This is a genomic window from Pseudochrobactrum sp. Wa41.01b-1 (assembly GCF_019464455.1).
Lineage (GTDB): Bacteria > Pseudomonadota > Alphaproteobacteria > Rhizobiales > Rhizobiaceae > Pseudochrobactrum > Pseudochrobactrum saccharolyticum.
This window is the reverse complement of sequence record NZ_CP080493.1, coordinates 2,292,665-2,350,335: the sequence shown is the minus strand read 5'-3', so window position 1 is coordinate 2,350,335 and position 57,671 is coordinate 2,292,665. Positions and strand designations below refer to the sequence as shown.

Sequence of the window (57,671 nt, the reverse complement as noted above, 5' to 3'; positions counted from 1 at the left end):
ATTATATCCATTATTCTGGATATATGGAAAATGAAGCAGCAATCACGGCACTCGCAGCCTTAGCACAGACCACACGACTGGAAACTTTTCGGTTACTGGTCAAACACGAACCGAACGGTTTACCGGCAGGTGAACTGGCACGTGTATTGGATGTGCCTCAAAATACCATGTCAGCCCATCTGTCCACGCTGTCCCGCGCAGGATTGATCAAAGGGGAACGTCAGAGCCGATCAATTATTTACCGCGCTGATCTTGATGCATTTCGGGAACTGACGCTTTTCATGATCAAGGATTGTTGTGGCGGCAGCGAAGAACTCTGCACTCCCCTTATCCAGAGTCTTACGCCCTGCTGCACACCAAAGGGGTAACCAGACCATCCAGCCTGACCCCACCTGCATAACAATCTGAAATTCTCTGATTATCACATCTGATTAAGGTTGGTTTCGCTCCATCGCATGAAACCAGCCAAGGAAAAGCCATGTCTGTCTTTGAACGATATCTGACACTCTGGGTTGCGCTATGTATCATCATAGGGATTGCCTTGGGGCATCTGTTTCCCGCAGCCTTCCAAATGGTCGGTGCGGCAGAGGTTGCTAAGGTCAATATACCTGTTGCAATCCTGATCTGGCTGATGATCATTCCCATGTTGCTTAAAATTGACTTCTCAGCGATGCGTCAGGTCGGACAGCATTGGCGTGGCATCAGTGTGACACTCTTCGTCAACTGGGCAGTCAAACCCTTCTCTATGGCCTTGTTGGGTTGGCTGTTCATCGGTTGGCTATTCCGGCCATATCTCCCGCAAGACCAAATCGACTCTTACATCGCCGGACTAATTATTCTTGCTGCAGCACCATGTACCGCTATGGTTTTTGTCTGGTCGAACCTGATTAAGGGTGAACCCCATTTCACACTATCTCAGGTGGCACTGAATGACGCGATCATGGTCATTGCCTTTGCCCCGATTGTCGGCCTGCTTTTAGGATTATCTGCGATCACAGTGCCGTGGAATACACTGATTTTCTCAGTGGTTTTGTACATCATCTTTCCCGTCATCATCGCACAACTGATACGACGCAGCCTGCTCTCCAAAAATGATGGGCAGCCCTTAAACAAACTGCTGAAGGCATTACAGCCATTATCGCTGGTCGCTCTTCTTGCTACGCTCGTCCTGCTCTTTGGCTTTCAGGGGGAACAGATCATCGCCCAGCCACTGATCATCGCCATGCTTGCTGTACCGATCCTGATCCAAGTCTATTTCAACTCCGGTCTGGCCTATATTCTGAACCGGATGTCCGGCGAACAACATTGTATTGCAGGCCCGTCCGCAATGATCGGCGCTTCAAACTTCTTCGAACTAGCTGTAGCCGCAGCAATCAGCCTTTTCGGCTTCAGTTCCGGTGCCGCCCTTGCAACAGTTGTCGGCGTCTTGGTGGAAGTCCCCGTTATGCTCTCCGTTGTCCGGATCGTGAACCGGTCAAAAGGCTGGTACGAACAAGGCAATAATCAAACCCAAACAGGTGATATCTGATGTCCGTTACAATCTATCACAACCCTAAATGCGGAACTTCACGCAATACACTCGCTATGATCCGCGCCAGCGGTGAAGAGCCTATCATCATTGAATATCTGCAAACACCGCTATCCAAAGAACAACTCTCAGAACTTGTTACTGCCATGAAAATTTCCGTGCGGGATTTGCTGCGGGAAAAAGGCACGCCTTTTGCTGAACTCGATTTATCCAATACGAAATGGTCAGACGATCAGTTACTGGATTTCATAGTAACGCATCCGATTCTGATGAACAGACCGGTTGTGGCCACATCTCGTGGTACAGCTCTATGTCGCCCGTCAGAACGTGTTCTTGATCTTCTGGAAAATCCCGTTGTCAACTTTACCAAAGAAGACGGGGAACTGATCACTTATGAGCAGAAGGAAAGATAATCGTGACACTACCCAATCTTGATCTGCAGGCATTTCGCACACCCGATTACGATAAGCTCCAAGCACCTTTACTGACACATAAACCGCGTATCCTGCTTCTATACGGTTCACTGAGAGAACGCTCTTACAGCCGCTTCTTAACGCTTGAAGCACAGCGCCTGTTGGAATTGATGGGGGCAGAAACACGGATATATCATGCAGATGGCCTGCCATTGCCAGATGACAGCACTGCTGATCACAGCAAGGTTCAGGAGTTGCGGGAAGCAATGGTGTGGTCAGAAGGGCAAGTCTGGACCAGTCCTGAACGCCACGGCGCTATGAGTGCGGTCATGAAATCACAAATTGACTGGATACCTTTAGCGAGCGGCTCTGTACGCCCGACTCAAGGTCGCACACTGGCGCTGATGCAGGTTTCCGGCGGCTCGCAGTCTTTCAATGCTTTGAACCAAATGCGTGTGCTAGGTCGATGGATGCGCATGATTACAATCCCCAACCAATCATCCGTCGCCAAAGCATGGCAGGAGTTTGATGAAGCCGGACGCATGAAACCCTCTTCATTTTATGAAAGAGTTGTCGACGTCATGGAAGAACTCATCAAGTTCACCATCCTGACACGGGGTATTTCTGACCACCTGACCGACCGTTACAGTGAACGAAAAGAAGCCGCAGAGAAACTGGAAACCCGTGTTTCGTTGAAATCCATATGACCGATCAGCGCCTTCCTGCTTATGCAATCCTGAGCCTTGGCCTCACACAAATCATCGGCTACGGCACACTCTACTATTCATTCAGTGTGCTGGCTCCGTCCATTGCGGATGGCTATCAGGCAACAACGGAATGGGTTTATGGGATATTGTCCATAGCCTTGCTAGCAGGTGGTGTGCTGGCACCTTGGCTGGGCAAACTCATTGATCGCTTAGGTGCCGCGCAAATTATGACAGTCGGCTCTGCTTTTGCGGCGCTTGCTCTCATCCTTTGCGCAGTCTCCCCCAATTCGCTGGCCTTCATTGTAACGCTTACAATCGTGGAGATTGCAGCCAATCTCGTACAATACGGAGCCGCCTTTGCGCTGCTTGTGCAGATCAAACCAGTGGTTGCCCAGCGCAGCATTGTCTTTCTGACATTGATAGCCGGTTTTGCATCCACCATCTTCTGGCCACTCACATCATTACTACTGCAATGGCTGACATGGCAGCAAATCTATCTGGTCTTTGCCGGTCTCCATCTGGTGATATGTCTGCCGCTGCATTATTCCCTGACACGCACTAGCAAAACAACTCATGACCAACGTAAGAAGGGCGGCAAAGAAATATCTTCTGTAGCTGGCGCACTGCCTTTGGCATCAAGACGTAAAGGCTTCGTGGTACTGCTAACAGCATTTTCCCTGCAGGCACTGATATCCTCTGCAATCCTTGTCCATATGATCCCGCTACTGGCCATATTGGGCTTGGCAAAATCAGCAGCCTTTATTGGCGCAGTGTTCGGGCCATCGCAAGTCGCCAGCCGCCTGATCAATATGATGGCGGGAAAAACCCTATCCCCCGTGAACTTAGCCGTCATCGCAGCCTCGTTCATTGCCTTATCCGTTATGATATTGATGATCGGCGCGCCTTATATCCCTGCGGCGGTATTATTCGCCTGCTTATTTGGTTTCGGCAATGGTTTGTTCAGCATTATAAGCGGCTCCCTCCCGTTATATTTATTTGGAAGCGCCGGATATGGTGCGATGCAGGGAAAACTAATGTCTGCGAGATTAGTTCTATCTGCCATAGCGCCATTTGCCATGGCCTTCGCATTAAAGAATACGAGTGTTTACATCACTCTGGCGATAATCATCGTCGTATCGATTGTGGGAGGCGGTCTGTACTTCATAATAAAGCAAGACTTACAGACCAGAGCTTTGAATTGAGTCTATTACGCGCTTAGTCTGCAAGCTAGGTCACATAGCATAGCACATTTCCAATTATTTATATTTTCGTCCAGCCTTCATTGGCTGGGGTGGCAAAGCATCCTTGTCGGGAACATCAAAAAGCTCACTGACAGTCACTTGCAGTGCATCTGCTAATGCTTCCAGCGTCGAAATCGTGACATTCTCCGTGCCCCGCTCAACTCTTCCAACATATGACCTGTCAACATTTGACTCCAAGGCTAGCCGCTCCTGAGAGAAGCCCTTAGCCACACGAAGTTTCCGTAAATTCCAACCAATAATCTGTCTTGCGTTCATAGAACGATTAACAGTATAGACGGCTTGACAATCGACGGACTGCTGGGCACATATTAAATTTGAACACACGTTAATGAATTCACTAGATTCAAATAACGTTGTCGGGGCAAATGAGGCGCAGAACGAAGCGATCAAAAGTATCGGGTCAATCAGCCAATCAGCTGCAGCCCATTTAAAACATACGCAACACGGCTAAGGTCGGAAAACAGAGGTCGCTTCGATGGCATACCCAATTCAAATGATAGAACCAGTTACCCATAGGACAGCAGTCGGCTTTAAAGGAGTATCTTGGACCTGCCTATTCTTTGGTCCATTCCCCGCATTGTTTCGCGGTCACTTCGTTGGCTTCTTAGTCGTCCTACTTGCCGTTCTATGCACTTTCGGCTTCGCCAGCATTGTGTTCATGTTTGTTTACAACAACTGGCATTACAATTGGCTTGTATCAAAAGGTTTTAAACCAGCAGGCGCCGCAATGGGCATGGGAATGATGGCTAATCAGAACATGATCAATGTTCATGTTGCCGAGTCCAAATAATACCTAACCAGACACCTTTCGAACTAAACAACTCAAGCAGGGGCAATTATGAAAATCCTACTATTCGCAGCAAGTGCACTTTCAGTTTCAACCACATTTGCAGTTGCAGCTGACGCTATCGTAGCACCAATCAATGAACCGGCAGCCATTACCACAGATTCACCTCGTTGGTTTATTGATGCAGGCGTCGGTGGTGCATGGTCCAATGCAAATGCGCTCCACTTTATCAACCCAATTGGCACAGCTTTTACTGAAAATGCAGTATCCGGCGACCGCATCCACCTCAACGATACCGATAAAAAAGATAGCTCCGTCGCAGCAGTTTTTAGCGTAGGCTATATGCTTGCCCCTAACTACTACGTTAAAGGTTCGTATCGTTATTTCGGTCAACACGACTTTGGCGGAAATGCGACCTTCGGTGGCGATGACTACGATCAAGACCTTCGCGTTCGCGGACATGGCGTATTCGTAGGCGCAGGTTATATCCATGACCTCACAGACCGTTTTTACGTAGATGCATTCGGTGAAATCGGTGCGTCTTTCTTGAAAGCCTCTGCCAAACAGGGCGAAAACCTTTATCCTGACGATTTCGCTTCATTCCCATCTAAAAGCCAGACAAATTTTGCTGGCGGCCTCGGTCTTGGCGTTGGTTATAAAGTTACAGAAAATGTAGATTTCACCGTTACAGGTACTTACCACTGGCTCGGTAAAGCTGAAACAAACAAAACACTTAACGTTCAATATATGAATGACGGTGAAATGCTGAAAGCCAAGAACATTGGTGTTGCAGGTGTTGCTGCAGGCATTCGCGTGAAGTTCTAATCACTTAAATGGGCAGTTACACTGCCCATTTTCATATCTTAATTTGACATGAAATCTTTTCGCATCATCATGAGAGAACATCATGCATAAACTGCTATTGATAAGTGCAGCAACATTAATTGTCTCAAGCAATGCTTACGCGGCAGACATGGGTGTCGCCTTTGAATGGGGACCAACAAAACAATGCTTCGATTCAAAATCTCCGCCAATTAAGCTATCGAATGTCCCGCAAGGTACTGCCAAACTTTTGATTAAGATGATGGATAAAAACGCTTCTGACTTCAATCACGGAGGCGGCAGCGTAGCTTATAAAGGGCAAGCACAACTTCCATATGGCGCATTTAAATACAAAGGCCCATGCCCACCATCAGGAACGCATTTTTATAAAATTACAGTCACTGCCGTTGACGCATCAGGCAAGACTTTAAGCTCTGGCTCTGCAACACAACCGTTTGCAAAGAAATAATCCTTATAAAACAAACCCCACACTATACGGGGTTTGTTTACTCATCCTTTGAATGTCCAAGCAGACATCTATAACAAGACCTGCCTGCCATTTTTCAATCTGGACAGAGTTGACCTAGATCATCCGGTCGCCTGAATTATTCTATTCCAGCTTTGGCCGCTTTGAAGCATTTTCAGTATAGCCTCATTACGGGATTTATTCTCCGGACGACCTTTATAAAGCCCCTGCTCTTTTGCCTTAGCTATTCCTTGTTTTTGGCGTCTGCGACGTTCCTCATAATCTTTACGGGCAATGGCAGCGATCATGTCCAACATCATGTTATTGATGGCTTCTGACTTACGTGAAGTAAATTCATCGGTATTCGAAGAAGCCATTCCCCATGACGTAGGCAAATCAAGCGCAACAACTTTAACATGCCTGTTGCGAATTTCAGACTTCAATCGCTCCCAGTCTTTAGCGTTCAAACGACTTAAGCGGTCTACCTGCTCAATCAGCAAAATATCACCTGCCTGACAGTCAGATAGCAGACGAAAGAGTTCCGGACGATTTAGCGATGCGCCACTTTCATTTTCAATATACGTGGCTGCAATCTTGAGGCCTTTATCACGAGCGAACTGAAACAAATCATCTTTCGCCCTGCTGGCATCTTGTTCTTTCGTCGATGCACGAAGGTAAGCTCTCACAAACATACGAAACCACCATAAAGTTCCATTTACATGGTTCCATTATAAATGGTTCGTTTAAGGCATGCTTTAAATCTCATCAAGCAACTTGAAATAGATTATACGAACCATTCTAGACAATTCACTCTTACCATATGCAAAGACAGCTCATTATTTACAAGACACCATACATAGCGGTTCGAAGAGAGCATATATAATACGTAAAAACCATAGTTTTTAGTATTATGATAAGTGAGAAACCTTCTAGGTTAGCCTGAAAAATCATGCTGTATAAATAAAGTTGGATTAATGTTAATAAGTTGCCCCAAATTCAACACTATAAGTTAACACTAGACCTATTCATCACAGAATATTAGGCGGGTAAAAAGCCAAGCTCAAAGACTTGTGGTATAAGCTTCTCACTAAGTTTTTCATAAGCTACATCAAACGACTGAAAATTGGTTTGCTCATTAACTAAGTTGGCCTTAAGAGCACGACGCACCTGCCACCAACCAACATCTGGGCGCCCAAGCTTAAAGTCATCGACAATAGTCCGACCAAATTTCTGTTGGTGAAAATGTTGGAACAATCGACGCCCCTCTTTCATTACAGCTTTCGCTTCGGCTGAAAGTGTCAGCTTGGACATATATGTTGCCATGAAACTAGAGGCGAAGGCCGTCTTCGCTCCTATTTCGGCTTCTTTAAAGGGGAGAAAATGATTTATCAGTGGCCAATCTGCTCCATTCCATCGTATTTTTTCAACGGATGCCGAATAATTAGCGCTATTGAAAAGAGTCCACACCAAACAATCAGATTTAAATTCATCTGATAGTGCCTTATTTGGCTGCAAAAACTGATCGCGATCATTTAACCAAGTAGGTTTAATAATACGGCGTACGGTGAACATCACCGCAACTTGCCATAGATTATCTTTATTGATGAAGAATCCACGACCACTAGCAAAGCCAGAAGATAAGAGCATTGTTAGACGATTAGCCTGCTGGAGATCATTACCAGCACAATTGAACCATCCAATAGCACCATTAGACCACTTCGTTCCTCTTAGGTCTGCTGTAGTGGTTGCAGGCTCAACAGCTCCCTTAAGTGGCAATGCCGGTACTGAATTAGTTTTAGGTCGAACCGGCCACGTGGAAAGCAATAGATCATTTTCAACATTAGTATATGTCTTATCGCCAATATAAGCAGCATTCCTATCTAGAACATCAGTTACTATCTCAGTGATCGGTTCAGGTTTCGAGGTATCCCAAATAAGAAAACCTATAGGAAACTCGCCTTTCAAATCATCAAATGCTTTACTGTGGACCACAAACCCACCTAGATACTTTGCCTGCCAGACTTTACGAAACTCCTCAAAAGCTTGCGAGTTAACATACTTTAGCTTTCCAAACGAAGCTACGATCGCGGTAGGTACTTCTTTATGAATTCGCGCAAGGAATTGTGTAAACAGTTCGTTGCTGGCTTTTCCATATCCAGCCATACTGGCACTTGCGAATTTCGAACGTGCAACCCCAGTTTTACTACGATCAGCACCCTTATTAGCAGCATTATCAGAACTTGTAGCTTCAGCGTAAGGAGGGTTAATAAGTACTAATAACTTTTTTGCGCCCTTTTTTTTTGCCATAGCATCAGCAATTGCGTTTTGCAAAGTAAGAGGCATCTTATTTGATAGGGAATAATCTATTAAACCTAATTCATTTATGTCATCATTCAAATAATCATACTGGAAAATAGTAGCCCCCACACAAGTATGAGATGCACGCATCACATCAATATCCGCCTGATCAATCGTGCTCATAAAAACGTTGCGATAGTTTGAGTGCTTGACCTCTAAGTTTCCCACACCACAGCACATATCCCATACAATGTATCTTTGCTGCCAGTTTTTACCAAGAACAGCAGCGAGTTCATCATATGCCTTGTCCACAACAGCAAGTGGAGTGTAATAAGCTCCCTTAAACTCACGCTCATCAAGCGGCAATAGAGTATCTCTTCTTTCTAAAAGATATCTACGGTACTCTTCTTCAGGAGGTCGGTGATATATTGCCCAAAAATTACGATAGCCATGAAGACTATTTAACTCATACATTACACCATTTAAAAAAAAGACGGGTTTGTCATCGTCATGTAATAATTTTGCAGGCAAATCTTTCACAGCTGCCTTCTTACCATCATGCATTATATCGGCAAAAAAGAGCAGCGCATAGTCTGATAAGGACACACCCGTCAGCTCACGACCAATCATTACAACCCATTTATCAAATACTTGCCGAAGATTATCTGGAGTAATAGAAGTACGAATAATTTTACCAGCGCTGATGGCAGAACGTATTGTTGCAATAAAATCTCGCTCGTACGTATCAATTTGATAAACAACGATATGTGTTTCAATAAGAGGAGCCAGCAATACTGCAAGTGATTTGTCGACTTTGGAACCAGACTTAGGCCATTTTATTGTTTTTTCATTCAGAATAGGGAGAGCATTCGCGGTTTCCATAATCGCAGCTTTCTCTGTATCAATAACACATAAAAACGGCGGTATTTGTTCGCCGAGTTTTCTAGCGCTCCTCACATAAAAAAGAAGTTGCGTGAACATCACAACTGGAGGCGTTGGAACGCCTTTTGCTTCGAACCAAATTTCTTTTGTACGAATATCTACTAGGGTCTTGCTATAGGCCTTCAGTCCTATCGCCTTTATGTAGGCATCCTTAACGTCCTCTTCGGTCTTGGCACGAAGTAAGTCACTTTTAAGGCTCATTTAAACCTCTAGAATTGCTGAATAAAATTAAAATACACATTACCCACCACAACATAATAGGCAAGCATACTTAATTCACTAGCTCTCAGAAAAAATCTGGATGCCATATCAACTAAGTGTAAAAACGTGATATAATTATTATAAAACTCAGCAATTAAAAATTACACTCTCTAAAAACCCTATCACCATTAGCATATAAAGACACAAATTTATTATAATAATTATGAAGTAATTCATATAATTAAATAAAATTAATTAATTAAACAATTAAACACCTACGTAAAAAGCAGTCAAAACCATTTTATCAATGTAAATATAAAAGAATTATATTACAAAACATGGTGAAATTTTGCACTATAATCAACCAAGATTATTATCTATCTTCAATATATTAAAAGACCACATCTCACTTTCTTGCATTTATTAAATCGAAAATGAAGAAGTACAAATTTATAACGTACATGCCTCAGACCTTCCACTTAACAACAAATTCCAAACACACGAATTCTACTTCACATTAAATAACATCCTGTTATTGTTGCTTGACAAAACAGGACGGGGCATTATGTATCTTAAAAAAATTGATATAAAAAATTTTCGACGCTTAAAAGATATCAAAATTGACTTTGAAGCGGAAGAAACCGTTTTTGTAGGCCCAAACAATAGTGGAAAGACTTCCTCAACAGCAGCCATTAGAAGTTTTCTAGGAAACAGAAATTTCAAAATTCACGATTTTTCACTTTGCTCTCTGACTGCGATCAATACTTACAGCCCTGATGTTTCAGATACCCTTCCATGTATTCAGCTTGATCTTTGGTTCCATATTGATCCCAATAAGATAGAGTTTGGAACCGTCTTCGCTCTGGCAACAGACTTCTCAGGAGACTTCTCAGAAATTGGCATTCGATGCTCATTGGAAGCCGAGGATGTCACAGAACTATGGGGCAAGTACGATCAAGCATTTCCGCTTAAAGAAGACCTGAAGCGTAAAAAAACGCTCGTAGACTTTCTTGCATTAGAGGAAAACCTTAGGTCTTATTTTAAAATTAAGTATTATTCCTTACAAAATATTGATAAAAATGTTGTCACCACCCCTCTCGATCCCAATGAAGGGAAGCAAACGCTTCGATCACTTCTACGAGTAGACTTTGTTGATGCACAAAGAAACATAGATGATGAAAATGCCGCTCGCAGTAACAAACTATCGGAGGCATTTACAGCCTACTATCAGCGAAACCTAGAACAAGCTGAAGTTGCTGAAGCAGCTATCGCTGTGATCGAAGAGAACAACCGCAACTTAACAACACACTACAATCAGCACTTTCAACCCTTAATGAATATTATTGCGGACCTAGGACTCCCCTCACAAAATGACAGGGCTATGAAAATTGTTTCTACGCTCAGTTCCGAAGCTGCATTGAGAGGTAGTTCAGAGCTTTTTTATGTAGACACCGCTTCCACACATGAGTTGCCTGAAGCATATAATGGCCTTGGCTTCAAAAACCTCGTTTTCATGGCTATTCAAATTGATAACTTTTATAAACAATGGCTTGCAACTGAAGAAAACCGACCACTGTGTCAGATGATCTTTATCGAAGAGCCAGAAGTCCATCTGCATGCACAGGTACAACAAACTTTTATCAAGCAGATGTGGAAGGTACTTACACAAGGTGCAGAATTTGATACTCCCCGCCCGCAACTCATAGTAACAACTCATTCCTCCCATGTATTAGATGCAGTTGATTTTTCCAAAATTCGCTACTTCCGACGTGTCGATCTGGATGACGTAGAGGCTGGAAACATTTATTCAGGCTCAATCGTAAAAAGCCTGAAAGAATTTCAGCCTGAAGCTGTCAAAACTAACAATCGAGAAGTCACAACTTCTGAAGCACTGGCTTTTCTAAAGAAGTATCTTCGGTTGACGCACTGTGACCTATTTTTCGCTGATGCCGTCATTCTAGTTGAAGGAGCCGTCGAGAAGTTGCTCTTGCCTAAAATGATTGATCAGTCGGCAAGTGGATTGAATTCAAAGTATCTTACCATTCTGGAGGTCGGTGGCGCATACAGTATGCGGTTTGCTAACCTGATGGAGTTTTTGGGGCTACCCTATTTGATTATCACTGATATTGACTCTGTCGACCCAAACAATAATCGCAAAGGTTGTAAGGCAACGGATGTCGGTGCTGTCACATCAAATGCTTCAATAAAATATTTCTTTGACAACTGTGAGCTTGTCTCAGATTTGGCGGCAAAAGATGAAGCCGATCATATTCAAGCCAACAATATGCGCTTTGTCACATATCAAAAAAAAATTGAGATAGATTATGGGGGAACCGTTCACATTTTCCATGGCAGGACGCTAGAGGAAACATTTGTCTATGAGAATCATGCTCTATTTTCAGGTGGAGCATTATCTATAGGGGAAAAGATACCGTCTAACGCTACTGACTTTCATGATGTGGTTTGGAAACGAATAAAAAGTTCAACTTTTAAGAAAACTGAATTTGCTATGAATGTATTGACATTCGACACAGGGGAGAACGAGCACGCTCCTTGGGTAGTTCCACACTACATAGCCATTGGTTTGCGTTGGCTTGAAAAGCGTTTGACCAACAAACAAGACCATGGAGGGCAGAATGCCTGAACTTCAGTTAACAGAAACAGATATTAAAATTGCACAATGCATTGATGAGTCAAAATCGTTTACTGTTGTAGCAGGCGCTGGTTCAGGTAAGACCACTTCATTAATAGAAGCACTCAAAAAAATACGAGAAACCCACGGACGGAGGTTAAGAAAACGGGCACAAAGAATTGTCTGCATTACCTATACCAATCGTGCTGTAGATGTTATTTTCTCACGTCTAGGCTATGATGAACTTTATGTTGTAACGACGCTCCATGGTTTTCTTTGGGGGGAGGTTTCTAGGTTCCAAGCTCCACTAAGAAGAGCACTTATCAAGCATGTGATACCGGCACGTATTGAGAAAGCTCAACAACATGACAATGGCGGAAATTCAAAAACTGCGGTTACTGCGCGAAAAAAAGTTGAACGGTTACAGATCGAACTAGCAGAGCTGATCAAAAACTCTCCACCAGTAAGGTATGAGGAAACGACAGTAAGCGATTACTCTAAGTGCATACTTAATCACGATGATATCATCGACGTTGCCTCGTATTTAATTATGACAACAGCGTTGCTTCGCAAAGGCATTGGGTTCAAATATCCTTATATCTTCATTGATGAAGCGCAAGACACTTTCCCCCAAGTAATGTCAGCTCTGAACTCTATTTGTGCTAGCGAAGGTCTTCCGATAATAGGGTATTTCGGTGATCCTATGCAGCAAATCTATGATAAGCGCGCTGGTGATTTTACCGGTCCAGATGGGACCGTGATTATCGCAAAGAATGAAAATTTTCGTAGTTCCGGCTCCGTTATTAATCTTCTCAATCGCTTCAGAGATGATATCAAACAATTCCCTGCAGGTAAGAATGCGGGTATCGAGGGTAGTGTTGAGATTCTCATAGCTCGAGCCCCTAGTCCTCAGGGACCAAGAAAAACATATACGCCTGAACAACTTGATCAGGTGTCTAGCATATTTAACGACGCCCTATTGAAATGGGAATGGCAAGATTCCCCATCTGTAAAAAAATTATTTTTAGCAAGGCAAATGATTGCTAGACGGTTAAATTTCTCGAAAATTCATCGGCTTTTCACTGGCGTCTATTCATCGCTTCGATCTCAATCAGCCTATGAAGATGGGACACATTATCTTTTAAAACCTTTTATCGAAAGTATTTATCCTCTTATCTTAGCGACAAAAAAAGAGAATCCAAAACTTGTCATCGATGTTCTACGCAAAATCAGCCCAGCATTTTCGTTAGAAGGCGTCAACAAAGGCAAGTCATTAAAACAAATGCTTAATCATGCTAATGAGCTTACAAAGTACCTTGCTGATTTATGGAACAGTAAAACAATCCATGAAATTTTCAAATTTTGCGAAGAGAACGCATTGTTGTCGTTGTCGGAACGTCTTTCTACGCAGCTTAATCGCAATGTACGTGAAGTGTTCGATTCAGAAAACGATGACCATGAGCGAGACAAAGGTGATTGGTTAGCCGATGAGTTTTTTAAAATGGATTGCAGCGAAATTAGCGCTTATGTTGAATTTCTTGATAAAAACTCTCCTTTTAGTACACAGCATGGCTCGAAGGGCGAGGAATACCCCAATGTAATGGTGATGATTGATGATATAGAAGCATCTTGGAATAACTACAGTTTTGGGAAAACCCTTACTCCAGACACTGCAGGTGATCCAACTCATCGCCAAGCAGAACTAACTAAAAAATTAGCCTATGTTTGCTTCTCACGCGCCGAACTGAACTTACGAGTTTTATTTTTCTCTCTAGCCCCAGAACACGCGCGGCGAGAACTTATCGATAAAGGCTTATTTGAAGAAAAACAAGTTTCCTTTATTTAAATATATTAAACAGGTGCAAGACCTATCGATTTAGATAATATCTACTTTCAATAATGAAAACGGTATTTTTATTATGAAGAAATAATTTTTTACTTTCATGAAAAAACAATATTAGTTAGGTCAATTAAATAGAGGTCTATGCTGTTTTGTATTACCTCATTAATTATTTTGTGTGCCTTTTATCACAAAGGTTACGTATCTAACCACCAAGAATCTATGGCCATAATTATGGACCGCTATACACTCAGGATAAAACGCATCACTTAACAGTCTCATGCTTCAAAGGTCATTTACAGTAATTTCAATTCTTTCATACGGCTCATAAGGAAAATATTTTATTTATATTCAGCACAAACGCTTTTAAACATTTCATTGGTTACTGGCGCCTTTAATTTGGTACAAAATACGGCACAAAAAAATTAGACCAATTTATAAAATATAGAATTAAATCAAATACATAAAGTAATGATATATAATAGTAGAATCCCACCCTCTAGGCCACTTGCATGACGCGACCACTTTCCAAATAAAAACAAAAACTTAAATGAGTCATTCATATTTATTTAGACCAATTATTTAAGCTTTCCCCACAGCCGTATTCTTTCCGTTACAGTATCCGCCCCACCTCCCTACATCCACCAGAATATCAGCGCCACATTGCACAGCCCCCCTAAATGTATACGCTAAATAAACATTACTGACTTTTAGCTTCGCAAAAAATATACATAAACTTCTGATGAGACTATGTTGATGTTATTGTTTAAATTTACTCAATGCAAAATTATAAATATGATCGATGACATGATGAAAATTATCTAATTTTTTGAAAGCATCAGATAGAGTTATAAATTCATCTTCAATATATATTTGCATAGATGATAAATGCTATAACACTGAAAGAATTAAATAAATGAACTTAACTGGGTATGACATCATTGGAGATATTCACGGTCATTTTGATAAATTACATAATCTCTTGTTAAAATTAGGATATCGAAAACACTCTGACAATTCCGCCTATAAACATTCTGAAAGGAAAGTGATTTTCCTTGGTGATTTCATTGATCGCGGACCGCAGCAACTTGATACCGTCCTGACGGCCAAAGCTATGATTGAAAACGGCTCTGCCTTAGGGGTAATGGGCAATCACGAATACAACGCTATTTGCTATGCTACACCGCATCCACATCAGCCCAACGACTATTTACGCACCCATTCAGGGAACACTGGGAAAAAGAACTTCCAGCAACACGCTGCATTCCTGAATGGGGTGCAACATGATTCCGTTCTCTACAATGAACTTATTTTGTTCTTCAAGACACTCCCCCTCTGGCTTGAAGTTGATGACATCCGCATCGTTCATGCCTGTTGGAATATGCAGAAACAAAGCCAACTGATACCATATTTAACCAACGACAACTGTCTGACAGAGGCAGGCATCATTGAGAGCGCCAAAGAAGGCAGTGCGGCCTTTGAAGCAACCGAATTGCTATTAAAAGGCTTGGAACTCCCTCTTCCCAATGACATGAAGTTTCAAGACGCAGATGGTCATGAACGCCAATCTGTACGCGTGAAATGGTGGGACAACACCGCTAATGATTATGCATCCCTTGCACTTTTGCCGGAAGCCATACCCCAGACCCTGCCAAGGGATACAATCCCAAACCTTGATGCTTATCGCTACAATGAAGATAACTTGCTTTTCATTGGCCACTACTGGTTAACAGGCAAACCGAAACAATTATCTTCCAACGTCATTTGCGTCGATTACAGTGCAGGTAAAGGCGGTGATCTTGTTGCTTATCGCCATGATATCGGGCAACCTTATTCAATCAATAACTTTATAACATCAGCAAGTTAATCGAGACTTGGACATGCAGCAAAGCATTGATATCGAAGGCAATACCTATTTTATCATTATCGTGATAATGCATTTAAATGTTTATTGATGTCGAAAGTTCAAAATGGCACAGCGTGTTCTTGCTGAGTATTACAGTTCTATGAACTTCCGATTTGGTGAAATCCCGCCATCTCGTTTATTTGGCAAAACACCTGCATTACACATATTCAAGATCAGGACCTTTGTTCGACATTTCATCGAAATGGCTCTGAAGGCGTATCAGCCATATTACTTTTCATACACCGCAAATAAAGATTACAAAATCAGGTTTCAGAGCCTGACCTGAAAAGGCATGAGTGATTTCAGTAGGTTATGATTCAATCGGATTTCTTATATAAGATGGAGATCACGATGTCCTAGACTGAAACCACTTGCCCTCATTTGATCTGGGTTCTTCAGTTTTTCAATGGGCCAGCAGGCTTCTTATTGTCCTGCTTAACTTTTCCATTGAGCTTATCATTTGTGCGCAGACCACCATGCTTAGCGCATATTTTTGCCGCTTGAGATTCACTAAGCTGAGAAGTACCATCTCCAACTACGAATTGATGCCCATCCTTACACTGCCCCGACCATTTTTTGGTGTCGCTGTCATATATGATTTTATAAGCATTAGCTGGAACAACTGAAGCTGCAAAAATAAATGCAACAAAAGCAATTTTTATATTCTTACTATTCATAATAAACACCTCCCATTTAAGTTAACCATAAATATAGTATTACAACTATTCTGAACGACAAATGAATAACATTTTTCAGAACCTGACCTGAAAGGCTTGTGTGATTTCAGTAGGTTATAGTTCAATCGGATTTCTTATATAAGATGGAGATCACGATGCACTAAACTAGACCCACCGGCCTGATTATCAACGACAGAGTCCGCGTTACGTAAGTGATATGACCGCAAAAGAATGGGCATTGATTGCCGCTTGCCGACATCTTGACCGTTCACGTATCACTGAATTACGTGAGGTTGTGAATGCTTTGTTTTATATAGCATCAACTGGTTGTAAGCGGCGTATGCTGGCCAAGAATTTGCCACCTTATTCAACCGTCCAAGTACATTTCTATGAATGGGGGGTGCAGGCTTGTGGCACACTATCAGCAACACGCTTGTGATGGCCACGCGTGAGCAGGCGAATAAACAACCCAGCCCAACGACTCGTGCAATCGATAGTCAGTCGGTCAAAACCACCGAAAGTGGCGGAATATGGGGATTTGATGCAGGTAAGAAGATCGTTGGGAGAAAACGACACATTGCGATTGATACACTCGGCGTGCATCAGGACATAGACGGTGCGCCGGATATCTTTAAATCCATCCTCACGCGCTGGCCGTGGTTACGGTATATCTTTGCTAACGGCGGATACGCTGGGCCTAAGTTCAAAGGCAGACTGGAAAAGGTCGGTAAATTCACAATGGGGATCATCAAGCGATCAGATCAAGCACTAGGCTTTGAACTCCTATCATGCAGATGGAGTGTCGAACGCATCTTTGCATGATTGAGACGATGCCGAACATTGACAAAAGACTTCGAGATAACCATCGCTTTTACCGAGGCGCAGCTTTACCTCACCAACATTCATTTTCTAACACGGCGCATCGCAAGAGATTGATATCATTGCCATCCCTATGAATCAGACTCTGATACCGTGGTAGCAACTTACATCAGCGATCAATATGGTTACTTCTATGGACGTGTCGGGGCTTGGCTTCACTTTTACAGACAGATCAGCAAGGAGAACAAAAATGATAACTGAAACAGCGATAGCGATAGCGCGAAAGTACCATCAAGGGCAGGTTGATAAAGCAGGCGTTGATTACTTTTCAGGACACTTAACCGCTGTCGCATCTCAGATTCACGACAACGAACTAGCGAAAGCAATCGCTTATCTCCACGACATCATAGAAGATTGTGATATCGCACCAAAGCAACTTGAATTCGAATTAATGGAAGGCGGAATTACTGAACAGCAAGCTTTGACTATTTCGCGCGTAGTGCAGCTCTTAACGAAGCTAGATGTCGACTACTTTGCTTACCTTGAAACGGTCAAAGCTGACTCATTAGCGAAAATCGTTAAACTTGCAGACCTGACCCACAACATGGATCGATCCCGTCTGAATTCAGTATCTGAAAAAGATGAAATGCGCCTTGCGAAATATGCAAGGGCTTATGCTTTTTTGACTGACAGACATAACAATCCACAGCCAACACCGTAAGACAAACCTTCTACTTCAAAAAAAACCCATCACAATTATGGTACAAAAATTAGTACAAAATTCTTTTTTGAATTTTTCATATATCTATAAAAATCAACATGTTAATAGATTAAAAGACGAAAACAGAATCCCGCTCTCCCCGTCATTATTTGAAGGCCTTCATTCACATACATAAAGTTCAGCTTTAATCCAGAAGCACTAACAAACTAAAAGACGGATCAAAGCGCCTGAATTGTGTTTTAATCAAAAATTAGAAATAGTTTAGTTTACTCACGAGGAATTCTATATCGTCCATTTCGACAAGACCCGATATATTCCAGCAGTCTGGCCTTCCGTAAATTGCTTATATCCCTGCGAGCAGTTTTTAAACTAACCTGCCAAATCATCATGATTTCTTTAGCACTGCATCTTTTTCCACTTGCAACTCGTGCCATAAACCAATGCTGTCTTTCATTTAATTCTTTAACATCAGGGACATTTTTAGGGGCATGATTAAGGCCGTTTATAGGGTCACTTTCTTCATAACTAAACTTAGATTCTGCTGAATTTCCCTCCCCAATCGAATATGCTTCTCTGGCAGCAGCTATAGAATAACGGTCTATCGTCGCCGCCCATGATTTAGATAAAGGGCTATCAATTAAACCCAAAACAAATGCTCTAATGATAGATGACGATACGATCAAACGAAGCAAAAAAACAGCATTAGGTCCATTTTGAGCTGACAACCAGTGCTTTACCGTTCTTTCAGTTGCATGAGTTTGAAGCATCAACTGTTTGATTGCACGGCCACTGCCACCGTACTCCTTATGCAATAAATCCGAAATCGTCTGAGCATAGATTTTATGCCCAATGAGTACACCTTTCCAGATCGGTATTTTCTTACCCTTCTGCGGCAACATTTTTCATGTCCTCCTCTGTTATATTCGCCTCTGTCTAATCTGTCAGAATATCTTCGCTGTGTAACAAGTTCTGATTATCCAAAATGAGTGCATCATACAGACAGGAAAGTGTTTGAACGTTGATTAGCTCAAATGACTATGCAGGCAATGAACCCAAGCGACCAGCAGTTCAAATCAGAGCTGCAGAATATGTCCGCATGTCTACAGATCATCAAAAATATTCGACAGAAAATCAGTCGGAAGCAATTCGTGTTTATGCAAACGCGCATGGAATAGAATTAGTGCGCACTTACAAAGATGCGGGGAAAAGTGGTCTTAAAATTGATAATCGTGACGCGCTGCAGCAACTCATAGAAGATGTGCAGTCTGAAAACACTGATTTTACAATCATCCTCGTATACGATGTCAGCCGTTGGGGAAGATTTCAGGATGCCGATGAAAGCGCATACTATGAGTATATATGTAAACGCGCAGGCATCTCAGTCCACTATTGCGCGGAACAGTTTTCAAATGATGACAGTCCTATTTCAACCATCATAAAAAATCTTAAACGCGCTATGGCTGGCGAGTACAGTCGTGATCTATCAGTTAAAGTCACTGCGGGTATGAAAAACCTTGCCCGAAAAGGTCTTCGACAAGGGGGTGCCGCTGGCTTTGGTCTTCGCCGAACGTTAATTGATGAGAATGGCACATTAAAAGGCACGCTAGAACGCGGAATGCAAAAAAGCATTCAAACAGATCGTGTAATCTTAACTCTCGGCCCACCAGATGAGGTGAATTTAGTACGAGAAATATACAAGGCTTTCGTTATTCAAGGGAAAAATGAGCATCAGATTGCCGTTAACCTCAATGAAAGAGGGATTCTTACTGATTTAAAACGGCCTTGGACTAGGGGCACGGTTCATGAACTTCTCATCAATGAAAAATATATTGGCAACAATGTATGGTATCGTCGTTCATTCAAGCTGAAGAAGAAACATGTTCGCAATCCCCCAGACATGTGGATCAGGGCACAAAATGTATTTGAAGCGATCATAGAGCGCGACCTTTTTGAAGCGGCTAAAACCATCATTAATGCACGTTCTTACCACATGAGTGATGAGAACATGCTTTACCTGTTAAAGCAGCTCTACTATCAAAAAGGTATGCTATCAGGCATCATCATTAATGAATGCAATGATTTACCTTCTAGCAGTGCTTATAGTTCACGGTTTGGCAGTCTAATACAAGCCTACAGCCTCGTTGGTTACACACCTACTCGTGACTACTGTTATATCGAAGTCAATCGCACCCTCCGAAAGCTTCACCCCGAAATACTCGATCAAATTCTTAATAACTTGCACGCGATTAGCTGTGATGTTCATCGAGATCAAAAAACTGATCAATTAATTATAAACGATGAATTTAGCCTGTCGTTAGTGATTGCCCGCTGTATCCCAACGTTTACTGGCCACTTACGTTGGAAAATTCATTTTGATACCTCACTCGTCCCCGACATTACAGTTGTAGTGCGCATGGATAAGACAAACCAAATACCTTTTGATTACTATCTATTCCCCAGTATCGATGTGCTCTCTCAAAGATTGAAATTATCAGAAGATAATGACTTCAATCTAGACGCTTACAGGTTTGATGATCTGAATTATTTGTACACACTGGCTGTTCGGGTTCCAATATCGGAGATCGCATCATGACTGGTATTCGCTCCAACCGAATAGAAATGATCCCTATTTCTCGGATTAGAATTTTAAATCCCCGTGCGCGCAACAAGCGACAACATAGAGAAATCGTAAATAATATTGAAATGATCGGTTTAAAGCGCCCTATTACCGTGAGCCGCGAAGATGGACCCAATGGCCCCAGATACGATTTAGTATGTGGTGAAGGGCGAGTAGAGGCCTTTCAAATGCTTGGTCAAACTGAAATTCCAGCCGTTGTAATTAAAGCCAACGAAAGTAAATGCCTCATGATGAGTCTGGCAGAAAATATAGCGCGGCGAATGCATCGGCCTATCGATCTGATACAAGAAATAGGCGCATTGCATATGCGTGGCTATAGCGAAACCATCATAGCGAAAAAAATTGGAGTAACTTCATCATGGGTGAACATGATCGTTATGTTACTAAAGCGTGGAGAAGAGCGCCTTGTAGCTGCCGTAGAAACCGGTCTTATTCCAATCACACTTGCGATGGAAATATCCCATGCAGAAACTGAAGAGTATCAAAATCTATTACTTGACGCTTATGAGAGCGGTCAGTTGCGAGGTAAAAAACTTGCAGCGGTCCGGCGTATGCTGGATATTCGCATGCGAAATCGTAGTAAAACACCATTTTCTCAACCGCATGTTAAAAAAGTAACTAGCCGCAAAATAACAGCTAATGATCTCATGCAGACCTACCAGCGGGAGGTAGAAAAACAGCGTATTTTAGTTAAAAAATCAAATTTCACTCAAACTCGCCTTCTCTTCATTATCGAAGCAATTAAAGATTTACTCACAAATGATGGGTTCATCAAGCTATTACAAGCTGAAGGCCTTGAAACCATGCCTCGTTTCCTTGCAGCACGGATATCAGGAGATCGTGATGAATAATATACGCACCTCCGAGGGTACCAACGCTTCTCGCATTGAATTAGCCTTTGATCGTGATTTGTTAACGATACCTGTATCTTCGATTGTTTCACTGAAAACGCTATCTAAAGAAACCAAAGAAAGTAAAAAATTTGAGCAAATTCTTAGCTCAATTAAAGTGATTGGGCTGGTAGAGGCACCTGTTGTGGTTCCTGACACTCAAGACAACCAAAAGTATTTTTTACTTGATGGTCACCTACGATTGGAAGCCCTGAAAGAGCTTGGTATTACGGAAGTCGAATGCCTAATCGCAACTGAAGATGATACCTACACCTATAATAAACGTATTAGCAGGCTACCTCCCATTCAGGAACATCGAATGATTGTGCGGGCTATTGATCGCGGTGTATCCCCATCAGATATAGCCATTATGCTAGGCTTCCGTGTAGAAACCGTATTACGACGCTTTCGTCTATTAGACGGTATTAGTCCCGAAGCAGCAGAAATGCTTAAAAATACTCCATGCTCAATGAGAGTGTTTGACATCCTCCGTCAAATGTGTGCGGTTCGTCAAATTGAAGCTGCTGATCTCATGATTGGTCAGAATAATTTTACGGTCATGTTTGCACAAGCCATCCGCGCAGCCACACCGGAAAGCCAACTCTCTCCTAATCAAAAAAAGAAAAATGCATCCTCTTCCAATCCATCAAGCCAACATATAGCGCGCATGGAACGAGAACTTGCAGCTCTACAAACTCAAGTAAAATCAGTAGAAGACACGTACGGTGTTGATAATCTTCACCTGACGCTAGCGCAGGGTTATGTCACCAAACTACTTTCTAATAACCGTGTCGTACGCTGGCTTTTAGATCATCATCAAGATTATCTTAATGAGTTCCAAAAAGTGGCCAACATCCAAAACCTCAATTCGTTACCGGATCAGCGATAACAAACGGACAAACGTCCAATAAATTTCAACGGACTCCAATAGAATCACTCCCTGCCGTTCAGCGTCACATAAAGGAAACTAGCGACTTCAAACAGAATCTGTCATAACTTGGTCGGAACGATTGGTCGGAATATGGAAAATCAGTCAGAGTGACTTTTTCAAGCCATTGAAAAATAACAAAAATACTGGCGATGATTTTTTGGTGGAGCCAAGCGGGATCGAACCGCTGACCTCTTGCATGCCATGCAAGCGCTCTCCCAGCTGAGCTATGGCCCCATTCCCGATCATGCTTTTGAAACATGCCGACCTGAGCGTCGGTTCCGGTGGTGCGAAGCAGATTGTGATCTGTTCGTGACGGCTACATAAATTGCCTTTTACGGAAGATCAAGAGCAAAAATCAAACTCTTTCAAAGTTATTCAAATTATTTGCAAATCCCGCAGCAAAACGTCTTTTCGGCAGTGCAAAGGCACTAAAAAACAAAATGCCCTGCACTGGTGTCAGTGCAGGGCATTTGCAATTCAGGTTCGGAATGACCGGCGATCAGCTTTCGTCGTCGTCGCCAACACCGCCGCCACCGCCGAGAAGACCGGACATATCATCATCGTCTTCGTCTTCGTCATCTGTGGTCAGGAACGGATCATCGTCATCGCCGAGATCCACATCATCGTCATCATCCAGATCAGGAATGTCGTCGCCTTTTGCTTCATCATCCGCATCTTCCAGAGATACGAATTCCGGTGCATCCAGTGCTGTATCCAGTTCTTCGGTTTCTGTCTCTTCTTCTTCCACGCGGGTATCAACGCTGGTTTCGAAATAAGACAGCGGATAGGATTTGCCTGTATAAGGAGAAACAATCGGGTCCTTATTCAGATCATAAAATTTCTTGCCCGTTTCCGGATCGATACGTTTTGTGCCAAGTTCAGATTTTGCCACGTCAAGCCTCATAAGTTGTGCCGGCTGCGGCATCCGCACATCTCCTGAAACAAGAGATAAAACCGGAAAGCCTTTTCGGTGTTTTTTGGTGCATAAACGGATTTCGATGCCTTTGTCAAAGCTAAAGACACATGTTTTGCTGAATCATGCTGCTTTGCGGTATTTCGTGGCGAAAATACGCCGCTTTTTCCGCACAATGCCGCACAGGCTTCCGCCTGCATAAATTCCGCTCAGTTTGCAGGATGACCTGCGGCTAAACCTATGCTAGACCTTTGCCACCTCGATTGACCGCGCTGTCTGAAACGCGCTTAAAGCTTAAAAAACGGCAGCATAAACTGACTGTAATATTATGTCTCACTCTCAAGTTTCCAAACCCGCAACCTCCCGTCGCTCACGCGACCTGAAGGGCGATATCCGTATTCCGGGCGATAAATCGATTTCTCACCGTTCTTTCATGTTCGGCGGCCTTGCTTCTGGTGAAACCCGCATTTCCGGCCTGCTGGAAGGCGAAGATATTCTGGCCACCGGCAAAGCCATGCAGGCCATGGGCGCACAAATCCGTAAGGAAGGCGATATCTGGATCATCAACGGCACCGGCAATGGCTGCCTGCTGGAATCAGAAACCCCGCTGGATTTCGGCAATGCCGGTACCGGTGTACGCCTGACCATGGGACTGGTCGGCACCTATGATATGAAAACTTCATTTCTGGGCGATGCATCCCTCACCTCACGTCCGATGGCACGTGTGCTCAATCCGCTGCGTGAAATGGGCGTACAGGTTGAAGCCGCTGAAGGCGACCGCCTGCCGCTGACATTACGCGGCCCCCGTACCGCCAATCCGATCCGTTACCGTGTACCAATGGCCTCGGCTCAGGTGAAGTCGGCAGTTCTGCTGGCCGGTCTCAACACGCCGGGCGTAACCACGGTGATCGAACCGGTGATGACCCGTGACCACACGGAAAAGATGCTGCAAGGCTTCGGCGCGGATTTGAGCGTTGAAACTGACAAGGACGGCGTCCGTCATATCCATATCACCGGTCAGGGCAAGCTCACCGGTCAGATCATTGATGTGCCGGGCGATCCGTCCTCAACCGCTTTCCCGCTGGTTGCTGCGCTGATTACCGAAGGTTCGGATATCATCATCCGCAATGTGCTGATGAACCCGACCCGCACCGGTCTGATTACCACTTTGCAGGAAATGGGTGCCCAGATCGACATTCTCGATCCGCGCCTTGCAGGTGGTGAAGATGTGGCTGACCTGCGTGTGCGTTCGTCAAAACTCACCGGCATCACCGTGCCGGTTGAACGTGCACCGTCAATGATCGACGAATATCCGGTTCTGGCCATCGCCGCCGCATTTGCGGAAGGTGAAACCATTATGGATGGTCTGGATGAGTTGCGCGTTAAAGAATCAGATCGCCTTGCAGCGGTTGCCCGTGGCCTTGAAGCCAATGGCGTGGACTGCACTGAAGGTGAGATGAGCCTGAGCGTTCGCGGTAATCCGTCCGGCAAGGGCTTTGGCGGCGGCACTGTTGCCACCCATCTCGATCACCGTATTGCCATGAGCTTCCTTGTGCTTGGTCTGGCCTCTCAAAAACCGGTAACGGTTGATGATGCCACAATGATCGCAACCAGCTTCCCTGAATTCATGGATCTGATGCGTGGTTTGGGTGCGGATATCAGCATGGCCGGAGCCAAATAACCGCAATGCAGGATAAAGCTTTTATCATCGCCATTGACGGGCCTGCAGCTTCCGGAAAAGGGACGCTGGCCCGCAATCTTGCCACGCATTACGGTTTTCACCATCTGGATACCGGCCTCACCTATCGTGCAGTTGCTAAAGCCCTGATTGATCAGGGTTTACCGCTCGATGATGAAGCGATTGCTGCGCGCGCTGCACAGGAACTCGACCTCAAAGGGCTGGATCGCACTGTGCTGTCCGCCCATGATATCGGCGAGGCAGCCTCGAAAGTGGCCGTCATGCCGGAAGTGCGTCGTGCCCTTGTGGAAGCGCAGCGCAAATTCGCAGAAAACCTGCCCGGCACTGTGCTGGACGGCCGTGATATCGGCACCGTTGTTTGCCCTGATGCGCCGGTGAAACTCTATATCACCGCTTCAGCGGAAGTGCGTGCTGAGCGCCGTTTTAATGAAATGCGTGCAAAAAACGCGGATGCGGATTATAATGAAGTTCTGGACGATCTGAAGCGCCGTGATGAGCGCGACATGAACCGTGTCGCGTCGCCTTTAAAACCCGCAAGCGATGCGCACTTGATCGATACCAGTAAAATGGATATAGAAGCGGCATTTCTAGAGGCTAAAAAGCTGATAGATGCTGCATTGCGCGCCTGACATTGGTCTGAATTTCAGAAAAATCGTCGAATTGTGCGTCTTTTATATAAAAATTGTCTGTTTTCAGGCCATGCGCCGGATTGTTCTTTTTAAGAACGGCTTGTCTTCAGACTTTCTCGAAACACCAACCCCCGGCGCCGTATCGCGTGAATTTCACGGATACATCAGGAGTCTACATGTCAGATTTTAACCCGACACGCGAAGATTTTGAAGCTCTGCTGGCTGAGTCCTTCGCCAATAATGACCTTGCAGAAGGTTATGTTGTTAAGGGCCGTATTGTTGCCATCGAAAAAGACATGGCAATCATCGATGCAGGTCTCAAAGTTGAAGGCCGCGTGCCGCTGAAGGAATTCGGCGCTAAGGGCAAAGACGGCTCGATGAAGCCGGGCGACGAAGTAGAAGTTTACGTTGAGCGTATCGAAAACGCGCTTGGCGAAGCTGTTCTGTCGCGCGAAAAAGCTCGCCGCGAAGAAAGCTGGGTTCGCCTCGAAGAGAAATTCGGCAAAGGTGAGCGCGTTGATGGCGTTATCTTCAATCAGGTTAAGGGTGGTTTCACCGTTGATCTCGATGGTGCCGTTGCGTTCCTGCCACGTTCACAGGTTGACATTCGTCCGATCCGCGACGTGACCCCTCTGATGCACAACCCGCAGCCGTTTGAAATCCTGAAAATGGACAAGCGTCGCGGCAACATCGTTGTGTCCCGCCGTACCGTTCTGGAAGAATCCCGTGCGGAACAGCGTTCTGAAATCGTTCAGAACCTTGAAGAAGGTCAGGTTGTTGACGGCGTTGTTAAGAACATCACCGATTACGGTGCGTTCGTTGACCTCGGCGGCATCGACGGCCTGCTACACGTTACCGACATGGCATGGCGCCGTGTAAACCATCCTTCCGAAATCCTGACTATCGGTCAGCAGGTTAAGGTTCAGATCATCCGCATCAACCAGGATACACATCGTATTTCCCTGGGCATGAAGCAGCTGGAAAATGATCCTTGGGATGGCATCGGTGCGAAATATCCGATCGGCAAAAAGATCACCGGTAACGTAACCAACATCACCGATTACGGTGCATTTGTTGAAATCGAACCAGGCATCGAAGGTCTGATCCACGTTTCTGAAATGTCCTGGACAAAGAAGAACGTACACCCGGGCAAAATCCTGTCGACCTCTCAGGAAGTCGAAGTTGTTGTGCTCGAAGTGGATCCGGTCAAGCGCCGTATTTCGCTCGGTCTCAAGCAGACCCTCGACAACCCATGGACAACCTTTGCTCAGAAATACCCAGCCAACAGCGTTGTTGAAGGCGAAGTCAAGAACAAGACCGAATTCGGCCTGTTCATTGGTCTCGACGGCGATGTAGACGGCATGGTTCACCTGTCGGATCTCGACTGGAACCGTCCGGGCGAACAGGTTATCGAAGAGTTCAACAAAGGTGACGTTGTTAAGGCAGTCGTTCTCGATGTAGACATCGAAAAAGAACGTATCTCCCTCGGCATCAAACAGCTGACCGGCGACAGCGTTGGTGAAGCAGCTTCTTCCGGCGACCTGCGCAAAAACGCAGTTGTTTCCTGTGAAGTAACCGGCATCACCGATGGCGGCATCGAAGTTAAACTGGTTGACCACGACATCGAAAGCTTCATCAAGCGTTCGGATCTGTCCCGTGACCGTGACGAGCAGCGCCCAGAGCGTTTCTCCGTTGGCCAGAAAGTTGACGCACGCGTCATCTCCTTCGACAAGAAAACCCGCAAGCTGCAGGTTTCCATCAAGGCTCTCGAAATTGCTGAAGAAAAAGAAGCAGTTGCTCAGTACGGTTCCGCAGACAGCGGTGCATCGCTCGGCGACATTCTTGCAGCAGCAATGAAGAAGTCCGAAAACAACTAATATGGATTAAGCAGGACTTGTCCTTGTGATCTGAGTTCTGCTCCATTCCAGAGTTGAAAATCCCCCGCCGGAGCAATCCGGCGGGGGATTTTTTTATTACAACAATACAAATACAAAACAGCAATATTAAAATAACAACAAATGAAAATCATTTTATACTTTAAATAAACAATTTCACACGCGTTTTAAATTGAGTTAATATACTTATCGTACTGCAGTATTTTTATATTTTATACATTGATTTTTAAAAATAAATTTCAACGAAAGGAAACACCATGGCAAAAGGGACATTTTTAAACGTCTTGCCATATGTCTTCGAAGAAGAAGGAGGATATGTTAATCATCCGGCAGATCCGGGCGGCCACACCAATATGGGGATCACTCTGGCTACCTTATCCGCATGGATGGGAACAAAGGCATCTGCTGCCGATATCCGCAATCTCAGTCAGAAGACAGCAGCCGACATTTATAAGAAAAATTATTGGGATAAAATCGCCGGCGATGTGCTGCCCGCTGGCATTGACTATGCAGTATTTGATTTTGCCATCAATTCCGGTCCTGCCCGTGCCGCGAAAGCACTGCAGAAAATTGCCGGAACCTCTCAGGACGGGATTATCGGCGACCAGACACTCAGCGCACTCAATCTTCGCGACCCTGCCTCTGTCATCAATAATCTCTGTGACCTGCGGCAGAACTGGCTGCAAACACTCTCTGCCTTCAAAACTTTTGGCAAAGGTTGGACCGCCCGCGTCAAACGCGTACGCAACCGTTCCCTTGCTCTGGCCAATGAGGCTTCCGGCCAATCTAAAAAAACAAAACCAAATCAGCCGCGGGAAACAAAAATTTCAATCCCGCCAATCCTCAAGAAACCAGAAACGCTGGCACCGCTCAGCGGTGTAGTCACCGGCATCACCGCTATGGCCTCCGGCAATGGCCCCGTTCAGATTGCAGTCGCGGTTATTCTGGTTGTTCTGACCATTGCTGTTCTGTGGCATTTCCTCAGCCGCAGAAAGAACTGAAAAGTGGGAACCGGTTTCGGAGAAGATATACGAGAGAAGAAATAGAGCATTTCCAATGATTCAAGATAAACCGGAAATGCTCTATTGCCCGCCCGTTTAAAAGCGGACGGGCAATATGCGTTTAAGAATTTGATGCAAAAATCAGGCCACGCCCAGCAGAGCAATCAGTGACAGGCTGATTGCTCCCAAAGCCAGCAGGGAGAAGACAGCGGTCAGCGTGACGCGACCACCGGCCTTCATCACCGTACGCACATCCACGCCCAATCCCAGACCGGCCATAGCTATCACTGTCAGGGCTGTACTTGCCTCATGCAGCGGAGGCAGCACCGCTTGCGGGATCAGAGACAGGCTGCGCAGCGCCATCATTCCGAGAAAGCCGATAATAAACCATGGCACCATCTGCGACAGCTTCGGGCGGGCACCACCTGACTTCGCACCAATAACTCCGATTGCCACAATAACCGGCCCCAGCATCAGCACACGCACCAGCTTGACCAATGTACCGATCTGCACACTCAATGCGGCCACAGGGGCTGTTGCGGCCAAGACCTGCGGCACCGCATAGACTGTCAGGCCTGCCAGAATACCATATTGCGCGGCAGACATATTCAGCAGCGGCACCAGCAAAGGCAGACACAAAACAACGACAACACCCAGCACAGCTGTAAAGGCAATCGACGAGGCCACATCATCACTATTTGCACCGATCACCGGCGCTGTGGCAGCGATTGCCGAGTTACCGCAAATGGAATTACCGCAGGCCACCAGCACAGCCATGCGATGCGACAGGCGCATCATCCGGCCGATTGAATAGCTGATACCAATCGACAGCATCACAACACCGGCAATCCCGCCAATCAAAGCTGGCCCCGCCTGCATCACCGCTTCAGCACTGATGGATGCGCCGAGCAGCACAATCGCAATTTCCAGAACCATCTTGGATGAAAACTGGATGCCTGCATGATACCGGCCGGAAAGACTGAACAGTGAACGCACTGTGGCGCCGATCAAAATAGCCAGCACGATCGATTCCAGCCATGCCCGCCCGAAATAGTGCGCCTCGATATATTCCAGCGCATAGGCTGCGATACTCACCAGAAGGCAGAGCATAAACCCTGGCAAAATACGGGAGAAATTAGAACGAATATTGTGTGGCATGGCTGCTATTCCGATAATTTTTCCAATTCTATCGCTTATTTCAACCATTCATTCCATTTGAAAATATGGTATATTTCATTCAGTAAAATCGAATGATTGATCGCCATGACCCTTGAACAATTACGGATATTTGCGGAAGTCGCCCGTCAGCAGCACCTGACCCGTGCGGCCGAAAGCCTGCATCTGACCCCTTCCGCGGTCAGTGCGGCGATTAAAGCGCTGGAAGAACGCTATGCAACACAACTGTTCAACCGCATCGGCAGGCGCATTGAGCTGAATGAAACGGGGCGTATTTTTCTGCATGAGGCCGAGGCTGTGCTTGCCCGTGCGCAGGCAGCCGAATTGACGCTGACCGAGATTACCGGCCTGCAGCGTGGCAGCCTGCATATTTATGCCAGCCAGACCACAGCCAGCTACTGGTTGCCACCACTTCTGGCACGATTTCACACGGCCTATCCGCAGATTGAGCTGAAACTCTCCATCGGCAATAGCGAGCAGGTGGTCGATGCTCTGCGGGAAGGGTTAGCGGATGCGGGATTTATTGAAGCAGAACTCGACGAGCCGCTTCTGCATAAAGAACCGGTTGCCTATGACGAACTGATTACAGTCGTAAATCCCGCACATCCGTGGGCACAGCTTGAAACTTTACCGGCAGAACAACTGAGCGAAAGTTTCTGGATTTTGCGCGAACAAGGCTCAGGTACCCGCGCTGTCTTTGAAACTTACTTGCGCGAGCAAGGCTGCGATCCGGCGGATTTACCGCTGGCGCTGGAACTACCTTCCAACGAGGCAATCTGCTCCGCACTGACAGCAGGCAATTACGCTACTGTGCTTTCCGCTCTTGCAGCCCGCCCGCATCTGGCAGCAGGCACATTGAAACAAGTGCCGTTTACTTTACCGCCACGGCAATTCTGGCTGCTGAACCACCGCGAGCGCTACCAGAGCCATGCCTTTAAAGCACTATACAAGATGATTATCAGCGGATTGCCTTGACCAGCACCTTATCCGGAAAACAGGTGGCAGGCTGGCCGTTCTTTGCCTGCCAGACACCGATAGAGCGGCGGGTTTTAAATCCGGCCAAACCATCCGGCTTGCCGACATCATAGCCTTGCTTTTGCAGACGCTTTTGCATAGCAGCGACATCCGAGCGATAAAGACCACCGACAGCACCCCAGCCTTGCTGAAACCCACCGGCGCCATAGCTCATCCGGTCAGAGACATGGCCGATGAACAGTGCATAGAGATCGCTCATATTATAGTTTTTCAGCACATAGAAATTCTGCGTCACAATAAATGCAGGGCCATGGCGACCGGCAGGCATCAGCAGAAAACCTTCTTGCGCCATTTCCTGTGCCGGAAACGCCTTGCCATTCACACGAGTGACGCCAAGTGCAGACCAGTCACGGAATGTCTTGCCCTGATCCGGCCCCTCCAGTGAACAGGAGACATTTTGCGGTACATTGACCTCAAAGCCCCAGTCGCGGCCTTTCTGCCAGCCGAAATGCTGCAAATAGGCAGCAATAGAAGCCAGTGTGTCCGGCACGGAGTTCCAGATATCGCGCCGTCCGTCACCGTCATAATCGACGGCATGTTTTAAGTAAGAGGTTGGCATGAATTGCGGCTGACCAAGCGCACCAGCCCAAGAGCTTTTCAGATGTGCACTGTCCATATAGTTTTTTTGTACGATTTCGAGCGCTGCCAGTAATTCCGCACGGAACATATCCTTGCGTGTTGCCATAAAGGCTTTCGTCGCAAGCACTTCAAAACCGTTATAAGGGATTTTTACCGAACCGAAGGCTGATTCACGTCCCCAGACAGCGACGACAATACCCGCAGGCACGCCGAAATCACGCTCGATTTTCGCTAACAGGCTCTTATGCGCATTGAGCTTAACCTTGCCATTGCTGACAACGGAATCAACTGTGCCCTTGCGGAAATAATTGGCCGGAGAGCCGAACTCAGACTGTGTCTGCTGCTTTGGTGTTTGCGGCTTGGTTCCGGGCGGCACCAGATCAGGCAGTTTCCAGTTCAGCTGCACACCGGATAGAGACTGATTGAACACGCTGCGGCTGATGCCACGCTGTTGCGCCTGCGGCCACAGATCATTCTCCAGCCATTGCTGAAAGGCCGTATTGGTTTTGGACTGGAGTGCGGCAGAATAAGTCTGTGCCTGTGCCACTGTCGTGGTGAGAGGTACGACAGCACCAAACAGGCTGAACACCACAAGAGCCTGACGGAGGAAAGTCTTCTGCATGGCTGCTCCTGTTATGTAAAATTGCCTGAAGCCTGAATCAAAAAACGGCTAGTCTGACCATTACAGAGAAGTTCTGGCGCGCAAAGCCGCTGCCAATGTCCCCTCGTCGAGATAATCCAGCTCGCCACCGACCGGCACACCATGAGCAAGACGGGTGATTTTCACATCCATACCGTCGAGCTGATCGGTGATATAATGCGCGGTAGTCTGCCCTTCGACAGTAGCATTGACCGCGAGAATAATCTCTTTGATCTCACCACCGGTGACGCGCTCGATCAGACCTTTAATATTGAGATCATCCGGTCCCACACCATCCAGTGGTGACAGGCGACCACCCAGTACATGATAGCGCACATTCATGGTGCCAGCGCGTTCCAACGCCCAGAGGTCGGATACATCTTCAACGACGATCAGTGTGGAAGCATCACGGCGCGGATCTTCGCAAACCGTGCATGGATCGCTGGTATCCACATTTCCGCAGCAGGAACAGATACGTACCTTTTCTGCAGCTTCCTGCATGGCAGAGCCAAGCGGCACCAGCAATGCATCTTTTTTCTTAATCAGATGCAGCGCAGCGCGGCGTGCAGAACGGGGCCCGAGCCCCGGCACACGGGCAAGAAGCTGGATCAGGCGTTCAATTTCAGGACCGGCGATTCGTTTTGACATAATGAATATCTAAAACATTTAACGCCCGAATAGAATCGGGCGTTATTGTATAAGTACGTGTTATTAAACCTGCGCTTCGATTAAAACGGCAGTTTCATGCCCGGAGGGATTGGCAGACCGGCGGTCAGCGCCTGTGTCTTTTCAGCCATCATTGCTTCCAGCTTGGCTTTCGCATCATTATGCGCAGCAATAATCAGGTCTTCCAGAATTTCGCCTTCGCCTTCTTTGAGCAGAGAAGGATCAATTTTCAGACTGGTCAATGTGCCTTTGCCAAGCAGGGTCAGGCTTACCAGACCACCGCCGGAAGTGGCGCTGACTTCCATCTGCGCGATTTCTTCCTGCATAGCCTGCATCTTGGCCTGCATTTCTTTTGCTTTGCTCAGCATCCCCATCATGTCACGCATGTGGCAGAACTCCTCGAATTACTCTTTTTCAATAAATGGTTCACAGCTTTGGTCGTTTCAACCGCGGCTAAAATTAATCGTCATCATCCAAATCGCCGCTATCCACACCCGGATCCGGCATTTGCATTTCCAGATCCGTGTCGTCATCCGGTGTGGTAATGCGCACGTCGATAATTTTGGCACCCGGAAATTTCGCAAGAATCGCCGCCACATCCGGATCAGCGCGGGCATCTGTTACCAGTTCTTCGCGCCGTGCGGTTTCCACTTCAGCTACGGTCTGGCCACCACCGTCACGAGCAACGGAAACCATCCAGCGTTCACCCGTCCAATCGAGCAGACGTTGTGCCATATCGGTGGCAAGCGTTTTCGGTGCATGTTCGGTCAGCGCAATTTCCATACGATTCTGGCCGATGGAAACCAGCCGTACGAAATTTTTGACCAGAACTTTGAACTGCAGATCACGCTTATTGCCTGCCAGATTGACGATGTCATTCAGGTCGCGGATGCGCACTGCCTGCGGAGCAGGTTCTGCTTTTGGCTGGACAATGGCTTGCGGCTGCATCACTGGCTGTGCAGTTGGCTCTGCCAATCGAAGAGCGGCGCCACCATTATTTTGACGCTGCACCATCTGGCCGGAAACTGCATCAGCGGAAGCATAAGCAGTCGTCCCGCCACCGGAGCCATTACCACCGCCGCCTTGCGGAGCCGATGGTGCAGAACTACCGCCAACCTGACCATTGGCAATGGCTTTCAGCGCCTCGTCCAGTGTCGGCAAATCGGCAGAATGCGCCAAACGGATCAGCAACATTTCTGCCGCCTGCACCGGACGTGATGAGGTTTCCACCTCATGAATACCTTTGAGCAACATCTGCCAGCAGCGCGACAGCGCGCGGATCGACAATGTTTTGGCAAATTCAGAACCACGCACGCGCTCATCTTCCGACAGCGACATATCCTGCGCAACTTCCGGTGTGAAACGCAGGCGTGTGACCAGATGGTTGAAATCCGCCAGATCACTCAGCACAACGGAAGGATCAGCCCCCACATCATATTGCGCGCGGAATTCTTTCAGCACACCCGCCACATCACCGCGCATCAGCATTTCAAACAGGTCGATAATGCGCGCACGGTCGGCAAGGCCGAGCATTTCACGCACAGTCTGGCTGTCGACTGTGCCGTTGCCATGTGCAATCGCCTGATCGAGAATCGAGAGACTGTCACGCGCAGAGCCTTCACCGGCACGGGCAATCATCGCCAGCGCCGTGTCATCAGCCTGCACATTTTCAAGGCCGGTAATCTTGCGCAACAGGCTGGTCAGCGTGCCGGATTCAATACGGCGCAGATCAAAACGTTGACAGCGTGACAGCACCGTAATCGGAACTTTGCGGATTTCTGTGGTCGCAAAAATGAATTTTACATGCGGCGGCGGCTCTTCCAATGTCTTCAGCAGGCCGTTGAAGGCCTGATTGGAGAGCATGTGCACCTCGTCGATGATATAGACTTTGTAACGGGCAGAAACCGGACGGTAGCGCACCTGCTCAATAATCTCACGAATATCATCAATACCGGTATGGGAGGCCGCATCCATCTCGATCACATCGACATGGCGGCCTTCCATAATCGCCTGACAGTGCTCACCCAATTCGGTCAGATGCACACTCGGCTGATCAATCGTATCGGTTTTATAATTCAGGCCGCGCGCCAGAATGCGCGCCGTTGTGGTCTTACCCACCCCGCGCACGCCGGTCAGCATCCATGCCTGAGCAATGCGTCCTGCTTCAAAAGCATTGGTCAGGGTGCGCACCATCGGCTCCTGACCATAAAGATCGTCAAAATTCTGCGGGCGGTATTTACGGGCGAGAACGCGATAAGCATTATCTGCCGGTTTACTATCCATGGATTTCGCGCGCTCCTTCAGATCCCGTCTTTAAAGCATTTCCAGCAAAAGTGGGAACCGGTTTTGCGTAGGATAATGCGTAAAACAATAATTAGAGCGGTTCCAACAGTTCATCACAACTGGAACTGCTCTAAGCTTCACTGCTGTAGCACAGATCGTCAGCCGATTGAAAACAGAAAGCGGCCTCTCGGAAAACTTAGCTTTTCCGTGCACAACAATCTGATTTTCAGGGGAGAAAAAGGTGGGAGGCTGGCACGATGACCCGTGCCGAGCTCGTTAGGGCTGCTTCCTTCCGGACCTGACCCGGTTGGCGAGTGGTACGTCCACCACCAACCTCCCGCGCTTCATATCGGAAATTTGAACACAAAATGCAAGGCTCAAATAAGCTGAGATAAAAAAATATAGATTATTTTCATGCATTTTATGTTTGAATAGTTCCAGACTAGCCGCAAAAACTGCCGGACAAGAACAATATTCCTCACAAAGGCACCGCATCATGCCAGATTTCGCCCTCGATCAACGCCTGCAAAATGACAGCTTTCCTATCGGCCCGCTTGGCCTGTGCCAGCTTTTACTGATGAATGACAAGCGTTGGCCATGGCTGATCCTTGTGCCGCAACGCGCGGATATGTCTGAAATTCACGAGCTGACCCCGCTCGATCAGACCATGCTCAGCTTTGAAACCTCTATGGTTGCCGAAGCCATGAAATCAGCGACCGGCTGCGAGAAAATCAACAGCGGTGCGCTCGGCAATATTGTCCGCCAGCTGCATATTCACATTGTTGCTCGCAACAGCGGTGATGCAGCATGGCCGGGTCCGGTCTGGGGACATGGCACGCGTGAGCCCTACACCGAAGAAGAAGCCCATCAACTCATCAATGAATTACGCGCCCGTCTTTCTGCGTGATTTTGGCGGCCTGAGTTTATCACATGACAGATAACAACCATGGTCTTGGCTTTGCCGGCAGGACACTTGATCCGCAGGCCGAGAAACGGGACGAAACAAGTTTAGCCAAAGCATTGGCTGATCCCGATGCGCAATTTCTGCTTTTTGCCGGCAATAAGATTATTCTGAAGCAGGACACACCGGAACAGCGTGCCTTGTTCAGCCATGCGGAGCGACGCGCCCTGCAAAATTGCGCGGATTTATCTGCCGGTGACAATCTGATTTTGCTGGGTGAAGCAGAGGGCATTGCCTATTTTGCACTCGACACCGGACTGGACGCGGAGGCACTTCCTGCGCCTTATGAAGCTTCGGAATACCGCGCGCTCTATACGCATCATCTTTTGCCGCCTGCTCTTAGTGGTATGGTAGCGCAAGGGGCTGCACTTCTTGCATGGCATAAAACCCATCGCTTTTGCGGTCGGTGCGGTCATGAAACCGAAATGCGGATCGGCGGTTTCAAACGGGTGTGCACTTCCTGCAATGCCGAGCATTTTCCACGCACCGATCCGGTGGTGATTATGCTGGTCACCCGCAAAACCGACAATGGCGACACGTGTCTGCTTGCGCGAAGCCCGCATTTTGCTCCGCTGACCTATTCCTGCCTTGCCGGTTTTGTGGAGCCGGGTGAGACGATTGAAAATGCTGTCCGGCGTGAAGTGCGGGAAGAATCAGGCCTGCCCGTCGGACAGGTCATCTATCATGCCAGCCAGCCATGGCCGTTTCCCTATTCCCTGATGATCGGCTGTTTTGCGCAAGGCTTGTCCGATCAGATCACACTCGACTATGAGGAGCTGGAAGACGGACGCTGGTTTACCCGCGATGAGGCAAGAGCAATGCTGGATAATGTCCATAAGCAAGGCCTACGCACACCGCCTGCCGGTGCCATCGCCAGCGCCCTGATCCGCCATTGGGTAGAGTGTTCAGACAAATAAAAAAGCGCCGGATCACTCCGGCGCTTTTTCAATCTGTTTTACTTGCCATTATTCAGCTGCAAGCAGTTGCTTGGGCTTACTCAGCTGCAAGCAACTGCTTGCGGTTTTCACTGCCCGGATAAACACCGACAATACGCACTTCCTTAGTGAAGAAGGCCAGTTCTTCCAGTGCCAGCTGCACGGAACGATCATCCGGATGGCCTTCAATATCCGCATAGAACTGCGTGGCCATGAAAGTACCACCGATCTGGTAGCTCTCCAGCTTGGTCATGTTGATGCCGTTGGTCGCAAAGCCGCCCATCGCCTTATAAAGCGCTGCCGGAACGTTGCGCACGCGGAATACAAAAGTCGTCACCATCAGCTCGTCCGGTGACTTGCGCGGTGCCCATTGTTCCTGTTTGGACAGCACAACAAAGCGCGTAATATTGTTTTCCGCGTCTTCGACATTATGCTGCAAAATTTCCAGTCCGTAGAGTTCTGCGGCCAGCAATGGTGCTAAGGCCGCCTTGCTCTTATCGCCCAGATCCGCCACCTGACGGGCAGCGCCTGCAGTATCACCGGCAATCACCGGTTTCCAGCCATTGCCGCGAATGATTTTACGGCATTGTCCCAGCGCATGAATATGGCTGTGAACGCTTTTGATATCTTCCATTTTGGTGCCCGGCAGCACCATCAGCTGAAAATGGATCGGCAGGAAATATTCGCCGATAATATGCAGACGTGATTCCGGCAAAAGATGATGAATATCCGCAACACGTCCGGCCAGCGTATTCTCAATCGGAATCATCGCCAGATCGGCTTCGCCATTTTCAACGGCATTAAATGCATCTTCAAAAGTCGCACATGGCAGCGGCTCCATCGTCGGAAACATATTGCGGCAGGCCGTATCGGAATTTGCTCCCGGTTCACCCTGAAACGATATTTTATTGGTCTTCGCTGCCATTTTGGTGCCTTTGACTATTTATAAAATGCTTCTCTGTTTTCTCTGAATTTCAGCGGGACAGAAACTGACGCGCCTTTTCCAGATCTTCCGGTGTATCCACACCGAGCGGGAAGGATTGAACCACTTCCACATCGATTCGCATACCCGCTTCCAGAGCCCGCAGCTGTTCCAGTTTTTCACGCAATTCCAGAACCGAAGGCCCGAGCGCGACAAATTTTTCCAGTGCCGCACGGCGATAGGCGTAGAGACCGATATGATGGTAAAGCGGGCCATCGCCATAAGGCGCAGTGGCGCGGGTAAAATAAAGCGCGCGCAATTTATTGGCACCGGCCAGCGGCGAGCCCACTATCTTCACCACATTCGGATTGGTCTTCTCTTGGGGATCTGTGATCTCAACACCAAGGGTGGCGATATCCGCAGGCCCGTCAATCAGCGGCTGCAAAGCGGTTTTAATCAGTGCCGGATCAATCACTGGCAGGTCACCCTGAACATTGATTACCGCGTCAAATTCTTTATTCGGATCAATAGTTTGCAAAGCTTCATAAATTCTGTCCGAACCGGATTCATGATCGCTGCGTGTCATCACCGCTTCAAGCCCGTGCGCCTCGACAGCGGTTTTAATCTCTGCACTATCCGTAGCCACAACCACGCGTCCCAGACCGGATGCAACTGCACGCTCGGCCACATGCACGATCATCGGCTTTCCGGCAATGTCGGCCAGCGGCTTGCCCGGAAGACGGGTTGAGGCCATGCGGGCGGGGATCAGGATCAGCGATTTAAACGGCTTAGACATGGCTATTCATCCGAAAGTGTCAAAAAGTCACGGGTACTGCAGTTCTTATAGGTGTTGCCAGCGCCAAGTAAAAGACCTAGTTTCCGGCGAAAGTCAGCAATGGAGGGCAATCCTCCCCTAAGACGTATCAATAATTACCGCCAAGCTAAAGGCGTTGGGGAAGAGGAGCGCTAGCGGCCACATGGAATCGTCTCAGTCCAACAAGTTTATCATGGCCTTTCTGGCCACAGTTTTTGTTGTAATGACTATTGGTATTTCATCCGATGCGATTTTCTCGACCTCGCATCCTGAAAAAGCCGGTTATGAAATTGCAGCTGCAGAAGGCGGCGCACCGGCAGCCGGTGGCAAGGAAGCAGCTGTTGCTGTTCCGATTGCAACTTTGCTGGCATCAGCTGATCCTGCGCGCGGTGCAACAGTGTTCAAACGCTGTGCAGCCTGTCACACGAGTGAAAAAGGCGGCGCGAACAAAGTCGGTCCGCATCTCTGGGATGTTGTAAACCGTCCGATGGCGACCGTTGAAGGTTTCAGCTATTCCGCAGCCATGAAAGAATTTTCACAGGGCGGCAAAGAAGTCTGGGATTATGAGCATCTCAATAAGTTCCTGACCTCGCCTAAAGGCTATATCAAAGGCACAGCTATGGGCTTTGCCGGCGATAAAAAAGACAATGAACGCGCTGATCTGATTGCTTATCTGCGCTCGCTGTCTGACAATCCTGCGCCGCTGCCTGCACCGGAAGCTGCCGCTCCTGCTGAAGCTCCAAAACCGGCAGAAGAAAAGCCTGCTGAAGCTCCGGCCGCACCGGCAACAGAAACTCCGGCACCTGCCGCACCGGAAGCACCGGCAACGCAGCCCGCCAACTGATCTTAGGATCAATTGAATATTATCAAGCCGGGCTTAATGCCCGGCTTTTATTTTGAAGGAAAATGTCTCATGTCTGATGAACCAATTGTACGCGACAGCAACGGCACCCAGCTGCAGGACGGTGACTCTGTCACCCTCATCAAAGACCTCAAAGTCAAAGGCACATCTGAAACCATCAAGCGTGGCACCTTGGTGAAAAATGTCCGCCTCAACGGCCGTGACGGTGAAGTTGAATGCAACACCAAGCAAGTCAAAGGCCTGGTTCTGAAAACCGAATTCGTCAAAAAAGCCTGATTATTACAAAGATTTAATCCGCCACTTCCGATTTTTGCTCTGCTTCTGCCCGCTTTCCCTTTTAATTCATACAGGGATCATTAAAGTGAAAGCGTATTTTTGTGAACAAACTATCGGGTGGCGGAATGAAAACAGCATTGCGGATTATGCTTCTTGCAGGTTTGGGGCTGTATAGCAGTCTCGCTTCCGCTCAGGATTTGCCATGGCGCCATGCCAACAGCCTGACAGGTGAGCCTAAATATGCCGCAGGCTTTAAACATTACGATTATGTCAATCCTGATGCGCCTAAAGGCGGCACGCTTAATCAGGTTGCTGTCGGTTCATTTGATACGCTGAACCCCTATGTGGTGCAGGGTGTTGCGGCTGCAGGTCTCGCCAATTTCGGCGGCGGTATGCTCTATGACACGCTGATGGATCAGTCGATGGATCAGAGCTCGACATCCTACGGAATGGTTGCCGAAGCCATGCAATATCCGGATGATTTTTCCTGGGTAAAATTCCGCATCAATCCGAAAGCCGCATGGCATGACAAGACCCCGATTACCGTGGAAGATGTAATCTGGTCTTTCGAGACGCTGAAAAAACAATCCCCGCTCTATAACCGCTATTATGCGGACGTCGTGAAAGCCGAGAAAACCGGAGAGAACGAAGTCACCTTCACCTTTGACAAGAGCGGTAACCGCGAATTGCCGAGCATTATGGGTGATCTCGTCGTGCTGCCGAAACATTGGTGGCAAGGCAAAGATAAAAACGGCAAGCAGCGTGATATCAGCCGTTCCACTCTCGAAATTCCGCTCGGCTCCGGTGCCTATAAAATCGCTTCCGTTAATCCGGGTAAATCCATCATCTGGCAACGCGCAGAGGATTACTGGGGCAAAGACCAGCCGACCCATGTCGGACGGAATAATTTCGATCAGGTCAAATACGAATATTTTCTGAACAATGATGCGACATGGGAAGCCTTCAAAAAAGGCGGCATCTATGATTTCCGTCTGGAAAACATGGCTCAGCGCTGGAAAGAACAATATAATTTTCCGGCTGTGGAGCGCGGCGATGTTATCAAAGCCAGTTTCCCGTTTCATGCGGCAGGTCGTATGCAGGGCGCATTCCTGAATACCAGAAAAGCAAAGTTTCAGGATATTCGCGTCCGTGAAGCACTCAACTGGGTGTTTGATTTTGAAAGCATGAACCGTCTGCTGTTTTTCAACCAGTATAAGCGGATTGAAAGCTATTTTGCCGGTATTGATCTGGCCTCATCCGGCCTGCCCTCTCCAGAGGAGCTGAAAATTCTGGAAACCGTGCGCGGAGAAATTCCGGAAGCTGTTTTCACCAAGCCGTATAAACTGCCGGTCTTCGACACGCCGCAGGCCATGCGCACCAATCTGCGCCATGCCATTGACCTGTTTGCACAGGCCGGCTGGGTGGTGAAGGACGGCAAGCTCACCAATGATAAAGGCGAGGTCTTTACCCTCGAATTCCTGACCAACAATCCGAATGATGAGCGCGTTGTAAATCCGTATATCAACAATCTGCGCCGCGTCGGCATCAATGCGTCACTGCGCGTTGTTGATGATGCGCAATATCAGGCACGGGTGAATGACTTCGATTACGATATTATCACCACGGTTGTAGCGCAGAGCCAGTCACCCGGCAATGAACAGCGGGAGATGTGGAGCACCCAGTCTGCCGATCTGAAAGGCAGCAAAAACTATGCCGGCATCAAAAATCCGGCCATCGACAAGCTGATCGACCGCGTTGTCTATGCCAAAGATCACGACGAGCTGGTGGCTGCCACCCGCGCCCTCGACCGCGTGCTGCTGTGGAATTATTACACCGTGCCGCAATGGTATTCCGATACGATCAATGTTGCCTATTGGAATAAGTTCGGCCTGCCGGACAAGCAGCCTGATTATGCCGGGATTGATCCGTTTTCCTGGTGGGTAAAGCCTAAACCATAAAATGGCTCACTCTGATTTGGTCCTGTATTTTGGTGTATAATTTTATGCCCGATACAAGACCGGATCACAGCTGCAAAGCGGGAGAAAAATCATGGCAGAGCATCATAAAAGCCTTATGAACCGGCGGCAGATTCTTGTGCTAAGCGGGGCCGTGGCACTGAGCTCCGCTCTCCCCTTTCAGCTCAGAGCGCAGGAAAACAAAAACACAGCCAGTCACGGGCTGGCCGTGTTTGATGATCTGAAATATCCTGCCGGTTTCAGCCATTTTGATTATATCAATCCGCAGGCACCCAAAGGCGGAAGCTTTAATTTCTCTGTCAATGAATGGACGCTGAATCAGGCTCCAAACACTTTCAACACGCTCAATACATTTTCCGCTTTGGGTGATGCGCCGCCACGGATGGAAATCTGTTTCGATACATTGATGACCCGTGCACTGGATGAACCGGATGCGGTTTACGGTTTGATCGCAGAAAGCGTGACTGCCAGCGATGACGGCAAAAGCTATATGTTCAAACTGCGCGAACAGGCGCGTTTTCACGATAACACACCACTCACCGCGCATGATGCAGCTTTCAGCTATGATCTGCTGAAAGAAAAAGGTCATCCGGCGCTCCGCCTGCTGCTTGCAAAAATGGAAAGCGCGGTTGCCGAGGATGACTATCGCCTGAAGCTGACCCTCAAAGGTGAAACAGCAGCCCAAAACCGCCGTCTCATCACCAGCATGGTATTGCTGCCCGTGCTCTCCAAAGCCTATTACACGGAGCATAGTTTTGACGGAAACAGCCTGACTATTCCGCTCGGCTCCGGTGCCTATAAAGTCGGTGCATTCTCTGCCGGACAATTTATCGAATATCAGCGTAATGAAGATTATTGGGCCAAAGATCTCAATGTGAATATCGGGCGCAATAATTTTGACCGTATCCGCATCGAGTTTTTCCGCGACAGACAACCGGCATTTGAGGCTTTCAAAAAAGGTATTCTGGACTGGCGTGCAGAAAGCGTCTCCAAATCATGGACCAATGATTATAATTTCAGTGCAGTAGAAACCGGTAAAGTTATCAAGAAACGCTTTCCTGCATGGAAATTTCCGTCCATGCAAAGCTGGGCGCTCAACCAGCGCCGCGAGCGTTTTCGTGACAAGCGGGTGCGCGAGGCGATAGGACTGTGCTTTGACTTTGAATGGAGCAACAGAAACCTGTTCAGCAATCTGTATCAGCGCCAGCAATCCAACTTCAGCAATTCTGATTTTGAAGCCAAGGGCAAGGCGTCCGCCGCTGAACAGGCAATTATTACCCGCCATGCTGCACTGATTGATGAGGAAACCCGCACTGCTCTGCTCGGTGATCCGGTGACAATGCCGGTAACGGACGGCAGCGGCCGCAATCGTGAACACTTGCGCCGTGCGGCAGACTTGCTGAAAGAGGCGGGCTATCAGCGCAAAGGCCAGTGGCTGGTTGGTACTGACGGTCAGATTTTCACGCTGGAAATTCTCAATGATTCCGACGGATTTAACCGCGTCTATAATCCGATGATTAAGAACCTTCAGGCCATCGGCATCAATGCGACAGTTCGCATGGCAGAAGCGGCGACTTATCAGAAGCGTCTGCTGGATTTTGATTATGACATGATGGGTCTTGCCTTCAGCACATCGCCGACTTTGGACAGAGCCACACTTGCTGTCATGTATGGTTCGGAAAGTGTCAACCTGCCGGGTTCACAAAATCATACCGGCACCAGCAGCCCTTTGATTGATGCATTGCTGGATGATGTGGCACAGGCGGATAATCGCAAAGACCTGACCGCCACTGTCCTTATTCTCGACCGGTTGTTACGTTACCGCAGAGACTGGATCCCCTGCTGGTCAGCAGGCGGAAAACTGATCGCCTATTGGGACAAATTTGGTATGACAGAATCGCCTCCCTATGGCGGCTATCCGGAATTTTACTGGTGGTATGATAAAGCGAAAGCCGGACAGCTTGGTAAAACATAATTCAGTTCTTTGCGCTAAATTCACAAAACACAATAAGAAACAAACAGGATTATTCATCTGATGGGCGCTTATATTCTCCGACGCCTGCTGCTCATGATTCCAACCATTTTCGGCATCATGGCCATTTCTTTTGCCGTCATCCAGTTTGCCCCCGGCGGCCCCGTAGAGCGTGTGATTGCACAATTGCAGGGACAAGGCGGCGATGCCATGGACAGGCTTTCAGGCGGAGGCGCTGATGCAGGCGCAATATCAATGGACAGCGGCAGCTCCTCGAAATATCGCGGTGCGCAGGGGCTTGATCCTGAATTTATCGCCAGTCTGGAAAAGCAGTTCGGCTTTGATAAACCGCCGCTGGAACGCTTCGGTCTGATGCTGTGGAACTATGCCCGTTTTGACTTCGGCCATTCCTATTTCCGCGATATTGAAGTGATTGATCTGATTAAGGAAAAGCTGCCGGTTTCGATTTCGCTCGGCCTGTGGCTCACCCTGATTTCCTATATGATCTCTATCCCGCTCGGTATTCTCAAAGCTGTGCGCGACGGTTCACGTTTTGACGTCTGGACCAGCGCGGTGATTATTGTCGGCTATGCAATTCCGAGTTTTCTTTTCGCCATCATGCTGATCGTGCTGTTTGCAGGCGGTTCATTCTTCGACTGGTTCCCGCTGCGCGGTCTGACTTCGCCGGATTTCGACCAGATGAGCCTGTGGGGCAAAATCACAGACTATATCTGGCATATGGCGCTGCCGGTGCTGGCGCTGGTGCTGTCGGCCTTTGCGACGACCACCCTGCTCACCAAAAACTCGTTTCTGGAAGAAATCCGCAAACAATATGTCACCACAGCCCGCGCCAAAGGCCTGACAGAACGGCAGGTGCTTTACGGCCATGTGTTCCGCAATGCGATGCTGATTGTGATTGCCGGTTTTCCCGGTGCGTTTATCACCGCTTTCTTCACCGGCTCGCTGCTGATTGAAACCATCTTCTCGCTCGACGGTCTCGGTCTGCTTGGCTATCAGTCCGTTCTCAACCGTGATTATCCTGTGGTCTTTGCCAATCTGTTTATCTTCTCGCTGATCGGCCTGCTGGTCGGTCTGCTCTCCGATCTCACTTATACATGGATTGATCCGCGGATTGATTTCGACCGGAGGGATGTGTGATGAGTGCTGTCACGGCTACCCCTCCTGCACGTGTGAAACGCCCGTTTCTGTCACCGCTCAACCAGCGGCGCTGGCGCAATTTCAAGGCCAATCGGCGCGGCTGGTGGTCACTGTGGATTTTCCTGTTTCTGTTTGTGACCTCGCTCTTTGCTGAATTTATCGCCAATGACAAACCAATACTGGTTTCCTACAAGGGCGAAATTCTGATGCCGGTGCTGGTTGATTATCCGGAAGAAAAATTCGGCGGTTTCTATGCAGTTACCGATTACCGCGATCCGGTCATTCAGGATGAGATTAACCAGAACGGCTGGGCAGTCTGGCCGCCGGTTCGCTATTCCTACCGCACCGTGAATAATGAAATTCCGGAAGCCGCACCGTCCAAACCGTTCTGGCTGATGTCGAAAGAACAGCGCTGCGCCCGCTATGCGGAAGGCGTAAATGATCCGAACTGCACCATCGGCAATATGAACTGGCTCGGCACTGACGATCAGGCACGTGATGTGTTTGCCCGTGCGCTTTATGGGTTCCGTATCTCCGTGCTGTTCGGCCTCATTCTCACTGCCTTTTCCGGTGTAATCGGTGTGACCGCCGGTGCGGTACAGGGCTATTTCGGTGGCTGGGTTGATCTGATTTTCCAGCGCTTCATCGAAATCTGGTCGTCCATACCGGTGCTCTATCTGCTCCTGATCATCGCTGCCATTCTGCCGCCGGGCTTCTGGGTACTGCTGTTTATTATGCTGCTGTTCTCATGGGTCGCCTTTGTCGGCGTGGTGCGTGCCGAATTCCTGCGCGCCCGTAACTTTGAATATGTGAATGCGGCACGCTCGCTGGGCGTCAATAACCGCACCATCATGTGGCGGCATCTGCTGCCCAACGCGATGGTCGCAACCCTGACCTTCCTGCCATTTATTCTCAACGGCTCAATCACCACGCTGACCTCGCTCGACTTCCTCGGCTTTGGTCTGCCGCCAGGCTCGGCGTCGCTTGGTGAAATGCTGGCACAGGGTAAGAATAATCTTCAGGCACCATGGCTTGGTATAACCGGCTTTGTGGTTATCTCGCTGATGCTGTCGCTGCTGATCTTTGTCGGTGAAGCAGTGCGTGATGCCTTTGATCCGCGAAAGGCTTTTAAATGAGTTCCCATGAAAAAGCCGAAGTGCTGCTGAGTGTCCGCGATCTGTCGATTGCCTTTCATCAGGATGGTCAGGACAGGGTTGCTGTCGATCATATTTCCTTCGACATTCACAAAGGTGAAACCGTCGCTCTGGTGGGGGAATCCGGCTCGGGCAAATCCATCTCCGCTTTGTCGGTGCTGAAACTGCTGCCCTATCCTTCCGCCAGCCATCCGTCCGGTCAGATCCTTTTTGAGGGTGCAGACATGCTGACCATGCCGGAAAACAAACTGCGCGGTGTTCGCGGCAATGATATTGCCATGATTTTTCAGGAGCCGATGACCTCGCTCAATCCGCTGCATGTGGTTGAACGTCAGATCAGCGAAATCCTGCGTCTGCATCAGGGCATGGGCGAAAAACAAGCACGTGCACGCACGCTGGAGCTGCTCCATGAGGTCGGTATCCGCGAGCCGGAAAAGCGCCTGCAATCCTACCCGCACCAGCTTTCCGGCGGGCAGCGCCAGCGCGTGATGATCGCCATGGCGCTCGCCAATAAGCCAAAACTGCTGATTGCCGATGAGCCGACCACCGCGCTCGATGTGACAGTGCAGGCACAGATTCTGCAATTGCTGGCCGAGTTAAAGCAGTCACAGGATATGTCGATGCTGTTCATCACCCATGATCTGGGTGTGGTGCGCAAAATTGCCGACCGCGTTTGCGTGATGCATCACGGTAAAATCGTGGAAAGCGGCAAGACAGAAGATATTTTCACCAATCCGCAGCATGATTATACCAAGCATTTGCTGAGTGCTGAGCCGAAAGGCGCACCGCTGCCTGCGGAAAAAAATGCACCGCTGGTCATGAGCGGAGAAGATATCAAAGTCTGGTTTCCGATCAAAAAAGGCTTTCTGCGCAAGACAGTCGATTATGTGAAGGCCGTTGACGGTATCAATGTGGAACTGCGCGCGGGGCAGACACTCGGTGTTGTCGGCGAATCCGGCTCTGGTAAAACCACACTTGGTTTGGCGCTGTCGCGCATGATTTCCTCCAAAGGCGAAATCCGCTTTGGCGAGCGCAATATTGATCAGTTTTCCTTTAAGGATATGCGCCCGTTACGCCGTGAAATGCAGATTGTGTTTCAGGATCCGTTCGGCTCTCTCAGCCCGCGTATGTCGGTTGCGGAGATTATCGCCGAGGGATTGCAGGTGCATGAACCGAAACTCTCGGCTGACGAGCGCGATGATAAAGTCGTTGCCGCTTTGCATGAGGTTAATCTCGATCCGGAAAGCCGCTTCCGTTATCCGCACGAGTTTTCCGGCGGCCAGCGCCAGCGCATCGCCATCGCCCGTGCCATGGTGCTCAATCCGCGTTTTGTGATGCTGGATGAGCCGACTTCGGCCCTCGATATGAGCGTGCAGGCACAGGTTGTCGAATTGCTGCGCAATTTGCAGAAAAAACACGAATTAAGCTATCTTTTCATCAGTCACGACTTGCGCGTGGTCAAAGCCCTTGCCAATCATGTGCTGGTGATGCGCAATGGCAAAGCAGTGGAATATGGTCCGGCGGAGGAAATCTTCGGAGCGCCGAAAACCGATTACACCCGCGCATTGATGGCAGCAGCCTTCCGTTTGGAGACGGCTGAAAAGGGAGTGGTAAATCAATGAATGCAGCAGTAAAAAACACGGGTAAAATCTATTTTGCAGCGACCGGCTGGGATCCGGAGATCTGGATCAAAGCCTTTGCCAAAGCTGCGCCGGAGCGTGAAATCGTTACTGAGGTCAAAGCCGGTGAAGAAGCATCCATTGATTATGCGCTGGTGTGGAAACAGAAACGCGGTTCGCTTGCCAATCTGCCTAATCTGAAAGTTATCTTCTCGCTCGGTGCCGGTGTGGATCATGTGTTCCATGACGATCAGGTGCCGGATCTGCCGATCGTGCGTACTGTTTCGCCTGATCTGACCATGCGCATGACCGAATATGTGGTCTGGCAGGTGCTGGATCATCATCGTCTCGGCCCTCAATATCGCGCTCAGCAGCTCAAGAAAGTCTGGCGTGAAGATCGCCGCCAGCCTGCGGCCAATGAGGTCAATGTCGGGATCATGGGCTTAGGCGTTTTGGGACGCGATGCTGCTGACAAGCTGAAACATATCGGTTTCAATGTCAGCGGCTGGAGCCGCCGCCCGCAGGATGTGGCAGGTGTTGCCACCTATCACGGGAAAGACGGATTGTCAGAATTCCTCAAACAGGTTGATATTCTCGTCTGCCTGCTGCCGCTGACACCGGATACCAAAGGTATTCTGTCCATGTCAGTCTTCGGGCGCATGAAAGAGGACGGGCCTCTTGGCGCGCCAATCCTGATTAATGCAGGGCGCGGCGGTTTGCAGAATGAAGCCGATATTCAGGCAGCGCTTGAACGCGGCCTGCTTTCTGCTGCCTCGCTTGATGTGTTTGAAACCGAGCCGCTGCCTGAAAACAGCCCGCTCTGGGGTAATCCGAAAATCACGATCACCCCCCATGCCGCAGCCAGTTCCTCGGCCAATGCTCTGGTGCCGGAGATTATCCGCATGATCCGCGACTATGAGCGCGACGGCACGCTGATCAATCTCGTTGACCGTGAGAAACAATATTAAGAACTTAAAAAGAGCCGGAAATTCCGGCTCTTTTCTTATAGAATGCGGATCGTTCCTTGCTCGCTGATATGCAATTGCCGCTGATCTAATCCGGCATATGTATCGCGATCCAGTTGATAGGCAGGCGGAATTGTCAGTCCCATTTCTTCCGCAACAATCAGACCCAGTAACAGAATCGCATCCGGTTCATGCAGGATAATCGCTGCCGGTGCGCGGTTACTGTGCACCAGTTCCAGCAGCACAGCAGCTGCAGATGAGGACCCGACAGTTGCAGGCAGGCACAGAACCTTGCCTGAGACGGACTGGCCATATTGCGGATGGCGCACATTGGCGATCAGGCCGGTTTGCGGATCAACCCCGCCCCAGAAGCTGATCGGAGCCGTTAAAGCAAAACCAGCCGCCTCCACCGCTGCGCCTGCGACCAGTATTTTTGCCTGCAAAGTATCTGCCCCCATCACCATGCCCCCTCAGAGAATTGGACATGGCCGGTGACAGCGCTTTCAACACATTCCTGCAAAGAGCCATAGACAACACCATAACCGGTATTGCCCGGGGCATAATGGGCAAATTTTCCGGAATTTGTCATCAGCACCGCATTGTCTTTCTCCGGCAGAATCGGCGTGACGACCACACAAGTGTCAGCCACCACAATCACGCCAGCCTGTTCCAGTCTTTGCCGTCGCTGATTCTTATCCAGCTCGCGCAGCACATGCCGCCCTGTACAGGCATAAAGCGGGACAGTGAGACGCCGGTCTGAAATTGCTGCCTCAAGAAAATCAAACTCGTCGAGCGATAAATGCGGACTGCCGATTGCCACCGCATCGATTCTGTCTGCCGTAACTGTAGACAGAGCTTTGCGCGCTTCCCGCAGCATTTGTGGTGTTACACGGATAGTTTCCAGCGGCGCATGGCCTTGTAGTGCCGTTTCGACATCCGGTGCCTCCGGTGTGTGTCCCGCAATATGAAACAGGCCGACAGCGCCGGATGAGGCAGAGGCCGCGCCAAAAGCCTTCAGATCATCCTCTGTCAGCAGTTCCGGTGCAACGCCGGTCACCACGCCGATAGAATCACCAATCAGGCGTCCGTAAAGATTGCCCAGCACCGGCCATACCACCGCCTGACTTAAAAGTGCAGAATCAAGAGCGCTCAGATCAACTACAATTGTGGCACGGCGATTCTCTGATCTGTGTAATCCGTAATCCGGTGCGCGACCGGCAATAGCACAGGCAATATCCAGATAATCGCCGTAGCGATTCGTACGCGCGCCCAGAACCGAATTGCAAAACACCACGGCATTCGATTCTCCCCACGCCACATCCGTTCCCGTTTGCGGCCGGTGCCCTGCCTGATAGGGTGCGCAGGTCCATGACGGTTCACAACCAAGTTTGATATAGGCCTGCATCATGCGCTTTGCCATTACCGCTTCATGGAGCGGCAGACGGTTGCCGGAGCAACCGGTCAGATCGAGCGAACCGACATTCAGCGTCGAGCGAACGCGTACCTTAGCCTGCCCTTCCACCAGTTTTTCTGCGAAAAAAGTGCCGCTGTCGCCATGATAGAGCGCACCGTCAATATGTGCGGAAGCTATGGGAATCAGTCTCGGTGCCCCCATCAGCTCCGCAGTTCTGGCAACAATGCGCATGGCCATTGCAGCGCCTGCACCATCCCGCCCGTTGATAATGGCACGCTCCTCCGCGCTCAGTGCCAGCACCATAGGTTCCTCCCGAATATGATTAAAGCAGAGCTTTACGCATTGTCAGCGATGTCACGCGGGTAAAGCCCGGATGCATGGTTTCAGCAATGACTGCAAAGCCCAGTTTTTTGAATAGTTTTTGATTGTCAGTCAGTTCGACACGTACTTGCAGGTCAATATGCGACATGCCGCGCTCACGCCCCAGCTTTTCAGCCTGTTCGACCAGACGACGTGCAACGCCAAGCCCGCGAAACGGAGGAGCGACAGCCAGTTTGCCTAAATAAAGATGATCGCCTCTGTCAGCCAGAAACACGCATCCGGCCAGTTGTCCGTCACTGAGCACCCCATAGGCTGTCTCTGTGCCTGCTTTGCCGCGCAGAATCGCTGCATTCAGCAATCCGGCAGAACTCGGCGGGTCAATTACCCCATCCATCGTGGCAAAGGCATCCTGAATGAGCAGCAACAGAGCATCGAACCCGTCATAATCAGGTGTAATTGTAAAAACCTGAAATGACCGGTTCTGCGCGCTCATTGGTCTGCTGCCTTCCGCCGTTTATAGCGCATGGTCTCAAACCGCGCCGACAGAGAATCATAAAGCAGCAAGCGTCCCAGCAAAGGCTCACCGATTCCGGTAATCAGTTTAATCACTTCCATCGCTTGTAATGAGCCGAGAATCGCTGGTAAGGCACCGATCACACCTGCCTCTGCACAGGAGGGAATCAATCCTTCCGGTGGCGGTTCAGGAAACAGATCACGGTAATGCGGCAGAGGATTGCCCTCAGAATCATTCTCATAGGGTTTCAGCACCGTCAGCGAACCGTCAAACCGCCCCATGGCTGCGGTGACCAGCGCTTTTTCCAGCAAAGCCGCATGATCGGCCACCAGATAGCGGGTACTGAAATTATCCGAACCATCGACGATAATATCATAGGCCGAAAACAGCTCTGACACATTCTCCGGTGTGAGCCGCAATGTATGACAGGCAATTTCAATATGCGGATTGATACGATGAATGGTGGCCGCAGCACTGTCGGTTTTATTCTCACCTATGCTGTCGGTGTGATGCACCACCTGACGCTGCAGATTAGACAATGTCACCATATCATCATCGACGATGCCGAGATGGCCGACACCGGCAGCGGCCAGATAAAGCAGCGCCGGACTGCCAAGCCCGCCTGCACCGATCACCAGAACGCGCGCATTTTTGAGCTTCTGCTGCCCTGCCCCGCCGATTTCCGGCAGGATAATATGGCGTGCATAACGCTCGATTTCTAATCCGCTGAAAGGTTCTGACTGTGTGCTCATGCGCAAAGTTTAGAGCGTATCCTGAAAAGTGTGAAGCGGTTTTCGGATAAGATACGCGTAAAACAAAAAGACAATGCAGAAACCCTGCTGGTTCAAATATCATAAGCTGACAGGTTTGCGCCGCTGACATTGAAAAACTGCGCCTCACCTTTGAGGTCGCGAAACAGCGCGCGATCCGTGCCGGTCATGAAAGCCTGTGCGCCCAGATCGTCAATAATATCAAACAAAGCGGCACGTCTGCCCTCGTCGAGATGCGCGGCAATTTCATCGAGCAGCAGTACCGGTGTCATATTGGCAAGATTGGCCGTCAGTCTTGCATGGGCAAGCACCAGACCGATCAGCAGCGCCTTCTGCTCGCCTGTCGAGCACAGAGCCGCCTGCATGCCTTTAGGCCGGTGATGCACGACCATATCCGTGCGGTGCGGCCCGTCCAGCGTGCGCCCTGCCGCGCGGTCGCGGCCACGCATATCGCGGAGGGTACGGCGGAAATTCTCTTCCAGATCCAGCGCCGCCTCAAGACGGATACGCCCTTCCAGCTCGCCTTCCAGAAAGCAATCCACTTTCGGGAAGGGACTGTCATCCGGTGTCTGCTCAATCATCGCGGCAATCAGGCTCATCAGCTCGGCACGTGCCGCGGCAATAGCCGTACCAAGCTCGGCCATTTGCGCTTCAATCGCATCCAGCCACTGGGCATCGCTGTTATAATCCGAGATCAGCCGGTTGCGGCTGCGCATAGCCTTTTCATAATCCAGCACGCGCTTGCCGTGGCTGACATCAATCGCCAGCACCATACGGTCGAGAAAGCGACGGCGATCTCCGGCGGAGCCTGTAAACAACCCGTCCATTGCCGGAATGAGCCAGATGATACGGGAATAATCAAGCAGCTGATCGGCGCTGGCTGGTGCACCATTAATCCGCACCTTGCGCCCTGCCTCGCCATTGGTACCAGCTAAACCGGTGCCGATTTCAGCCTCGCCATAGCTTGCCGATTCCAACAGCGCATGAATGGCAAAACCATCCGGCGCTCCGCTGCGGCTGACATCAGCATAGGCAGCACGACGCATGCCGCGACCCGGTGACAGAAAGGAAACCGCTTCCAGAAGATTGGTTTTACCTGCACCATTCTCGCCGGTCAGCACCACATGGCCACCGCTCAGCGGCAGCGACAGGCTCTCATAATTGCGAAAATGCGCAAGCCGCAGACGACGGAAACTCACCCGTTCGCTGCGACCTGAAATTTGTGCATCAATGTTTATATTCGTGCTCACCCGTGCACTTATACACGCATCGGCATCAGAACATAGATCAGATGTTCATCACCCTCATCGCGCACCAGCATTGGTGAACCGGCATCAGCCAGCATGAATACGGCTTCCTTGCCGGAAAGCTGCGATGTGATATCGAGCAGATATTTCGAGTTGAAGCCGATTTCCATCGGTTCACTGTCATAGCCTGCCGGTACTTCATCGGTTGCGGAACCGGAATCAGGATTGTTCACGGTCAGCGTCAGAAGACCATCGGAAATGCTGAGCTTAACCGCACGGCCTTTCTCATTGGAAATGGTCGATACGCGGTCAACAGAAGCAGCAAAGCTCTGGCGGTCAATCACCAGCTTGCGGTCATTACCGGCCGGAATCACGCGCTTATATTCAGGGAATGTGCCGTCGATCAGTTTCGAGGTCAGAACAACTGTGCCGACAGTGAAGCGGATTTTCACATCCGAGACTTCAATCGTCACCTGCATATCCGGTGCATCAACCAGTTTCTGCAATTCCGCAACGGTTTTGCGCGGAATGATGATCGCAGGCATGCCTTCGGCACCGCTTGGCGCTTCCATCGCTGCGCGTGCCAGACGGTGACCATCGGTCGCCACTGCACGCAGTTCCAAACGGCCGTCATCTTCACCGGCATAGAGGTGAATACCATTGAGGTAATAGCGGGTTTCTTCCGTCGAGATCGCAAAATTGGTGCGGTCGATCAGGCGTTTCAGCGCACTCGCATCCATACGGAATGTATGGGTGAAGCTGCCCGCTGTCAGTTCAGGGAAATCGGACTGCGGCAGGCACTGCAGACGAAAGGACGAGCGGCCGGATACGACCGACATTGCTGTGCCGTCTTCATTATTGGCCAGCATCACTTCAGCGCCGTCCGGAAGCTTGCGCACGATGTCATAAAGCAGATGTGCCGGAACTGTTGTGGCTCCTGCCGTATCAATTGCCGCTTCGGTCGATTCGGTCACTTCCAGATCAAGGTCAGTGGCCTTGAGTTTCAGCACGCCGTCTTCGCCCTGCAACAAGACGTTGGAGAGAATCGGAATTGTATTGCGGCGCTCAACCACGCGATGCACATGGTTGAGGGATTTCAGAAGATTTGAACGTTCAATAGTTACGCGCATGATGTACAGAACTCGCTAACATCTGTCCGGCAACAAACAGAGCTGCACCGGAGATCACGGCGCGACAGGCGCCTCTTGGACGGCTAAACTGCCAGAATTTCAGGGGTCTTTGCAAGTCCGCAGAACAGCACAGCAGCGATTTCTTCTGCATAAAGACTGATGAACCCGCTCTTTGCCCCGATATTCCGCCTATGAACTGTATCGCGACCAGAGCCGCGATACAGAATCATCGGTATCTGTGACAGCTTATGCGGATTGTTCGTTGATCAGGCGCTTCAGCAGTTCCAGCTCCTGCGCCAGTTTAAGATCAGCACCGACCAGATCTTCGATCTTGCGGACAGCATGCAGAACTGTGGTGTGATCGCGTCCGCCAAAACGACGGCCGATTTCCGGCAGCGAGCGCGGAGTCAGCATTTTTGCCAGATACATCGCAACCTGACGCGGCTTCACGATGGTACGGGTACGGCGGTTGGACAGCAGATCCTGCTTCGACACATTGTAATGACGGGCAACAATGCGCTGAATTTCTTCAATGCGGATGCGCTTTGGCTCACCGGCGCGGGTCAGATGACCCAGCAGCTCATCAACGCGGTCGATCGACAGGTTCGGCTCAAAGGACTGACGGAACAACAGCTGGTTGAACGCGCCTTCCAGTTCACGGCCGGAACCGGTCACAGTGCGTGCCACATGAGCCAGAATATCGTCCGCAATATCAATATTGCGTTCTTCTGCCTGCGCAGCGCTCAGGCGGCGCTTCAGCATTTCCACGCGCATTTCATAATCAGGTGCGGCCATTTCCAAGGCTACACCGCCCTGCAGACGAGAGCGCACGCGCACATCCAGCGATTCCAGTTCGGAAGGGGCGCGGTCTGCAGCCACAACAACCTGTTTGGCGCTGTCGAGCAGCGTGTTGATCAGATGGCAGAATTCGTGCTGGATGGATTTACCCTGCAGGAACTGCATATCATCAATGATCAGAAGATCGATATCGCGCAGCTGTTCTTTGAAAGACAGCGCATTATTGTCACGGATTGCCGTTGCAAAGCGCCACATGAAATATTCAGCGGTCAGATAAACAACGCGCGGCTTATCCTGACGCTGCAAAGCACTGGCGGCGATTGCCTGCAAAAGATGGGTTTTACCAAGACCAACGGAAGCGTGGATGAAAAGCGGGTTGAAGCGTACGGCGCTGGAGCCGGCTTCGGCAATGGTGCGGGCAGCAGCAAGTGCCACACGGTTGGAAGCACCGTCAACAAAGCTGTCGAAAGTATAGCGCGGATCGAGCGGAGAACCGAGTACGGCACCGGCAGCGGCGCTCTGAGCGGCCACTTCTGCCTGACTGGCGCGTTTTTCAGCCGAGAAGCTCTGGCCAACCGGGAAGACCGGCTTTTCGCGCTGCGGCGCAGCAAGCTGCGGAATTTCCGCCACGATATCAGCAACAGGTGCCACAGGACGGGCGGTACGGCTCATCCCGCGCACCACAACTTCAACTTTCAGAATCTGCGGATTTTCTTCCTGCCAGAGCATGGTCAGCATTTCAGCATAATGATTGTTGATCCATGAGCGCAAAAATGCGGTCGGTACCGAAAAACGTACAACACTCTTGGAGACTTCATCCAGCTTCAGACGACCAAACCACGAAGAGAATATTTCACTGCCGACGCGTGCTTTCAGCTTGCTCAGCAGTCGTTCAAAGGCCTCATCCGGAGAAGCGGTTGTCAAAGTCATATTCTCTTTCTCACTCATAAAATCCGGCGCCGCATCAAACTGACCCTGCAGGCTGCGATTGATCGGCGGGACTGGCTGACCGGCTTCGCTCATCACGTCCAGTTTAGCCTCATTCTTTGCAATCATTTTCGCCTCACAATAGTGTTCAGTTTTTTGGTTGCGGCAGATCATTCCATCATACCGGATGCATCCTGTTCAGATGCTCGTTACTCAGCGGTTTGGCCGGGACTGTCCCTCAGCTTCCGCTCTGATTTTTTTGTTCGTTATAAAATTCTGTTCGCTTCAGTCTTGCCGGTCTTTTGCAGCGTGTCTTTCTCCGGCTCTTTTTCCGCCAGCCTTTTTTCCGATTGTCCGGTGAGTATCCCGCAAGGAACGACTCATATTCCGGTCACTCCATGCTGATTGCCCGTATTGAACCATTCAACAACCTCTGTTTCCATCTGCAGCTGCGCAAAGCTTTTTTAGGGTTAATGACCGGTAAATGATGTCATTACTCATCATTTCAGAACGGCCTTACTCTTTCCGGCAACCGCAGGTCGGATCCTCATTCAGGATATTTCCCCCCGCAGTGCCGATCATTCGCAGACACACAGATACTCTTTCGCAGAACGGGAAATTCTGCGTCAGATCACTTTGCACGCCATGAAATTATAACCGGACGCCGAGAGCCTTTAGGCCAATGGTCCAGAGCACTGATCGGCTAACATTAGCGAAATCTTTGGCCTTAGGGCAAGACCGCCGTTAAGAGTTTTTTAATCATTTGATCTGTCTTTCGGTACGCATAACTATTCTGATACAGGGTCTGAAATTAATAAGACCTTTGGATTCAACATCTTTTTATCGGAGCAATTATTAACCCTTCCGGAATCTCCGGAGCGAAAAAAAATAATAATAATTCACTTGACTCAGGCTCCTCCGAGGCAATCCCCAGACTCAGTTCAGAACTGTGCATAAAGACAGGTTCTGCGCTTAAAATTTATTGCAAATATAAAAATATAGAAAAAGAGATTCTCCCAATATTTTAGAGATTCCTTTTAATATTGCTCCCGATTCTGATCTTCTGAATATTCAGGAGAAACATAAAATTCAGATACAAAAAAACCCGGCACTAAGGCCGGGTTTTTTTTTAAACTGAAAGACAGTCTGATATCAGGCAGTCATGCCTTTAAGACGTGCAGCCAGACGCGATACTTTACGCGAAGCAGTGTTCTTATGAACAACGCCTTTAGAAGCAGCGCGCATCAGTTCAGGCTCAGCAATCTTGAAAGCAGCCTGTGCAGCAGCTTTATCACCGAGTGCTACAGCATCTTCGAACTTACGTACGAAAGTGCGCACGCGGGAACGACGGGATTTGTTGACCTCGGTGCGGGCTTCGATTTTACGAACCGCTTTCTTGGCCGAAGGTGTATTGGCCATAAATGCCTCTCTTTTTCTGTCAGCTTTCCAGCGGGCTTTTCAGCATCGATATTCATATCGAAGGGGCAGGCCACCGGGCAAAAATCTATCCGGACAGCCCGAAAGCCGTCTCACTGTTGCGCGCTTATAGATCAGCTTGTCCGCGCCGTCAATCTGGATTCTCTCTCCACAAAGGGCTGAAACCCGTAAAAGATGGTTTCCAGAACGTTTTCTGACAAGTGGCGCTGCGGTTTTACGGCCGGAGCGCCCCTATAAGACGACTCAGCGGTTAGAGAAAGACGGGCTGCGCTTATCGACAAATGCCGACATGCCTTCTTTCTGGTCTTCTGTAGCGAAAAGCGCATGGAAGGAACGGCGCTCATATTTCAGCCCTTCCTGCAATGTCGTCTCAAAAGCACGATTGACCGATTCTTTTGCCATCATCACCGAGAGCCGTGAGAAAGCAGCAATCCGCTCTGCCGCTTTCAGAGCTTCATCCAGCAGCACTTCCGGCGCTACTACGCGTGACACCAGTCCGCAAC

51 protein-coding genes, 1 tRNA gene, 1 other RNA gene and 2 pseudogenes (1 of these 55 cut by a window edge) are annotated in these 57,671 nt (G+C 48.7%); 31 read left to right on the top strand and 24 right to left on the bottom strand.

Going from position 1 to position 57,671, the window contains the following annotated elements:
- Window positions 1-23: 23 nt before the first annotated feature.
- From K1X45_RS11015 to arsK, 5 genes are all read left to right on the top strand, one after another.
- Window positions 24-368, top strand: coding sequence for a helix-turn-helix transcriptional regulator (locus K1X45_RS11015; protein WP_220158833.1), 345 nt, complete (start codon window positions 24-26; stop codon window positions 366-368).
- Window positions 369-478: 110 nt separating this feature from the next.
- Window positions 479-1,528, top strand: a complete 1,050-nt coding sequence (arsB, locus tag K1X45_RS11010) for an ACR3 family arsenite efflux transporter (RefSeq protein WP_220158832.1) — start codon at window positions 479-481, stop codon at window positions 1,526-1,528.
- Window positions 1,528-1,941 carry an arsenate reductase (glutaredoxin) gene (gene arsC, locus K1X45_RS11005; protein ID WP_220158831.1) on the top strand — a complete coding sequence of 138 codons (414 nt, stop codon included), beginning with the start codon at window positions 1,528-1,530 and terminating at the stop codon, window positions 1,939-1,941. The genes arsB and arsC overlap by 1 nt, the downstream gene beginning before the upstream one ends.
- Window positions 1,938-2,648 carry an arsenical resistance protein ArsH gene (gene arsH, locus K1X45_RS11000; RefSeq protein WP_220160471.1) on the top strand — a complete coding sequence of 237 codons (711 nt, stop codon included), beginning with the start codon at window positions 1,938-1,940 and terminating at the stop codon, window positions 2,646-2,648. Before arsC ends, arsH begins: the two co-directional genes overlap by 4 nt.
- The gene (gene arsK, locus K1X45_RS10995; RefSeq protein WP_220158830.1) at window positions 2,645-3,850 is read left to right on the top strand and encodes an arsenite efflux MFS transporter ArsK; all 1,206 of its coding nucleotides are present in this window, start codon (window positions 2,645-2,647) and stop codon (window positions 3,848-3,850) included. The genes arsH and arsK overlap by 4 nt, the downstream gene beginning before the upstream one ends.
- A 54-nt stretch (window positions 3,851-3,904) precedes the next feature.
- Here arsK and K1X45_RS10990 read toward each other — a convergent pair whose 3' ends face one another.
- Window positions 3,905-4,165: a helix-turn-helix domain-containing protein gene (locus K1X45_RS10990; RefSeq protein ID WP_113945191.1), complete on the bottom strand. Its 261-nt coding sequence runs from the start codon at window positions 4,163-4,165 to the stop codon at window positions 3,905-3,907.
- Between the two features lie 220 nt (window positions 4,166-4,385).
- Here K1X45_RS10990 and K1X45_RS10985 point away from each other — a divergent pair, with 220 nt between their 5' ends.
- The 3 genes from K1X45_RS10985 to K1X45_RS10975 all read left to right on the top strand — a co-directional run bounded on the left by K1X45_RS10985 (window position 4,386) and on the right by K1X45_RS10975 (window position 5,988).
- Window positions 4,386-4,700 carry a hypothetical protein gene (locus K1X45_RS10985; RefSeq protein WP_220158829.1) on the top strand — a complete coding sequence of 105 codons (315 nt, stop codon included), beginning with the start codon at window positions 4,386-4,388 and terminating at the stop codon, window positions 4,698-4,700.
- A 48-nt stretch (window positions 4,701-4,748) separates the two neighbouring features.
- Window positions 4,749-5,522 carry an outer membrane protein gene (locus K1X45_RS10980; protein ID WP_220158828.1) on the top strand — a complete coding sequence of 258 codons (774 nt, stop codon included), beginning with the start codon at window positions 4,749-4,751 and terminating at the stop codon, window positions 5,520-5,522.
- A gap of 82 nt (window positions 5,523-5,604) precedes the next feature.
- On the top strand, window positions 5,605-5,988 hold the full coding sequence (locus K1X45_RS10975) for a phospholipid-binding protein (RefSeq protein ID WP_220158827.1): 384 nt from the start codon (window positions 5,605-5,607) through the stop codon (window positions 5,986-5,988).
- 119 nt (window positions 5,989-6,107) lie between these two features.
- On the opposite strand, the gene K1X45_RS10970 is transcribed toward K1X45_RS10975, so the two are convergent.
- Window positions 6,108-6,677 (bottom strand): recombinase family protein, encoded by a 570-nt coding sequence (locus K1X45_RS10970; protein ID WP_220158826.1) that lies wholly within the window; start codon window positions 6,675-6,677, stop codon window positions 6,108-6,110.
- Between the two features lie 346 nt (window positions 6,678-7,023).
- Window positions 7,024-9,426: a hypothetical protein gene (locus tag K1X45_RS10965; RefSeq protein WP_220158825.1), complete on the bottom strand. Its 2,403-nt coding sequence runs from the start codon at window positions 9,424-9,426 to the stop codon at window positions 7,024-7,026.
- Between the two features lie 565 nt (window positions 9,427-9,991).
- On the opposite strand from K1X45_RS10965, the gene K1X45_RS10960 reads away from it, so the two are divergent.
- From K1X45_RS10960 to K1X45_RS10950, 3 genes are all read left to right on the top strand, one after another.
- On the top strand, window positions 9,992-12,070 hold the full coding sequence (locus K1X45_RS10960; protein ID WP_220158824.1) for an ATP-dependent endonuclease: 2,079 nt from the start codon (window positions 9,992-9,994) through the stop codon (window positions 12,068-12,070).
- Window positions 12,063-13,904 carry a UvrD-helicase domain-containing protein gene (locus tag K1X45_RS10955; protein ID WP_220158823.1) on the top strand — a complete coding sequence of 614 codons (1,842 nt, stop codon included), beginning with the start codon at window positions 12,063-12,065 and terminating at the stop codon, window positions 13,902-13,904. The genes K1X45_RS10960 and K1X45_RS10955 overlap by 8 nt, the downstream gene beginning before the upstream one ends.
- Before the next feature lie 910 nt (window positions 13,905-14,814).
- A complete protein-coding gene (locus K1X45_RS10950) occupies window positions 14,815-15,765 on the top strand; it encodes a metallophosphoesterase (protein WP_220158822.1) in 951 nt (316 codons plus the stop codon).
- Between the two features lie 434 nt (window positions 15,766-16,199).
- On the opposite strand, the gene K1X45_RS10945 is transcribed toward K1X45_RS10950, so the two are convergent.
- A complete protein-coding gene (locus K1X45_RS10945; RefSeq protein ID WP_220158821.1) occupies window positions 16,200-16,481 on the bottom strand; it encodes a hypothetical protein in 282 nt (93 codons plus the stop codon).
- A gap of 217 nt (window positions 16,482-16,698) precedes the next feature.
- Between K1X45_RS10945 and K1X45_RS10940 the strand changes: the two are divergent.
- Both K1X45_RS10940 and K1X45_RS10935 read left to right on the top strand, forming a co-directional pair.
- Window positions 16,699-17,417 (top strand): annotated as a pseudogene (locus tag K1X45_RS10940) (IS5 family transposase).
- Between the two features lie 133 nt (window positions 17,418-17,550).
- Entirely contained in the window at window positions 17,551-18,021 is a 471-nt protein-coding gene (locus tag K1X45_RS10935; protein ID WP_220158820.1) for a GTP pyrophosphokinase, read from the top strand.
- 266 nt (window positions 18,022-18,287) lie between these two features.
- Here K1X45_RS10935 and K1X45_RS10930 read toward each other — a convergent pair whose 3' ends face one another.
- On the bottom strand, window positions 18,288-18,920 hold the full coding sequence (locus K1X45_RS10930) for a hypothetical protein (RefSeq protein WP_220158819.1): 633 nt from the start codon (window positions 18,918-18,920) through the stop codon (window positions 18,288-18,290).
- A 173-nt stretch (window positions 18,921-19,093) separates the two neighbouring features.
- On the opposite strand from K1X45_RS10930, the gene K1X45_RS10925 reads away from it, so the two are divergent.
- Genes K1X45_RS10925 through K1X45_RS10915 form a run of 3 tightly spaced genes read left to right on the top strand, consistent with a single transcriptional unit; the run spans window position 19,094 to window position 22,438 of the window.
- Window positions 19,094-20,614 (top strand): recombinase family protein, encoded by a 1,521-nt coding sequence (locus K1X45_RS10925; RefSeq protein WP_220160470.1) that lies wholly within the window; start codon window positions 19,094-19,096, stop codon window positions 20,612-20,614.
- On the top strand, window positions 20,611-21,510 hold the full coding sequence (locus K1X45_RS10920) for a plasmid partitioning protein RepB C-terminal domain-containing protein (RefSeq protein WP_255560394.1): 900 nt from the start codon (window positions 20,611-20,613) through the stop codon (window positions 21,508-21,510). The genes K1X45_RS10925 and K1X45_RS10920 overlap by 4 nt, the downstream gene beginning before the upstream one ends.
- Entirely contained in the window at window positions 21,503-22,438 is a 936-nt protein-coding gene (locus K1X45_RS10915) for a plasmid partitioning protein RepB C-terminal domain-containing protein (RefSeq protein ID WP_220158818.1), read from the top strand. The genes K1X45_RS10920 and K1X45_RS10915 overlap by 8 nt, the downstream gene beginning before the upstream one ends.
- A 200-nt stretch (window positions 22,439-22,638) precedes the next feature.
- On the opposite strand, the gene K1X45_RS10910 is transcribed toward K1X45_RS10915, so the two are convergent.
- Together K1X45_RS10910 and K1X45_RS10905 are read right to left on the bottom strand one after the other, a co-directional pair.
- A tRNA-Ala gene (locus K1X45_RS10910) sits at window positions 22,639-22,714 on the bottom strand.
- Window positions 22,715-22,979: 265 nt separating this feature from the next.
- Complete coding sequence (locus K1X45_RS10905) at window positions 22,980-23,372, bottom strand: TIGR02300 family protein (protein ID WP_028233465.1); 393 nt, start codon at window positions 23,370-23,372, stop codon at window positions 22,980-22,982.
- 349 nt (window positions 23,373-23,721) lie between these two features.
- On the opposite strand from K1X45_RS10905, the gene aroA reads away from it, so the two are divergent.
- The 4 genes from aroA to K1X45_RS10885 all read left to right on the top strand — a co-directional run bounded on the left by aroA (window position 23,722) and on the right by K1X45_RS10885 (window position 28,617).
- Complete coding sequence (aroA, locus tag K1X45_RS10900; protein ID WP_022710242.1) at window positions 23,722-25,074, top strand: 3-phosphoshikimate 1-carboxyvinyltransferase; 1,353 nt, start codon at window positions 23,722-23,724, stop codon at window positions 25,072-25,074.
- Between the two features lie 5 nt (window positions 25,075-25,079).
- On the top strand, window positions 25,080-25,721 hold the full coding sequence (gene cmk / locus K1X45_RS10895) for a (d)CMP kinase (RefSeq protein WP_220158817.1): 642 nt from the start codon (window positions 25,080-25,082) through the stop codon (window positions 25,719-25,721).
- Between the two features lie 176 nt (window positions 25,722-25,897).
- Window positions 25,898-27,598, top strand: coding sequence for a 30S ribosomal protein S1 (gene rpsA / locus K1X45_RS10890; RefSeq protein WP_022710244.1), 1,701 nt, complete (start codon window positions 25,898-25,900; stop codon window positions 27,596-27,598).
- 275 nt (window positions 27,599-27,873) lie between these two features.
- Window positions 27,874-28,617, top strand: coding sequence for a glycoside hydrolase family 108 protein (locus tag K1X45_RS10885; RefSeq protein WP_213596056.1), 744 nt, complete (start codon window positions 27,874-27,876; stop codon window positions 28,615-28,617).
- 141 nt (window positions 28,618-28,758) lie between these two features.
- Here K1X45_RS10885 and K1X45_RS10880 read toward each other — a convergent pair whose 3' ends face one another.
- Window positions 28,759-29,775: a YeiH family protein gene (locus K1X45_RS10880; RefSeq protein ID WP_220158816.1), complete on the bottom strand. Its 1,017-nt coding sequence runs from the start codon at window positions 29,773-29,775 to the stop codon at window positions 28,759-28,761.
- Window positions 29,776-29,880: 105 nt separating this feature from the next.
- Here K1X45_RS10880 and K1X45_RS10875 point away from each other — a divergent pair, with 105 nt between their 5' ends.
- Complete coding sequence (locus tag K1X45_RS10875; protein ID WP_220158815.1) at window positions 29,881-30,768, top strand: LysR family transcriptional regulator; 888 nt, start codon at window positions 29,881-29,883, stop codon at window positions 30,766-30,768.
- On the opposite strand, the gene K1X45_RS10870 is transcribed toward K1X45_RS10875, so the two are convergent.
- From K1X45_RS10870 to ffs, 5 genes are all read right to left on the bottom strand, one after another.
- A complete protein-coding gene (locus K1X45_RS10870; protein ID WP_220158814.1) occupies window positions 30,752-32,029 on the bottom strand; it encodes a lytic murein transglycosylase in 1,278 nt (425 codons plus the stop codon). The two genes, K1X45_RS10875 and K1X45_RS10870, sit on opposite strands and share 17 nt — an antisense overlap.
- Before the next feature lie 60 nt (window positions 32,030-32,089).
- Window positions 32,090-32,695 (bottom strand): recombination mediator RecR, encoded by a 606-nt coding sequence (recR, locus tag K1X45_RS10865; protein ID WP_116088722.1) that lies wholly within the window; start codon window positions 32,693-32,695, stop codon window positions 32,090-32,092.
- A gap of 80 nt (window positions 32,696-32,775) precedes the next feature.
- Window positions 32,776-33,099, bottom strand: coding sequence for a YbaB/EbfC family nucleoid-associated protein (locus K1X45_RS10860; protein WP_022711615.1), 324 nt, complete (start codon window positions 33,097-33,099; stop codon window positions 32,776-32,778).
- 73 nt (window positions 33,100-33,172) lie between these two features.
- A complete protein-coding gene (locus K1X45_RS10855; RefSeq protein WP_370627119.1) occupies window positions 33,173-35,017 on the bottom strand; it encodes a DNA polymerase III subunit gamma/tau in 1,845 nt (614 codons plus the stop codon).
- Window positions 35,018-35,237: 220 nt separating this feature from the next.
- Window positions 35,238-35,334: signal recognition particle sRNA small type (ffs, locus tag K1X45_RS10850), an RNA gene on the bottom strand.
- Between the two features lie 158 nt (window positions 35,335-35,492).
- On the opposite strand from ffs, the gene K1X45_RS10845 reads away from it, so the two are divergent.
- On the top strand, window positions 35,493-35,903 hold the full coding sequence (locus K1X45_RS10845) for an HIT domain-containing protein (protein WP_220158812.1): 411 nt from the start codon (window positions 35,493-35,495) through the stop codon (window positions 35,901-35,903).
- 23 nt (window positions 35,904-35,926) lie between these two features.
- On the top strand, window positions 35,927-36,874 hold the full coding sequence (gene nudC, locus K1X45_RS10840; RefSeq protein ID WP_220158811.1) for an NAD(+) diphosphatase: 948 nt from the start codon (window positions 35,927-35,929) through the stop codon (window positions 36,872-36,874).
- Between the two features lie 76 nt (window positions 36,875-36,950).
- Here nudC and K1X45_RS10835 read toward each other — a convergent pair whose 3' ends face one another.
- Both K1X45_RS10835 and K1X45_RS10830 read right to left on the bottom strand, forming a co-directional pair.
- A complete protein-coding gene (locus tag K1X45_RS10835; RefSeq protein WP_075654011.1) occupies window positions 36,951-37,817 on the bottom strand; it encodes a prephenate dehydratase in 867 nt (288 codons plus the stop codon).
- Between the two features lie 49 nt (window positions 37,818-37,866).
- A complete protein-coding gene (locus K1X45_RS10830) occupies window positions 37,867-38,610 on the bottom strand; it encodes a 3-deoxy-manno-octulosonate cytidylyltransferase (protein WP_022711619.1) in 744 nt (247 codons plus the stop codon).
- 181 nt (window positions 38,611-38,791) lie between these two features.
- Here K1X45_RS10830 and K1X45_RS10825 point away from each other — a divergent pair, with 181 nt between their 5' ends.
- The 8 genes from K1X45_RS10825 to K1X45_RS10790 all read left to right on the top strand — a co-directional run bounded on the left by K1X45_RS10825 (window position 38,792) and on the right by K1X45_RS10790 (window position 48,613).
- Window positions 38,792-39,472, top strand: coding sequence for a cytochrome c family protein (locus K1X45_RS10825; RefSeq protein WP_116088717.1), 681 nt, complete (start codon window positions 38,792-38,794; stop codon window positions 39,470-39,472).
- Between the two features lie 69 nt (window positions 39,473-39,541).
- Complete coding sequence (locus tag K1X45_RS10820; RefSeq protein WP_028233806.1) at window positions 39,542-39,766, top strand: alkylphosphonate utilization protein; 225 nt, start codon at window positions 39,542-39,544, stop codon at window positions 39,764-39,766.
- A gap of 146 nt (window positions 39,767-39,912) precedes the next feature.
- Window positions 39,913-41,724, top strand: a complete 1,812-nt coding sequence (locus tag K1X45_RS10815) for an extracellular solute-binding protein (RefSeq protein ID WP_370627118.1) — start codon at window positions 39,913-39,915, stop codon at window positions 41,722-41,724.
- A gap of 91 nt (window positions 41,725-41,815) precedes the next feature.
- Complete coding sequence (locus K1X45_RS10810; RefSeq protein WP_220158809.1) at window positions 41,816-43,717, top strand: extracellular solute-binding protein; 1,902 nt, start codon at window positions 41,816-41,818, stop codon at window positions 43,715-43,717.
- Window positions 43,718-43,777: 60 nt separating this feature from the next.
- On the top strand, window positions 43,778-44,872 hold the full coding sequence (locus tag K1X45_RS10805) for a microcin C ABC transporter permease YejB (protein WP_022711624.1): 1,095 nt from the start codon (window positions 43,778-43,780) through the stop codon (window positions 44,870-44,872).
- The gene (locus K1X45_RS10800) at window positions 44,872-46,008 is read left to right on the top strand and encodes an ABC transporter permease (RefSeq protein ID WP_220158808.1); all 1,137 of its coding nucleotides are present in this window, start codon (window positions 44,872-44,874) and stop codon (window positions 46,006-46,008) included. The genes K1X45_RS10805 and K1X45_RS10800 overlap by 1 nt, the downstream gene beginning before the upstream one ends.
- Window positions 46,005-47,648, top strand: coding sequence for an ABC transporter ATP-binding protein (locus K1X45_RS10795; RefSeq protein WP_220158807.1), 1,644 nt, complete (start codon window positions 46,005-46,007; stop codon window positions 47,646-47,648). The genes K1X45_RS10800 and K1X45_RS10795 overlap by 4 nt, the downstream gene beginning before the upstream one ends.
- Complete coding sequence (locus K1X45_RS10790) at window positions 47,645-48,613, top strand: glyoxylate/hydroxypyruvate reductase A (protein WP_220158806.1); 969 nt, start codon at window positions 47,645-47,647, stop codon at window positions 48,611-48,613. Before K1X45_RS10795 ends, K1X45_RS10790 begins: the two co-directional genes overlap by 4 nt.
- Before the next feature lie 35 nt (window positions 48,614-48,648).
- Here K1X45_RS10790 and K1X45_RS10785 read toward each other — a convergent pair whose 3' ends face one another.
- The 9 genes and pseudogenes from K1X45_RS10785 to K1X45_RS10745 form a co-directional block, all read right to left on the bottom strand.
- Window positions 48,649-49,068 carry an aconitase X swivel domain-containing protein gene (locus tag K1X45_RS10785; RefSeq protein ID WP_220158805.1) on the bottom strand — a complete coding sequence of 140 codons (420 nt, stop codon included), beginning with the start codon at window positions 49,066-49,068 and terminating at the stop codon, window positions 48,649-48,651.
- Entirely contained in the window at window positions 49,068-50,327 is a 1,260-nt protein-coding gene (locus tag K1X45_RS10780) for an aconitase X catalytic domain-containing protein (protein ID WP_220158804.1), read from the bottom strand. The genes K1X45_RS10785 and K1X45_RS10780 overlap by 1 nt, the downstream gene beginning before the upstream one ends.
- Before the next feature lie 19 nt (window positions 50,328-50,346).
- The gene (locus K1X45_RS10775) at window positions 50,347-50,838 is read right to left on the bottom strand and encodes a GNAT family N-acetyltransferase (protein WP_220158803.1); all 492 of its coding nucleotides are present in this window, start codon (window positions 50,836-50,838) and stop codon (window positions 50,347-50,349) included.
- On the bottom strand, window positions 50,835-51,611 hold the full coding sequence (locus K1X45_RS10770) for a molybdopterin-synthase adenylyltransferase MoeB (RefSeq protein WP_220158802.1): 777 nt from the start codon (window positions 51,609-51,611) through the stop codon (window positions 50,835-50,837). Before K1X45_RS10770 ends, K1X45_RS10775 begins: the two co-directional genes overlap by 4 nt.
- Before the next feature lie 92 nt (window positions 51,612-51,703).
- Window positions 51,704-52,867: a DNA replication/repair protein RecF gene (gene recF, locus K1X45_RS10765; RefSeq protein WP_255560973.1), complete on the bottom strand. Its 1,164-nt coding sequence runs from the start codon at window positions 52,865-52,867 to the stop codon at window positions 51,704-51,706.
- Between the two features lie 20 nt (window positions 52,868-52,887).
- Complete coding sequence (gene dnaN / locus K1X45_RS10760) at window positions 52,888-54,006, bottom strand: DNA polymerase III subunit beta (protein WP_022711632.1); 1,119 nt, start codon at window positions 54,004-54,006, stop codon at window positions 52,888-52,890.
- 246 nt (window positions 54,007-54,252) lie between these two features.
- Window positions 54,253-55,713, bottom strand: a pseudogene (gene dnaA / locus K1X45_RS10755) (chromosomal replication initiator protein DnaA); the annotation flags it as partial.
- A 1,170-nt stretch (window positions 55,714-56,883) separates the two neighbouring features.
- A complete protein-coding gene (gene rpsT / locus K1X45_RS10750) occupies window positions 56,884-57,150 on the bottom strand; it encodes a 30S ribosomal protein S20 (RefSeq protein ID WP_075654002.1) in 267 nt (88 codons plus the stop codon).
- A 261-nt stretch (window positions 57,151-57,411) separates the two neighbouring features.
- Window positions 57,412-57,671, bottom strand: partial view of an enoyl-CoA hydratase gene (locus tag K1X45_RS10745; RefSeq protein ID WP_220158800.1) — the 3' end only. Its footprint extends 514 nt past the window's final position; 260 of the gene's 774 nt are visible here — the last part of the coding sequence; the start codon falls outside the window, past its right edge; the stop codon is at window positions 57,412-57,414.

Bases quoted from the DNA above. Each gene is read 5' to 3' on its own strand.
- aroA (WP_022710242.1), top strand. From the start codon at position 23,722: ATGTCTCACTCTCAAGTTTCCAAACCCGCAACCTCCCGTCGCTCACGC.
- K1X45_RS10915 (WP_220158818.1), top strand. From the start codon at position 21,503: ATGAATAATATACGCACCTCCGAGGGTACCAACGCTTCTCGCATTGAA.
- K1X45_RS10810 (WP_220158809.1), top strand. From the start codon at position 41,816: ATGGCAGAGCATCATAAAAGCCTTATGAACCGGCGGCAGATTCTTGTG.
- K1X45_RS10930 (WP_220158819.1), bottom strand. From the start codon at position 18,920: ATGTTGCCGCAGAAGGGTAAGAAAATACCGATCTGGAAAGGTGTACTC.
- dnaN (WP_022711632.1), bottom strand. From the start codon at position 54,006: ATGCGCGTAACTATTGAACGTTCAAATCTTCTGAAATCCCTCAACCAT.
- K1X45_RS10965 (WP_220158825.1), bottom strand. From the start codon at position 9,426: ATGAGCCTTAAAAGTGACTTACTTCGTGCCAAGACCGAAGAGGACGTT.
- K1X45_RS10935 (WP_220158820.1), top strand. From the start codon at position 17,551: ATGATAACTGAAACAGCGATAGCGATAGCGCGAAAGTACCATCAAGGG.
- cmk (WP_220158817.1), top strand. From the start codon at position 25,080: ATGCAGGATAAAGCTTTTATCATCGCCATTGACGGGCCTGCAGCTTCC.
- K1X45_RS10960 (WP_220158824.1), top strand. From the start codon at position 9,992: ATGTATCTTAAAAAAATTGATATAAAAAATTTTCGACGCTTAAAAGAT.
- K1X45_RS10980 (WP_220158828.1), top strand. From the start codon at position 4,749: ATGAAAATCCTACTATTCGCAGCAAGTGCACTTTCAGTTTCAACCACA.
- K1X45_RS10975 (WP_220158827.1), top strand. From the start codon at position 5,605: ATGCATAAACTGCTATTGATAAGTGCAGCAACATTAATTGTCTCAAGC.
- K1X45_RS10875 (WP_220158815.1), top strand. From the start codon at position 29,881: ATGACCCTTGAACAATTACGGATATTTGCGGAAGTCGCCCGTCAGCAG.
- K1X45_RS10880 (WP_220158816.1), bottom strand. From the start codon at position 29,775: ATGCCACACAATATTCGTTCTAATTTCTCCCGTATTTTGCCAGGGTTT.
- K1X45_RS10805 (WP_022711624.1), top strand. From the start codon at position 43,778: ATGGGCGCTTATATTCTCCGACGCCTGCTGCTCATGATTCCAACCATT.
- K1X45_RS10920 (WP_255560394.1), top strand. From the start codon at position 20,611: ATGACTGGTATTCGCTCCAACCGAATAGAAATGATCCCTATTTCTCGG.
- K1X45_RS10775 (WP_220158803.1), bottom strand. From the start codon at position 50,838: ATGAGCGCGCAGAACCGGTCATTTCAGGTTTTTACAATTACACCTGAT.
- rpsA (WP_022710244.1), top strand. From the start codon at position 25,898: ATGTCAGATTTTAACCCGACACGCGAAGATTTTGAAGCTCTGCTGGCT.
- arsB (WP_220158832.1), top strand. From the start codon at position 479: ATGTCTGTCTTTGAACGATATCTGACACTCTGGGTTGCGCTATGTATC.
- K1X45_RS10825 (WP_116088717.1), top strand. From the start codon at position 38,792: ATGGAATCGTCTCAGTCCAACAAGTTTATCATGGCCTTTCTGGCCACA.
- K1X45_RS10990 (WP_113945191.1), bottom strand. From the start codon at position 4,165: ATGAACGCAAGACAGATTATTGGTTGGAATTTACGGAAACTTCGTGTG.
- arsC (WP_220158831.1), top strand. From the start codon at position 1,528: ATGTCCGTTACAATCTATCACAACCCTAAATGCGGAACTTCACGCAAT.
- K1X45_RS10955 (WP_220158823.1), top strand. From the start codon at position 12,063: ATGCCTGAACTTCAGTTAACAGAAACAGATATTAAAATTGCACAATGC.
- K1X45_RS10950 (WP_220158822.1), top strand. From the start codon at position 14,815: ATGAACTTAACTGGGTATGACATCATTGGAGATATTCACGGTCATTTT.
- K1X45_RS10885 (WP_213596056.1), top strand. From the start codon at position 27,874: ATGGCAAAAGGGACATTTTTAAACGTCTTGCCATATGTCTTCGAAGAA.
- K1X45_RS10985 (WP_220158829.1), top strand. From the start codon at position 4,386: ATGGCATACCCAATTCAAATGATAGAACCAGTTACCCATAGGACAGCA.
- K1X45_RS10780 (WP_220158804.1), bottom strand. From the start codon at position 50,327: ATGGTGCTGGCACTGAGCGCGGAGGAGCGTGCCATTATCAACGGGCGG.
- K1X45_RS10830 (WP_022711619.1), bottom strand. From the start codon at position 38,610: ATGTCTAAGCCGTTTAAATCGCTGATCCTGATCCCCGCCCGCATGGCC.
- K1X45_RS10860 (WP_022711615.1), bottom strand. From the start codon at position 33,099: ATGCGTGACATGATGGGGATGCTGAGCAAAGCAAAAGAAATGCAGGCC.
- K1X45_RS10815 (WP_370627118.1), top strand. From the start codon at position 39,913: ATGCTTCTTGCAGGTTTGGGGCTGTATAGCAGTCTCGCTTCCGCTCAG.
- K1X45_RS11015 (WP_220158833.1), top strand. From the start codon at position 24: ATGGAAAATGAAGCAGCAATCACGGCACTCGCAGCCTTAGCACAGACC.
- K1X45_RS10845 (WP_220158812.1), top strand. From the start codon at position 35,493: ATGCCAGATTTCGCCCTCGATCAACGCCTGCAAAATGACAGCTTTCCT.
- K1X45_RS10835 (WP_075654011.1), bottom strand. From the start codon at position 37,817: ATGGCAGCGAAGACCAATAAAATATCGTTTCAGGGTGAACCGGGAGCA.
- K1X45_RS10820 (WP_028233806.1), top strand. From the start codon at position 39,542: ATGTCTGATGAACCAATTGTACGCGACAGCAACGGCACCCAGCTGCAG.
- K1X45_RS10785 (WP_220158805.1), bottom strand. From the start codon at position 49,068: ATGGGGGCAGATACTTTGCAGGCAAAAATACTGGTCGCAGGCGCAGCG.
- K1X45_RS10800 (WP_220158808.1), top strand. From the start codon at position 44,872: ATGAGTGCTGTCACGGCTACCCCTCCTGCACGTGTGAAACGCCCGTTT.
- K1X45_RS10790 (WP_220158806.1), top strand. From the start codon at position 47,645: ATGAATGCAGCAGTAAAAAACACGGGTAAAATCTATTTTGCAGCGACC.
- K1X45_RS10970 (WP_220158826.1), bottom strand. From the start codon at position 6,677: ATGTTTGTGAGAGCTTACCTTCGTGCATCGACGAAAGAACAAGATGCC.
- K1X45_RS10770 (WP_220158802.1), bottom strand. From the start codon at position 51,611: ATGAGCACACAGTCAGAACCTTTCAGCGGATTAGAAATCGAGCGTTAT.
- rpsT (WP_075654002.1), bottom strand. From the start codon at position 57,150: ATGGCCAATACACCTTCGGCCAAGAAAGCGGTTCGTAAAATCGAAGCC.
- K1X45_RS10795 (WP_220158807.1), top strand. From the start codon at position 46,005: ATGAGTTCCCATGAAAAAGCCGAAGTGCTGCTGAGTGTCCGCGATCTG.
- K1X45_RS10945 (WP_220158821.1), bottom strand. From the start codon at position 16,481: ATGAATAGTAAGAATATAAAAATTGCTTTTGTTGCATTTATTTTTGCA.
- nudC (WP_220158811.1), top strand. From the start codon at position 35,927: ATGACAGATAACAACCATGGTCTTGGCTTTGCCGGCAGGACACTTGAT.
- K1X45_RS10870 (WP_220158814.1), bottom strand. From the start codon at position 32,029: ATGCAGAAGACTTTCCTCCGTCAGGCTCTTGTGGTGTTCAGCCTGTTT.
- arsK (WP_220158830.1), top strand. From the start codon at position 2,645: ATGACCGATCAGCGCCTTCCTGCTTATGCAATCCTGAGCCTTGGCCTC.
- recR (WP_116088722.1), bottom strand. From the start codon at position 32,695: ATGTCAAAACGAATCGCCGGTCCTGAAATTGAACGCCTGATCCAGCTT.